The organism is Rhizobium sp. P1_B8 (assembly GCF_056406515.1).
Genome location: NZ_JBFTZZ010000014.1, coordinates 1 through 57,223, shown reverse-complemented (window position 1 = coordinate 57,223; position 57,223 = coordinate 1). Strand labels below are relative to the sequence as shown.

At 61.1% G+C, this 57,223-nt stretch carries 47 protein-coding genes, 2 pseudogenes and 1 riboswitch (1 of these 50 cut by a window edge); of the genes and pseudogenes, 23 read left to right on the top strand and 26 right to left on the bottom strand.

Annotation, left to right across the window (positions count from 1 at the left end):
• Together AC1D2N_RS17395 and AC1D2N_RS17390 are read right to left on the bottom strand one after the other, a co-directional pair.
• Window positions 1-1,031: the 5' portion of a carbohydrate ABC transporter permease gene (locus AC1D2N_RS17395; protein ID WP_026231071.1), read on the bottom strand. The gene continues 271 nt to the left of window position 1, outside the view; 1,031 of the gene's 1,302 nt are visible here — the first part of the coding sequence; its start codon is at window positions 1,029-1,031; its stop codon lies beyond the left edge, outside the window.
• 63 nt (window positions 1,032-1,094) lie between these two features.
• The gene (locus AC1D2N_RS17390) at window positions 1,095-2,441 is read right to left on the bottom strand and encodes an extracellular solute-binding protein (protein WP_115157728.1); all 1,347 of its coding nucleotides are present in this window, start codon (window positions 2,439-2,441) and stop codon (window positions 1,095-1,097) included.
• Between the two features lie 247 nt (window positions 2,442-2,688).
• Between AC1D2N_RS17390 and AC1D2N_RS17385 the strand changes: the two genes are divergently transcribed.
• The gene (locus tag AC1D2N_RS17385) at window positions 2,689-3,147 is read left to right on the top strand and encodes a YbaK/EbsC family protein (protein WP_003549231.1); all 459 of its coding nucleotides are present in this window, start codon (window positions 2,689-2,691) and stop codon (window positions 3,145-3,147) included.
• Window positions 3,148-3,231: 84 nt separating this feature from the next.
• The gene (locus AC1D2N_RS17380; RefSeq protein ID WP_130654148.1) at window positions 3,232-4,227 is read left to right on the top strand and encodes a Tim44 domain-containing protein; all 996 of its coding nucleotides are present in this window, start codon (window positions 3,232-3,234) and stop codon (window positions 4,225-4,227) included.
• 131 nt (window positions 4,228-4,358) lie between these two features.
• Here the strand turns inward: AC1D2N_RS17380 and AC1D2N_RS17375 are convergent, their stop codons facing one another.
• Window positions 4,359-5,390: a hydroxyacid dehydrogenase gene (locus AC1D2N_RS17375; protein ID WP_130654147.1), complete on the bottom strand. Its 1,032-nt coding sequence runs from the start codon at window positions 5,388-5,390 to the stop codon at window positions 4,359-4,361.
• 276 nt (window positions 5,391-5,666) lie between these two features.
• Between AC1D2N_RS17375 and AC1D2N_RS17370 the strand changes: the two genes are divergently transcribed.
• The 7 genes from AC1D2N_RS17370 to cydX all read left to right on the top strand — a co-directional run bounded on the left by AC1D2N_RS17370 (window position 5,667) and on the right by cydX (window position 13,713).
• Window positions 5,667-6,266, top strand: a complete 600-nt coding sequence (locus AC1D2N_RS17370) for a HupE/UreJ family protein (RefSeq protein WP_130654146.1) — start codon at window positions 5,667-5,669, stop codon at window positions 6,264-6,266.
• 280 nt (window positions 6,267-6,546) lie between these two features.
• Window positions 6,547-7,125, top strand: coding sequence for a GbsR/MarR family transcriptional regulator (locus AC1D2N_RS17365; protein WP_018448951.1), 579 nt, complete (start codon window positions 6,547-6,549; stop codon window positions 7,123-7,125).
• Window positions 7,126-7,129: 4 nt separating this feature from the next.
• Window positions 7,130-8,872: a thiol reductant ABC exporter subunit CydD gene (gene cydD, locus AC1D2N_RS17360; RefSeq protein WP_130654145.1), complete on the top strand. Its 1,743-nt coding sequence runs from the start codon at window positions 7,130-7,132 to the stop codon at window positions 8,870-8,872.
• A complete protein-coding gene (locus AC1D2N_RS17355; protein ID WP_130654144.1) occupies window positions 8,869-10,560 on the top strand; it encodes an amino acid ABC transporter ATP-binding/permease protein in 1,692 nt (563 codons plus the stop codon). The genes cydD and AC1D2N_RS17355 overlap by 4 nt, the downstream gene beginning before the upstream one ends.
• Window positions 10,561-10,748: 188 nt before the next feature.
• Entirely contained in the window at window positions 10,749-12,329 is a 1,581-nt protein-coding gene (locus AC1D2N_RS17350; protein ID WP_130654143.1) for a cytochrome ubiquinol oxidase subunit I, read from the top strand.
• A 6-nt stretch (window positions 12,330-12,335) separates the two neighbouring features.
• Window positions 12,336-13,490: a cytochrome d ubiquinol oxidase subunit II gene (gene cydB, locus AC1D2N_RS17345; protein ID WP_130654142.1), complete on the top strand. Its 1,155-nt coding sequence runs from the start codon at window positions 12,336-12,338 to the stop codon at window positions 13,488-13,490.
• 100 nt (window positions 13,491-13,590) lie between these two features.
• Window positions 13,591-13,713, top strand: coding sequence for a cytochrome bd-I oxidase subunit CydX (cydX, locus tag AC1D2N_RS17340; RefSeq protein ID WP_017957645.1), 123 nt, complete (start codon window positions 13,591-13,593; stop codon window positions 13,711-13,713).
• Between the two features lie 43 nt (window positions 13,714-13,756).
• Here cydX and AC1D2N_RS17335 read toward each other — a convergent pair whose 3' ends face one another.
• The 5 genes from AC1D2N_RS17335 to AC1D2N_RS17315 all read right to left on the bottom strand — a co-directional run bounded on the left by AC1D2N_RS17335 (window position 13,757) and on the right by AC1D2N_RS17315 (window position 19,953).
• Window positions 13,757-15,760, bottom strand: coding sequence for an aldo/keto reductase (locus AC1D2N_RS17335; RefSeq protein WP_477981664.1), 2,004 nt, complete (start codon window positions 15,758-15,760; stop codon window positions 13,757-13,759).
• 38 nt (window positions 15,761-15,798) lie between these two features.
• Entirely contained in the window at window positions 15,799-16,881 is a 1,083-nt protein-coding gene (locus AC1D2N_RS17330) for an ABC transporter ATP-binding protein (RefSeq protein WP_130654140.1), read from the bottom strand.
• Between the two features lie 20 nt (window positions 16,882-16,901).
• On the bottom strand, window positions 16,902-17,738 hold the full coding sequence (locus AC1D2N_RS17325; RefSeq protein WP_018247017.1) for a carbohydrate ABC transporter permease: 837 nt from the start codon (window positions 17,736-17,738) through the stop codon (window positions 16,902-16,904).
• Window positions 17,735-18,595 carry a carbohydrate ABC transporter permease gene (locus tag AC1D2N_RS17320; RefSeq protein ID WP_018247018.1) on the bottom strand — a complete coding sequence of 287 codons (861 nt, stop codon included), beginning with the start codon at window positions 18,593-18,595 and terminating at the stop codon, window positions 17,735-17,737. The genes AC1D2N_RS17325 and AC1D2N_RS17320 overlap by 4 nt, the downstream gene beginning before the upstream one ends.
• 83 nt (window positions 18,596-18,678) lie before the next feature.
• Window positions 18,679-19,953 (bottom strand): extracellular solute-binding protein, encoded by a 1,275-nt coding sequence (locus AC1D2N_RS17315; protein WP_018247019.1) that lies wholly within the window; start codon window positions 19,951-19,953, stop codon window positions 18,679-18,681.
• Between the two features lie 86 nt (window positions 19,954-20,039).
• Between AC1D2N_RS17315 and AC1D2N_RS17310 the strand changes: the two genes are divergently transcribed.
• The 8 genes from AC1D2N_RS17310 (at window position 20,040) to atzF (ending at window position 30,969) form a co-directional block, all read left to right on the top strand.
• Entirely contained in the window at window positions 20,040-20,957 is a 918-nt protein-coding gene (locus AC1D2N_RS17310) for a helix-turn-helix domain-containing protein (RefSeq protein WP_130654139.1), read from the top strand.
• A gap of 213 nt (window positions 20,958-21,170) precedes the next feature.
• Window positions 21,171-21,279: riboswitch (guanidine-I (ykkC/yxkD leader) on the top strand.
• Between the two features lie 74 nt (window positions 21,280-21,353).
• Window positions 21,354-22,427 (top strand): putative urea ABC transporter substrate-binding protein, encoded by a 1,074-nt coding sequence (locus AC1D2N_RS17305; protein ID WP_130654138.1) that lies wholly within the window; start codon window positions 21,354-21,356, stop codon window positions 22,425-22,427.
• Window positions 22,428-22,492: 65 nt separating this feature from the next.
• On the top strand, window positions 22,493-23,311 hold the full coding sequence (locus AC1D2N_RS17300) for an ABC transporter permease (protein ID WP_130654137.1): 819 nt from the start codon (window positions 22,493-22,495) through the stop codon (window positions 23,309-23,311).
• Window positions 23,308-24,138, top strand: a complete 831-nt coding sequence (locus tag AC1D2N_RS17295) for an ABC transporter ATP-binding protein (RefSeq protein ID WP_130654136.1) — start codon at window positions 23,308-23,310, stop codon at window positions 24,136-24,138. Before AC1D2N_RS17300 ends, AC1D2N_RS17295 begins: the two co-directional genes overlap by 4 nt.
• Window positions 24,135-24,956 carry an urea amidolyase associated protein UAAP1 gene (locus tag AC1D2N_RS17290; protein WP_130654135.1) on the top strand — a complete coding sequence of 274 codons (822 nt, stop codon included), beginning with the start codon at window positions 24,135-24,137 and terminating at the stop codon, window positions 24,954-24,956. Before AC1D2N_RS17295 ends, AC1D2N_RS17290 begins: the two co-directional genes overlap by 4 nt.
• A gap of 12 nt (window positions 24,957-24,968) precedes the next feature.
• The gene (locus tag AC1D2N_RS17285) at window positions 24,969-25,619 is read left to right on the top strand and encodes an urea amidolyase associated protein UAAP2 (protein WP_130654134.1); all 651 of its coding nucleotides are present in this window, start codon (window positions 24,969-24,971) and stop codon (window positions 25,617-25,619) included.
• A 3-nt stretch (window positions 25,620-25,622) separates the two neighbouring features.
• Window positions 25,623-29,162 carry an urea carboxylase gene (gene uca / locus AC1D2N_RS17280; RefSeq protein WP_130654133.1) on the top strand — a complete coding sequence of 1,180 codons (3,540 nt, stop codon included), beginning with the start codon at window positions 25,623-25,625 and terminating at the stop codon, window positions 29,160-29,162.
• Window position 29,163: 1 nt separating this feature from the next.
• The gene (atzF, locus tag AC1D2N_RS17275; protein ID WP_130654132.1) at window positions 29,164-30,969 is read left to right on the top strand and encodes an allophanate hydrolase; all 1,806 of its coding nucleotides are present in this window, start codon (window positions 29,164-29,166) and stop codon (window positions 30,967-30,969) included.
• A 101-nt stretch (window positions 30,970-31,070) separates the two neighbouring features.
• Here the strand turns inward: atzF and AC1D2N_RS17270 are convergent.
• From AC1D2N_RS17270 to AC1D2N_RS17260, 3 genes and pseudogenes are all read right to left on the bottom strand, one after another.
• Window positions 31,071-31,478 (bottom strand): annotated as a pseudogene (locus tag AC1D2N_RS17270) (VOC family protein); the annotation flags it as partial.
• A gap of 18 nt (window positions 31,479-31,496) precedes the next feature.
• Window positions 31,497-32,594, bottom strand: a complete 1,098-nt coding sequence (locus AC1D2N_RS17265; protein ID WP_018448934.1) for a Gfo/Idh/MocA family protein — start codon at window positions 32,592-32,594, stop codon at window positions 31,497-31,499.
• A gap of 10 nt (window positions 32,595-32,604) precedes the next feature.
• Window positions 32,605-33,615, bottom strand: coding sequence for a Gfo/Idh/MocA family protein (locus AC1D2N_RS17260; protein ID WP_130654131.1), 1,011 nt, complete (start codon window positions 33,613-33,615; stop codon window positions 32,605-32,607).
• A 365-nt stretch (window positions 33,616-33,980) separates the two neighbouring features.
• Here AC1D2N_RS17260 and AC1D2N_RS17255 point away from each other — a divergent pair, with 365 nt between their 5' ends.
• Window positions 33,981-35,141: a fumarylacetoacetate hydrolase family protein gene (locus AC1D2N_RS17255; RefSeq protein ID WP_130654130.1), complete on the top strand. Its 1,161-nt coding sequence runs from the start codon at window positions 33,981-33,983 to the stop codon at window positions 35,139-35,141.
• 63 nt (window positions 35,142-35,204) lie between these two features.
• Here AC1D2N_RS17255 and scpA read toward each other — a convergent pair whose 3' ends face one another.
• A complete protein-coding gene (gene scpA / locus AC1D2N_RS17250; RefSeq protein ID WP_130654129.1) occupies window positions 35,205-37,343 on the bottom strand; it encodes a methylmalonyl-CoA mutase in 2,139 nt (712 codons plus the stop codon).
• 233 nt (window positions 37,344-37,576) lie between these two features.
• On the opposite strand from scpA, the gene AC1D2N_RS17245 reads away from it, so the two are divergent.
• The gene (locus AC1D2N_RS17245) at window positions 37,577-38,935 is read left to right on the top strand and encodes an LLM class flavin-dependent oxidoreductase (RefSeq protein ID WP_130654128.1); all 1,359 of its coding nucleotides are present in this window, start codon (window positions 37,577-37,579) and stop codon (window positions 38,933-38,935) included.
• A gap of 1 nt (window position 38,936) precedes the next feature.
• Here AC1D2N_RS17245 and AC1D2N_RS17240 read toward each other — a convergent pair whose 3' ends face one another.
• From AC1D2N_RS17240 to AC1D2N_RS17220, 5 genes are all read right to left on the bottom strand, one after another.
• Window positions 38,937-39,590: a methionine ABC transporter permease gene (locus AC1D2N_RS17240; RefSeq protein ID WP_018448929.1), complete on the bottom strand. Its 654-nt coding sequence runs from the start codon at window positions 39,588-39,590 to the stop codon at window positions 38,937-38,939.
• Window positions 39,571-40,656 (bottom strand): methionine ABC transporter ATP-binding protein, encoded by a 1,086-nt coding sequence (locus AC1D2N_RS17235; protein WP_130654127.1) that lies wholly within the window; start codon window positions 40,654-40,656, stop codon window positions 39,571-39,573. Before AC1D2N_RS17235 ends, AC1D2N_RS17240 begins: the two co-directional genes overlap by 20 nt.
• A gap of 89 nt (window positions 40,657-40,745) precedes the next feature.
• Complete coding sequence (locus tag AC1D2N_RS17230; protein ID WP_026231068.1) at window positions 40,746-41,585, bottom strand: MetQ/NlpA family lipoprotein; 840 nt, start codon at window positions 41,583-41,585, stop codon at window positions 40,746-40,748.
• 243 nt (window positions 41,586-41,828) lie between these two features.
• Window positions 41,829-42,389, bottom strand: coding sequence for an FMN reductase (gene msuE, locus AC1D2N_RS17225; protein ID WP_130654126.1), 561 nt, complete (start codon window positions 42,387-42,389; stop codon window positions 41,829-41,831).
• A 219-nt stretch (window positions 42,390-42,608) separates the two neighbouring features.
• Entirely contained in the window at window positions 42,609-43,811 is a 1,203-nt protein-coding gene (locus AC1D2N_RS17220; RefSeq protein ID WP_130654125.1) for an MFS transporter, read from the bottom strand.
• A 355-nt stretch (window positions 43,812-44,166) separates the two neighbouring features.
• On the opposite strand from AC1D2N_RS17220, the gene AC1D2N_RS17215 reads away from it, so the two are divergent.
• Window positions 44,167-44,625, top strand: coding sequence for a helix-turn-helix domain-containing protein (locus tag AC1D2N_RS17215; protein ID WP_018247039.1), 459 nt, complete (start codon window positions 44,167-44,169; stop codon window positions 44,623-44,625).
• Between the two features lie 832 nt (window positions 44,626-45,457).
• On the opposite strand, the gene AC1D2N_RS17210 is transcribed toward AC1D2N_RS17215, so the two are convergent.
• Window positions 45,458-45,604, bottom strand: coding sequence for a DUF1127 domain-containing protein (locus AC1D2N_RS17210; protein ID WP_003552150.1), 147 nt, complete (start codon window positions 45,602-45,604; stop codon window positions 45,458-45,460).
• A gap of 816 nt (window positions 45,605-46,420) precedes the next feature.
• Between AC1D2N_RS17210 and AC1D2N_RS17205 the strand changes: the two genes are divergently transcribed.
• Entirely contained in the window at window positions 46,421-47,350 is a 930-nt protein-coding gene (locus AC1D2N_RS17205; RefSeq protein WP_018247042.1) for a TauD/TfdA dioxygenase family protein, read from the top strand.
• A gap of 201 nt (window positions 47,351-47,551) precedes the next feature.
• On the opposite strand, the gene AC1D2N_RS17200 is transcribed toward AC1D2N_RS17205, so the two are convergent.
• The gene (locus tag AC1D2N_RS17200) at window positions 47,552-48,928 is read right to left on the bottom strand and encodes an FAD/NAD(P)-binding protein (protein ID WP_130654124.1); all 1,377 of its coding nucleotides are present in this window, start codon (window positions 48,926-48,928) and stop codon (window positions 47,552-47,554) included.
• Window positions 48,929-49,300: 372 nt separating this feature from the next.
• Between AC1D2N_RS17200 and cysE the strand changes: the two genes are divergently transcribed.
• Window positions 49,301-50,149, top strand: coding sequence for a serine O-acetyltransferase (cysE, locus tag AC1D2N_RS17195; protein WP_018247044.1), 849 nt, complete (start codon window positions 49,301-49,303; stop codon window positions 50,147-50,149).
• Between the two features lie 197 nt (window positions 50,150-50,346).
• On the opposite strand, the gene AC1D2N_RS17190 is transcribed toward cysE, so the two are convergent.
• From AC1D2N_RS17190 to AC1D2N_RS17165, 6 genes are all read right to left on the bottom strand, one after another.
• The gene (locus AC1D2N_RS17190; protein WP_018247045.1) at window positions 50,347-50,634 is read right to left on the bottom strand and encodes a MurR/RpiR family transcriptional regulator; all 288 of its coding nucleotides are present in this window, start codon (window positions 50,632-50,634) and stop codon (window positions 50,347-50,349) included.
• A gap of 126 nt (window positions 50,635-50,760) precedes the next feature.
• On the bottom strand, window positions 50,761-51,753 hold the full coding sequence (gene iolG / locus AC1D2N_RS17185; protein WP_018247046.1) for an inositol 2-dehydrogenase: 993 nt from the start codon (window positions 51,751-51,753) through the stop codon (window positions 50,761-50,763).
• Between the two features lie 42 nt (window positions 51,754-51,795).
• On the bottom strand, window positions 51,796-52,599 hold the full coding sequence (locus tag AC1D2N_RS17180) for a TIM barrel protein (RefSeq protein WP_018247047.1): 804 nt from the start codon (window positions 52,597-52,599) through the stop codon (window positions 51,796-51,798).
• Window positions 52,600-52,682: 83 nt separating this feature from the next.
• Window positions 52,683-53,477 carry an ATP-binding cassette domain-containing protein gene (locus tag AC1D2N_RS17175; RefSeq protein ID WP_018247048.1) on the bottom strand — a complete coding sequence of 265 codons (795 nt, stop codon included), beginning with the start codon at window positions 53,475-53,477 and terminating at the stop codon, window positions 52,683-52,685.
• 2 nt (window positions 53,478-53,479) lie between these two features.
• Window positions 53,480-54,601: an ABC transporter permease gene (locus AC1D2N_RS17170; RefSeq protein WP_018448921.1), complete on the bottom strand. Its 1,122-nt coding sequence runs from the start codon at window positions 54,599-54,601 to the stop codon at window positions 53,480-53,482.
• Window positions 54,602-54,725: 124 nt separating this feature from the next.
• Window positions 54,726-55,673, bottom strand: coding sequence for a sugar ABC transporter substrate-binding protein (locus tag AC1D2N_RS17165; protein ID WP_047622197.1), 948 nt, complete (start codon window positions 55,671-55,673; stop codon window positions 54,726-54,728).
• Window positions 55,674-55,848: 175 nt separating this feature from the next.
• On the opposite strand from AC1D2N_RS17165, the gene AC1D2N_RS17160 reads away from it, so the two are divergent.
• On the top strand, window positions 55,849-56,844 hold the full coding sequence (locus tag AC1D2N_RS17160) for a LacI family DNA-binding transcriptional regulator (protein WP_018448919.1): 996 nt from the start codon (window positions 55,849-55,851) through the stop codon (window positions 56,842-56,844).
• Between the two features lie 190 nt (window positions 56,845-57,034).
• Here AC1D2N_RS17160 and AC1D2N_RS17155 read toward each other — a convergent pair.
• Window positions 57,035-57,223 (bottom strand): annotated as a pseudogene (locus AC1D2N_RS17155) (LysR family transcriptional regulator); the annotation flags it as partial.

The following is a 57,223-nucleotide window of genomic DNA, read 5'->3' as shown; positions in this document are numbered from 1 at the left end:
ATCGGCCAACGCATCTGCGGCAGGATGATGTAGCGGATCTGCTGCCAGCGCGAGGCGCCGTCGACCTCGCTCGCATAGAACTGGCTCTTCGGAATGGCTTTCATCGCCGAGGAGAAGACCAGCATGCCCATCGAGGCGCCGATGAAGCCGTTGATCAGCACGACGAAGAACCAGGCGTTATAGGCGTTGTCGAGAAGATAGTTCTTCGGCGGATAGCCGAACTTGCCCATCAGGATCGAAATGAAGCCGGTATCCCAGGCAAGCCACTTCCATAGCATGACGTAGATGACGACGGGGGTAATGCGCGGCAGGAGCCAGATGCCGCGGAAGATCGAGGCTGGCGTCGGCGGCATGTAATGCGTCCAGATGGCAAGCAGCAGCGCATAGCCGACATTGAACAGCATCAGCACCAGCGCGACGTAGAGCACGGTGTTCAAGAGCACGCGCGCCATGTCGGGTGAGGTGGTCATGCGCGAGAAATTGTCGGTCGTCCAAACCCAGCCGGTATAAGTGGCCTTGGCGACCGTTTCCTTCTGCTCAGGTGTCAGTTTGAAACCCAGACCATCCAGCGCCGAAAAGAGTTGTTCCTTGCTGTCGAAGCGGGTGTTGAGGACGGAGCGGTTGAACTGTTCGGAAATCTGCTTGACGTCGCGCGTCGAAGGCCGGTCGGCAAGATCCTTGAGCATGCGCTCGACGTCGCGGCGTGCCGTGAACACCTCACCTGCATGTTTGGCGCGCAATTCCCCAGCAATCCCCGGCGCAAGACCGAGACCTTCGACGGCCTTGAGGCCCGCCTCGTCGATCGTGTAGCGCGGTTCGGCCATCTCGGCGGCAATGTCTGGTATCGCCGATTTCAGCGCGATCAGGGAATTGGGTGCGATCTGGTAGACACCGCCGGATATGCCGGTCGCCGTCGTCATGCTGGTCATCGAGAAGACCGCCGTCAGAACGACCGGCATCAGGAAGAACAGGATGATCATGATCGCGGCAGGCGCGATCATCACCAGTCCGAGCGTTCTGGACGATTTCATGGAAGCCCCCTCGTCGCGGACCGACCGGGCGGCGCTGCCGCCGCCCGGATGAGTGCTTCAATCTTAACGGATGACGATCTTGTCGCCGAGCGTGCTCTTCAGCTCGCTCTCTGCATCACTGACCGCGGCGTCCACGGTCTTGGCGCCGGTCCAGGATGCTTCGAGGTTCTTCCACATGATGTTCCAATATTTGCCGAAATCGGAATTGTTCGGCATAGCATTGGCATGCGGCAGCAGGCGCTCGGTGGCTTCGCGGGTCCAGCGGTCAGCCGAGTAGAAGTCGACCGTCGATTCCGACTTGGAGATGCCGAGATGGGCTGATTTGACCGCATGCAGCGCGTTAGTGCGCGGCTCGGAGGCGATCTTGACCAGCTGGGCGGCGATCTCGGTGTCTTCCTTGTCGTGGCCCGCGGTCAGAAGGTAGACGAGTGGGTGGGTCAGCGTGTTGGCCTTGCCGCCTTCGCCAGCGGGGATCAGCGTGAAGATCACGTTGCCGAAGAAGTCCTTCAGGCCTTCCTGGTTGACGAGGCGGGCATAGTGCCAAGTGCCGCCATCCCAGATGCCGGCCTTGCCGGTGGCGACTTCCTTCCACCACTGGTCGCCCGGCATGCCGATGTGGTTCTTCTTGGTGACACCGGCCTTCACGGCATCGGCGAAGAACTGATAGGTGCGGGTCATCGCGGCCTTGTCGAAAACGAGCTTGCCGCCTTCTTCCATCGTGCCGCCGAAGCTGGTGTAGAACTGCCAGTAATCAGGGCCGTTGCTGGTGCGCGGATAAAATCCGTAGCCGGCCTGGACGAGGCCCTTGTCCTGCATCTTCTTGGCGTCTTCGAGCAGGTTCTTCATGGTGTACTTGCCGTCCTGGACGCTCTGCGGCAGCGCGTCCAGATCGGCATCGCTGTAACCGATCGCCTTCATGTAAGGCTTCCAGAAGAACATCGGGCGGGATTCAGCGTCCTGCGGGATACCATAGACGGTGCCGTTGTAGGACGCGATCTTCAACAGGTTTTCATAGATGTCGCTGAGCGGCCATGAATCGAGATCGACATAATCCTCGATCGGAACGATCAGTCCGGCCTGCGACCAGGGTGCGATGTCTTCATGGCCGCTGACGACGATATTCGGGGCGGTCTTGGCTTCGGCGGCAAGGGTCAGCGCCTGCTTGAAGTCCTCCCAGGCCGAATAGGGCTTCTTCTCGACAGTGATCTTCAGATCTTCGCCCTTGAGGGCGGCTTCACGCTGCAGCTGCTGGGCTGCGATCTCGATGGCGTCGAGGCGATAGACGTCGTTCGGGCCGGTGCCGCCGGCCCAGACGCTGATGTGAACGTCCTTGGCGAGTGCAATTGCAGAGGTCGACGCCAGGATGGCGGCTGCGACGGCAAAGGATTTCAGTGTCGGCAAAATGGTCATCTTCTTCGTCTCCCTAGAAGAGCAGTGTGAGGCCTCTTGACGGGTCAGCACTGCTGATGATGACCGCTCCGAAACCCCACGAAAACGTGGCGTATCCCGCTCTAGGGGTTGAACGTAACGGCCGAATGACAAAATTGAGCACGTGTGCAAAATTATTATGACGATGTCTGCACGACTTGCAAGCGGCGGTTTTCGACGGGCGTCTTTTACGCTTCAAATTGCGCTTTTCCTGGTCTAGCATTGCGCCATGAGCCTTGAATCTGTCCGCGCCTTTCTCAGTGCCCACGCACCCGATATCGAAATCATCGAAACCGCCGAGAGTTCCTCGACGGTGGCACTTGCCGCCGAAGCCCATGGCGTCGAGCCGGCCCAGATCGCCAAGACGATCTGCCTGCGTGTCGGCGAGCAGATGATGCTGGTCGTTGCCGGTGGCACGGCGCGGCTCGACAATCGCAAGTTCAAGGACACGTTCGGAGCCAAGGGGCGCATGCTCGATGCCGAAGAGGTCGTAGCGGTCACCAGCCATCCGGTCGGCGGCGTCTGTCCCTTCGGCCTGCCCTCGCCGCTGCCTATCTATTGCGATATCTCATTGAAACGCTTCGATGAAGTCGTGCCGGCGGCCGGCTCGACGAACTCGGCCGTGCGCATCGAAACCGGACGGCTGGCTGAGCTGACTGGCGCCAGCTGGGTCGACGTCTGTCAGTAACGGAGCTGAAGAGCTTCACACGGAGGAAAGACTACCTATATTAGGTCTCAACATGCCGTGATTGCGCATGACAGGAGATCAGGAATGCCAAGTGCCGTTTCGCGTTTTGCCAAGATCGCGGCAATTGCCGCTCTGACGAGCGCTACCGTTTTTGCTTCCCTTGACGATGCCGAGGCGCGCCGCGCCGGAAGCGGCGGTTTCGGAAGCCGCGGCACGCGCACCTTCCAGGCACCGCCTGTCACCAGCACCGCGCCTGGAACCGCAGCACCGATCGAAAGGTCGATGACGCCACGTCCGCAGACCACCGCGCCTGCTACCGCGCAACAGCCCCTCGGCGCTCAGCGCCCCGGTCTCTTCGGCGGATTCGGCCGTTCGATGATCGGCGGCCTGATTGCCGGCGGCCTTCTCGGCATGCTGCTCGGTCACGGTTTCGGCGGCGGCTTCGGTTTTCTCGGCATGCTGCTGCAGATCGTCTTGATCGGCGGCGCCGTCATGCTCGCCATGCGTTATTTCGCCAACCGTCGCCAGCCTTCCTACGGCGTCGGCGGCCAGAGCCAGTCCTATAACATGTCGCCCACGAACAATTCGTCCTTCAACATCCCGACGATCGGTTCGGGCGCCGGTTCCGGCCAGCCGTCGCGCGGCAATCGACCGAGCGACGAGATCGGGCTGGCGCAGGCCGATCTCGATCAGTTCGAGGAACTGCTCACCCAAGTGCAGACCGCTTACGGCGCCGAGGATTACGGCACCTTGCGCCGGCTGACGACGCCCGAGGCGATGTCCTATCTTGCCGAGGAACTCGGCGAAAACGCTACCAACGGCGTGCGCAACCGCGTCTCCGACGTCAAGCTGCTGCAGGGCGACATCGCCGAGGCCTGGCGCGAAGACGGCCAGGAATATGCGACGCTCGCCATGCGTTATTCCTCGATCGACGCCATGGTCGAACGCGACGGCGGCCGCGTGGTTTCCGGCGACGACCGCCGCCCGAGCGAAAGCACCGAGGTTTGGACCTTCGTGCGCAGGTCTGGCGCCGATTGGAAGCTTGCGGCGATCCAGGGTGCCGAACAGCGCGCCGCCTAACGCGACGCGCCAAATCAGCATTTTGCTCTAAAGCGCGTCGCAATCTTTCAGATCCGCTCCTTGCGCTTTAGATTCTTATTTTCACGCATGTCGTTATCGCAAAACCGCCGCACACTTTTGCGCGACATGCTTTAATTCACCGCGACCGGTTTGGAACGCATGCGGGAGACTGTTTCGCGTTCCGCCCGCTTGCACCGCATCGGCGGCAGGCCGCGATCCATCAGGTCCATGTCTTCGAGCACCATGTCGCCCATCTTCTTGAAGGCGCTGTCGAGTGCTCCGGCCCTATGCGCCGAGCGGATGAAACCTTTCAGGCTTCGCACCGGATGATCGGGCGGCAGCGGCTCTTGCGGGTAGACGTCGCTCGCCGCGACGATGTGGCCCGAGGAAACGGCCGCCATCAGCGCATCGAAATCGACGACATCGGCGCGGCTGAGGAGGATGAAGGCCGCGCCTTTGCGCATGCTGGCAAAGGCCTCCGTGCTGAGAAATCCCTTATTTTCGCTGGTGACGGCGGCGACGACGAAGATGAAATCGCTCTTCGTCAGGATGTCCTCCAGGCTTGCCGGCTCGACGCCGTTTTCCTCGAGGATCGAGCGCGGCAGCCAGGGATCGAACACTCTGATGCGGGCCCTGAAGCCGGACAGGACCCGGCGCAGCGCCTTGCCAAGATCGCCGAAGCCGACGATGCCGATCTCGGAACCGGCGAGCAGCCGCGCACTCGAATTGCCCTCGCCGCCCCAGAGTTCGGTGCCCTGACGGAAGGCGACGTCCGCATCGACGATGCCGCGCGCCAAGGCCAGTGCGAAGCCGAGGCCGATTTCGGCGACCGGCTCGGCAAAGACCTGGCCTGTCGTCACGACATGGATGCCGCGCTGGAAGAGCACCTCATAGGGCATGTTGTTGAGAAGATTGCTTTCGACATTCAGGATCGAGCGCAAGTCCGGCATACGTCCCAGCGTGTCGGCCGAAAGCGGCGGCTGCCCGATGATGTAGCGCGCCTTGCCGAGGATCTCGTCGCCGAGACCGGCGATGTTCTCCGGATCGGCCTCGACGATCTCATATTTCGCATGCAGTTCGGCGCGCGCGCTGTCGCTGAAGATCAGATCGAGCGTGCGCGGCTCGGGCGCGCTGATCGCCAGCGCCCGTTTGGTATTCGTCATGGCGTCTCCTCCATCACGGCGGTCTGCGCCGTCTCTGCCGGACGATTGATAGCCTCTGTGGGGGACCGTTTCCAGTTCGATCTTGAGTCGCTGGGCGTTGGAAGGAGCTATCGAAAGCAGCATCTGCCTCTCAGATAAGCACTTGAATTGGTTTGTATTTCATGGAGTTTTCGTTGACGGCGAGAATTCTTTGAACTAGCGTAATGCGCGCGACTTGGAACCATGCCGGTGTTCGGCCGCCGCAGGATATTCGAAAACTCACGAGGGAATCCAGCAATGAAATCAGCAATCAAGAGCGGCCTGCTTGCCTTGGCTGCCGCAGCGCTTCCAGCCGTCGCCTCCGCCCATCCCGCCGTCGGCGAAGCTGCCGGCTTCAGCCATGGCTTTGCCCATCCGATGTCTGGCCTCGATCATGTCCTCGCCATGGTGATGGTCGGTGTTTTCGCATTTCAGCTCGGCGGCCGCGCCACCTGGCTCGTGCCGACGACCTTTGTTCTGGTTATGGCACTCGGTGGTGCTCTCGGCGTTGCCGGCATTCATGTTCCCTTCGTTGAAATTGGCATCGCGCTTTCCGTCGTCGTCCTCGGCGCCGTTGTTGCGCTCAACGTCAAGGCGCCGCTCGCCGCAGCACTCGGCATCATCGGTCTCTTCGCCATCTTCCACGGTCATGCACACGGCGCCGAAATGCCGGAAAATGCCGCCGGTGCCGCCTATGCTGCCGGCTTCATGGCCGCGACGGCGCTGCTGCATGTCGCCGGTCTCGCCATTGGTTACATCATCGGCCGCGCCGGTGAACGCCAGGGCGTCTTCGTGACGCGCACGGCAGGTGGCATTGCCGCCATTGCCGGCGTCGGCATCCTGGCCGGCTTGATCTGAGCCTTACGGCATTAACTAGGCCGCGACCTAGACATCGCGATCCGACAGAACGCCCGGCATGCGTAACGCACCGCCGGGCGTTTCTGTGTCATCGCCGCAAAGTGCTGTGGACTTGACCCAAGTCAAATCCAGCCACGTCGCACCCGGCTATATCTAGCCAACGATCGACGAAGGGATATCCAAATTGACGCAGGCCTGCCTTGCCGATTGCCGGCGAGACGCGAAAGTCAGTATAGTGATTTCAGAAATTTCTGAAATCACAGACGCAACGGAAATGACCATGAACCTTCCGCCTCTCGTCCAGTCCTTCGTTCTCCATTTCGGCGAAATGGGGTCGCGTTGGGGAATCAACCGCACGGTCGGCCAGATCTATGCCCTGCTCTTCGTTTCGCCCGCACCGGTCTGCGCGGAGGAGATCGCCGAGTCGCTCGGCATCTCGCGTTCCAATGTTTCGATGAGCCTGCGCGAACTGCAGGCCTGGAACCTCGTCATCCTGAAACACAAGCCGGACGATCGCCGCGATTTCTTCACCACGCCGGATGATGTCTGGCACATATTGAGGACGCTTGCTGAAGAGAGAAAGAAGCGTGAAGTCGATCCGACGCTGTCGGTTCTGCGTGAGATCCTGATGCAACGGCCGGCCAGCGAAGCCGAGCGCCATGCGCAGCAACGCATGAGCGAGATGCACACGCTGATCGAGCAGCTGACGCATTGGTATGAGGACGTAAAACAACTTGAAACAGAAAGGCTTGCAACGCTACTCTCGCTGGGCGCGAAAGTGACCAAGCTTCTGGAGGCCAAGGACCGGGTCGTTTCGCTCGGCCGCAGCCGCCGGCCGAATCCTGCGAACAAGAGTTAGCGCCATGGGCACTGCTTTCTTCGACGCGAAGGACAGACAAGCGGCCGAGCCGTTGCCGGACGGCGATGCAGTCTCGCCCGTCACCGGTCCAGATGATGCGAAAGGCGGGCTGCGCAGAGCGGCAATGCTGCAGGCGCTGGCCCCTGCCGTCTGGATCCCGCAGGCGGGGTTATTGGCCGTCTCGGTTGGCCGCATCGCCGATGGCGGCGGATTGCATGACGTCCTCTGGCCAGCCCTCGGCATCCTCGCCCTCGGATTTGCAAGAAGCTGTCTCGACGCGGCTGGTGGCCGCCTGGCCTTTCAAGCCGCTCGCGCTGAGCTCAGCCGCAGGCGGCAGATTGCCGCCGCGGCACTTTCCATGTCGTCGCCCATCGATCGCGGCCGGCCTGCCTCCGGCAAAGCCGCAAGCGTGCTTGGCGAACAGGCCGAACTGATCGTGCCCTACCTTGCCCGTTTCCAGCCGGCGCGCATGAAGGCGAGCCTCGTGCCGCTCATCATCCTTGCCTTCATTCTGCCGGTCTCCTGGGTCGCCGCGCTGGTTTTGCTGTTTGCCGCGCCGCTGATCCCTATCTTCATGGCGCTGATCGGCTGGCGTGCCCAGGCGGCCAGCGAAAGGCAACTCGCCGCCACCGGCGGCCTCAACGGCTTCCTGCTCGATCGGCTGCGCGGACTGGCGACCATCCGTGCGCTCGACGCAGTCGATGCAACGGCACTGCGCCTGCGGTCGGAGGCGGAGTCGCTGCGTGTGCGCACCATGGCAGTGCTGAAGATCGCCTTTCTGTCCTCGGCGGTGCTCGAGCTTTTCGCCGCACTCGGCGTGGCGATGATTGCCGTCTATGTCGGTTTCAGCCTGCTCGGCGAGATCCGCTTCGGCACTTGGGTGGGCCGGCTCGACCTGACCGAGGGACTGTTCATCCTGCTGCTGGCACCGGCCTTCTTCGAGCCCCTGCGCGAACTCGCGGCTGTCTGGCACGATCGGGCGGCCGGCGAAGCGGCGTTGAAAGCCCTGGACGCCCTCGCTGCCGGCGGCCTGTCCATCCGAGGCGCAACCGAAGTCGCGCCAGCATCTGCCATCGTCGAAGCGCCGGCCATCCGTCTTGAGAATGTTGATTTCCGTTACAACATCGCCGAACCGTTGATCCTTGACGGTTTCAACCTCGATATCGCGGCCGGCGAACATCTGGCGCTTCTCGGCGCAAGCGGTTCCGGCAAGTCGACGCTTCTTTCGCTCATATCGGGGCTGACGCCCTGTACCGGCGGACGCATCGTCATCGGCGGCATCGAACTTGCGGATGACACCGCTGCCGCCTTACGGGCCAACATGGCATGGATCGGCCAGAGACCGCATATTTTCGCAGGCACCATCGCCGGCAATCTCGCGCTCGGCAGGCCCGGTATCTCAAGTGGCGACGTGACGGATGCGCTCGGCGCCGCCAAGCTCGAAAAAGTCGCCGCCGCCTATGGCAACCGGCCGCTTGGCGAAGGCGGGATCGGACTTTCCGGCGGCGAGGCGTTGCGGCTTGCGATCGCCCGGGCCGCCTGCAACCCGCATCTCCGGATCATCCTGGCCGACGAGCCGACGGCGCATCTCGACGCCGCCACAGCCGCCGAGGTTGCCGAGAGCCTGCTTTCGCTCTCCAGGGGCCGTACTTTGATCGTTGCGACTCACGATCCGCTGCTTGCCGCCCGCATGCATCGCGCCATGCGCGTCGATGCAGACATCGTCATGAGGGAGGCCGCCGAATGAGCGGATTTGCTGCAGACCTCAAGCCGATCCTGCGTCTGTTCCTTGCCGAGCGCCGGCGTGCGCTGCTGCTCGGCGCAGCCCTTTCGGCGGCGACGATGACAGCTGGCATCGCCCTGCTCGGCCTGTCCGGCTGGTTCATCACCGCCACCTCGCTCGCCGGCCTTTCGGCCGCTGTCGCCATCACCTTCGACGTCTTTGCGCCGTCAGCCGGCATCCGCCTTCTCGCCATTGTCCGCACAGTCGCACGCTACGGCGAAAGGCTTGCGACCCATGATGCAACGCTCGGCGTGCTCGCCGCCCTGCGCGAAAGGCTGTTTCGCGGCTTTGCCGAACCGAGTGCTGCCCGCGCGCTAGCACACCGTCCCGCACGGCTGCTCTTCCGTCTGACGGCCGATATCGATGCGCTCGATTCCCTCTACCTGCGCATCCTCGTGCCGGCTGCTGTCGCGATCGGTGCAGCACTGGCGGCAAGCCTCGTGCTGGGGCTGATCCATCCCTTGTTCGGCCTGTGCTTCGGCCTTTTTCTCGCCGGTGCCGGCCTTGGCCTGCCGTTGATTGCCGGCCGGGCGGCGCGCAAACATGCCCGCCAACGCGCCCATGGCATCGAGGCGCTGCGGTCTCGAACGATCGATCTTGTCGCTGGCCAGACCGATCTGCTGATGGCCGGCCGCCTTACGGCGCAGAGGAAGGCGATTACCGCGGCCGATCGTTACGCCGCTCGCGCCGACGACCGGTTGAACCGCGTCGAGACCCTCCTGACATTCGGCTTCGGCCTTGTCTCCACCGTGCTGCTCACAGCATCGCTGCTTGCCGTTGCGGTACTTGCGGAAACGAAGGTGATTACCGCTCCTGTCGCCGCACTCGGCCTGCTTGTCGCCTTTGCGGCAGTCGAACCCTTCGCTGCGCTGCGCCGCGGTGCCCTGGAACTCGGCAGGACGCTGCTTGCGGCAAGGCGTATCGCGCCGCGGCTTGCCGTCGCGGCGGCACCTGGAGCATTGGCGGCGCCGTTGCCGGGATGCGCTTTTTCGCTGGCGAACGTATCAGCCTTCCATGAAAACTCCGCCGTGCCGGCGCTCCAGGGCATCGAGCTCGCGCTTCAACAAGGCGAACACCTGGCCATCATCGGCAGCAGCGGCGCCGGCAAGTCGAGCCTGCTTGCCCTCCTTGCCGGCGAATTGCCGGCAAAGACGGGAAGTGTTGCCGTGATGGCGACGACCTTGCTGACGCAACGGACGGAGCTCTTCGAAGACAGCCTGCGCGGCAACCTCTGTCTCGCTAACCCCAATGCGAGTGAGGCCTGCCTTCGCGAAGCGCTCGCTGCTGCCGGCCTGCTTGCCGATATTGAGGCCATGCCGGGGGGGATCGATACGCCGCTCGGCGAAGGCGGGATCGGCCTTTCCGGTGGCCAGTCGCGCCGGCTGGCGCTTGCCCGGCTCTTCCTGCGCGACACGCCACTCTGGCTGCTCGATGAGCCGACGGAGGGCCTTGACGGCGTCACCGCCCGCGACGTGCTCCGCCGTCTCTCGGCAATGGCGGCGGGCCGCTCGCTGCTGATCGCCACGCATATCCGCCGCGAGGCTGCGATCGCAGACCGCATCGCGGTCATCGAAGGCGGTCGCATCACAGAAATTTCGCGCCGCGGAGAGGCGGCGTTCGAAAAGGCGCTCGACCGGCTTCGGCCGGACTAGAGCATGATGCCGAAAAGTGTGAGCGGTTTTCGGACGACATCATGCTCTACTTCTTTGATTTAGATACGGATTCAGATTTTAGACCGGATCGGCCTAAAATCATCCGGATCTAGGCAAGATTGCATGCCCTCACGCGCCGTCGGCGCTGAGGAACGCCCTGTACCGCGTGGGACCGTGGGAGAAAGACAATGGAACTAGATATCGTAGCACTTTCGCGCTTCCAATTTGCGCTGACGGCGCTTTACCACTTCCTGTTCGTGCCCTTGACGCTCGGCCTGTCCGTGCTCCTGGCGATCATGGAAACCGTCTATGTCATGACCGGCCGCCAGATCTGGCGACAGATGACGAAATTCTGGGGCACGTTGTTCGGCATCAATTTCGTGATCGGCGTCGCCACCGGCATCGTCATGGAGTTCCAGTTCGGCATGAACTGGAGCTATTACAGCTATTATGTCGGCGACATCTTCGGTGCGCCGCTGGCGATCGAAGGCCTAATGGCCTTCTTCCTCGAGGCGACCTTCGTCGGGCTGTTCTTCTTCGGCTGGGACAAACTGTCGAAGGTCGGCCATCTGGTCGCCACCTGGGCTGTGGCGCTCGGCTCGAACTTCTCGGCGCTGTGGATCCTGATTGCCAATGGCTGGATGCAGAACCCGGTGGGATCGGCGCTCAATCCGCAAACGATGCGCATGGAGATCACAAGCTTCTTCGATGTGGTCTTCAACCCGGTGGCCCAGGCGAAATTCGTCCATACGGTATCGGCAGGTTACGTCTGCGCTTCGATCTTCGTGCTCGGCGTCTCGGCCTGGTATATAATCAAGGGCCGGCATATCGAGCTTGCCAAGCGTTCGATGACGGTCGCCGCCTCCTTCGGCCTCGCTTCGGCGCTTTCGGTCGTCGTCCTTGGCGATGAGAGCGGTTATCTCGCGACCGAGAACCAGAAGATGAAGCTCGCGGCAATCGAGGGCATGTGGAAGACGGAACCGGCGCCGGCCGCCTTCACCGCCTTCGGCTTCCCCGACCAGGAAGCCCGCGAAACGCATTTTGCCGTGCACATTCCCTGGGTCATGGGCCTGATCGGCACGCGCTCGCTGACGACCGAAATCCCCGGCATCGACAAGCTCGAACAGCAGGCCGAAACCCGGATCCGGGACGGTATCAAGGCTTACGACGCGTTGATGCAGATCCGTTCGGCACCGGCACAGGACCAGGTTGCGCAGGAAGTGCGCGGCTCCTTCGAGGATCTCGGCCACGATCTTGGTTATGCTCTTCTACTGAAGCGCTACGTCGACGATCCGCGCCGGGCGACCGAGGAGCAGATCGTTCAGGCCGCGCGCGATACCATCCCGCACGTGCCGACGCTCTTCTGGTCCTTCCGCATCATGGTCGGCCTCGGTATCTTCTTCATCCTGCTGACCGCCACCTTCTTCTGGCTGTCAGCGCGCCGCCACCTCGACAAATATCCGTTGCTTCTGAAGATTGCCGTGCTGGCGATCCCCCTGCCCTGGGTTGCCATTGAACTCGGCTGGGTCGTCGCCGAATTCGGCCGCCAGCCCTGGGTGATCGAAGGCGTGTTGCCGACGGCCGCCGCCGTCTCCAGCCTTGGCGCCGACACCGTGCTTCTGACCATCATCGGTTTTGCGGCGCTCTACACGACGCTGATCGTCATCGAGATGGGCCTGATGATCAAGGCAATCAAGCAAGGACCGGAGCCGGACGACGAGCCGGAAGCGGTTCTGATTTCCGAAACCCTCATCCCCGCCGCGGAGTGACCTGCCATGATCCTTCACGAACTCATTGACTATGAAACCCTGCGTCTCATCTGGTGGCTGCTGCTCGGCGTGCTGCTGATCGCCTTTGCGACAACAGGCGGTTTCGATCTCGGCGTCGGCACCCTTCTGCCTTTCGTTGCCCGGACCGATACGGAACGGCGCGTGGCGATCAACACCATCGGCGCCACCTGGGAGGGCAATCAGGTCTGGCTGATCCTCGGCGGCGGCGCCATCTTTGCTGCCTGGCCGCCGCTTTATGCGGTGTCCTTCTCGGGCTTCTATCTGGCGATGTTCGCGATCCTCTTCGCGCTCATCCTGCGCCCAGTCGGCTTCAAATATCGTTCGAAGCGGGAAAGCGCCAGCTGGCGGAGCGGCTGGGACTGGGCGCTGTTCGTCGGCGGTTTCGTGCCGTCGCTGATCTTCGGCGTTGCCGTCGGCAACGTGCTACAGGGCGTGCCTTTTCGCTTTGCCGACGATATGCGGATCTTCTACGAGGGCTCGTTCTTCGCCCTGCTCAACCCCTATGCTCTGCTCTGCGGCCTGCTTTCGCTAGCCATGCTGACGATGCATGGTGCGGCCTGGCTGGTGTTGAAGTCGAGTGGCCCGGTCGCCGTGCGTGCCAGAACCTATGGCAGCATCGCCGCCCTTGCCGTTATCATGCTTTTCGCACTCGGCGGCCTCTTCCTGTGGATCGGCGTCGGTGGCTATCGCATCACCAGCGATATCAGCCCGATCGGTCCCTCCAATCCGCTGCTGAAGACCGTGGCGCTTGAGAAAGGCGCGTGGCTTACCAACTACGCCGCTCATTCCTGGATGATCATCGCGCCCGTCCTCGGCTTCGTCGGCGCGGCGCTGGCGTTCATCGCCATGCGGGCAAGGCGCGAGGTCATGACGCTGCTGTTCAGCAAGGTGGCGATCTTTGGCATCATCTCGACGGTCGGCTTGTCGATGTTCCCGTTCATCCTGCCCTCCTCGCTTGATCCGCGATCGAGCCTGACGGTCTGGGATGCGTCCTCCAGCCACATGACGCTGTTCATCATGCTGGTCGTGACGGTGATCTTCCTGCCGATCATCTTCGCCTACACAGCCTGGGTCTACAAGGTTCTGTGGGGCAAGGTCGATGAGAAGTCGATCACCGACAAGAACAGTCACGCTTACTAGAGCGATTCAGGAGAACCGCTCTAACCTTTTGTTTTTACGCAATTCCGGACGGAAAACCGCTTCGCACTTTTCCTGGAATTGCTCTGAGGGAGACCAAACGATGTGGTATTTTGCATGGATCCTCGGCCTGCCGCTGGCCGCGGCTTTCGCCGTCCTCAACGCCATGTGGTATGAGCTGATGGACGACGCGGCCAGGAAGAAAGCTTCCGAGCCGCGCAAGTAGAAAAGCAAAGGGCGCGGTTCAAACCGCGCCCTTTGCTGTTGCATCAGCCTTCCAGCCACTTCACCTGATCGGGCGTCAGCTTGATGTCGAGTGCCGAGAGACTGTCTTCCAATTCGGCGACGGTGCGCGGCCCGATCAGTGGAATGACCGGGAAAGGCTGGGCGATCACATAGGCAAGCGCGATGTGGATCGGATTGCGGCCGAGTTTGTTGGCAAGCTCGACGGCGCGGTCGCGACGTCCGAAGTTGCGCTCGGAATACCAGACCCGGACGATTTCCTCATCATCCCGCTTGTCGCGGCCGGCACGATCGGTAAAGAAGCCGCGACCCTGGCTCGACCAGGCGAAGTTCGGGATCTGCTTGTCGTTCAGCCACTTTTTCCAGTCGTCATCGGAAGCGGCAACGCAGCCGGCCCAGATCGGGTCGAGCATCTCGGCGAGCGAGAAGTTGTTGGACAGCGCTGCCGGCGCCGTCTTGCCGGTCTTTTCGGCATAGGCGATCGCTTCGTCGAAGCGCGCCCGCGTCCAGTTCGAACCACCGAATATGCCGCGGATGCGTCCGCGCTTGACCTCGGCATCCATGGCATCGACGAACTCGCCGACGGGCACGTCGGTGTTGTCGCGATGCATGAAATAGATGTCGACATAGTCGGTCTTCAGCCGGGAAAGCGACTGGTCGAGCTGCTTTGCGATTATATCGGGATAGCAGAGCGGCGAATGGGCGCCCTTGCCGATCAGCACGATCTCCTCGCGCGGCACCTTGCGGCTCGTGTGCCAGTCGCCGAAGATCGCTTCCGTCTTGCCACCGCCATAGACATAGGCCGTGTCAAAGGCATTGCCGCCGGCCTCGTAGAAGGCGTCGAGCGTCAGCGAGGCAGAGGCGAAGTTCGGAAAGAACTCGAAGCCGAGGGTCACGACCGAGGCCGGCTTGGAAATGCCGGGAATTTCACGCTGCGGAACGCTGTTGCCGCGCGCGATCGCGCCGCCGGCAATGTTTGCTGTGCGTTTGCTGGCTTTTTCCACGCCGTATTCGAGGCCGACCGAGGCACGCCACTGGTCGAGCACTCGCAGGTTTCCGATCGAATCTGCCCAGCTCATGCCTGGAGAGCTGAATTCGGTCTTGCCGGCGCGGATGGCATCGCCTGCCGCGTCCGCCTCAAAGGAATAGAGCCAGCGATCCTCCCTGAGTTCGACGGTTTCTCGGCTGCCGCCCTTGAAGATCTCGATCTTGCCGACGCCGCCCTTGTGGCCGGAGGCAAACCAGAAGTCCTGGACCTCGATCCGGCCCTCGGAGCCGATGATGCGCAACACATTGTCCTGCTGGGCCATGATCGAGCAGGAGACTTCGGCGATGATCTCGTTCGGGAACTTGAGCACGGCAGATGCCCATTCATCGACGCCGCTCTCTCCGAGATGGGCGACGCCCGAGACCTTCTCCGGTTCGAGGAAGGCCTTGCCCTCTGCGGCGCCGGCAATCAGTCTGGCCATCGAGACCGGATAACCGCCGACATCGAGAATGCCGCCGCCGGCGGTGTCATTGGCGAAAAGCCGGTGTTCCGGCTTGTAGCTGCCCATGTTGAAGCCGAAGCTCGAGCGGATGATGCGAACGGTGCCGATGACGCCGCTTTTGACGAGTTCGACCAGTTTCTCCGTCTGCGGATGCACGCGGTACATGAAGGCTTCCCCGGCAAAGACGCCGGCTTTTTTCGCCTCGTAATAAACCGCTTCGGCATCGTAGGCCGAGAGTGCGATCGGCTTTTCCACCAGGATGTGCTTGCCGGCACGTGCCGCCTTGATCGCCCATTCGGCGTGGCCGGTATGGGGCACGGAGATATAGACAGCATCAACCTCGGGGTCGGAAAGCAGCGCCTCGTAGCCATTGACGATGCGGGCGCCGGGGAAGTTTTCGGCAAGGCCTGGCTTTGCCGGATTGCGGGTAGCGATCGCCACCAGCTTCCCCGTGCGAGAATGGGCGACGCCATCGGCAAAGGTGCGGGCGATGGTGCCGGGGCCGATGATGCCCCACCGGATCGGTTGATCTGAAGTCATGGAAAATCCTCTTTCGTCTTTCTGTCCTGGGATTTGGTTCAGCGAAGCCGTTTACCGGCGCCGTCGAAAAGGAATGTGCGATTGGCGGGAAGGCCGACTGTCAGCGTCTCGCGGTTGCCGGCGACGCGCGATTCCGGCCGCTCGATGATCAGTTGCTCGGGACCTATGGTGGCGTAGATGTAGCTGGTATTGCCGAGGTGTTCGGCGACGTCGATGGTGACGGTGATGTCGGCATCGCCCATCCCCGCATCGACGAAATGTTCGGGACGGATCCCGAGCGTCACCTTTGCGCCGGCTTCGATCGGAACGGCGACAGGCAGCGGCAGGCGCGTATTGGCGTCGCTTTCCAGGGCAATCACCACCCGACCCGGCTGCGTGTCAACCACCACGGCCTTCAGGAAATTCATCTTCGGCGAACCGACGAAACCGGCGACGAACTGGTTTGCGGGGTCGTCGTAAAGGTCGAGCGGCGCGCCGATCTGTTCGATATTGCCGGCGCGCAGCACGACGATCCTGTCGGCGAGTGTCATCGCTTCCGTCTGGTCGTGGGTGACGTAGATCATCGTCGTGCCGAGCTGCTTGTGCAGTCTTGATATTTCGACGCGCATCTGCACGCGCAGTTCCGCATCGAGGTTCGACAAAGGTTCGTCGAACAGGAAGACTTGGGGTTCGCGGACGATGGCTCGGCCAATTGCGACGCGCTGGCGCTGGCCGCCGGAAAGCTGCTTCGGTCGCCGCTTCATCAACTCGGTGATCTGCAGGATCTCGGCGACATGGCGCACGCGCCGCTCGGTATCGGCCTTCGGATTGCCGTTCATGCGCAGGCCGAAGCTCAAATTTTCCTCGACGGTCAGGTGCGGATAGAGCGCATAGGACTGGAAGACCATGGCGATGCCGCGATCAGCCGGCTCGACGTCGTTGACCACCCTGCCGCCGATCTGAAGTTCGCCTGATGTAATGTCCTCGAGGCCGGCGATCATCCTGAGCAGCGTGGACTTGCCGCAGCCGGAGGGGCCGACGAAGACGACGAATTCGCCGTCCTTCACCTCCAGATTGGCGCCGTGGATGATCTCAAAGCCGCCGAAGCGCTTGACGATATTGCTGAGTGAAAGCTCTGCCATGCGGCCTCCCTATTGTTCGATTATTTGATTGCGCCGGCCGCGATGCCGGCGATGAAATGGCGCTGGAGAGCCACGAAGACGACAAGGATCGGCGCCGTCAGCAGCACCGCGCCGGCCATGATGCCGCCCCATGACACCTTGGTGAGGCCGATCAGCGTTCCCAGTGCCACCGGCGCCGTCATCATTCCCGGTTTGGAATTGATCAGCAGCGGCCAGAGATAGTTGTTCCACGAGGCGAGGAACAGGATGATCGCCAGTGCCGCCATGGTCGGACGCGCCAGCGGCAGGGCGATGCGCAGGAAGATCTGCCATTCCTTGACGCCCTCGACCCGGGCGGCATCAAAGAGCTCGCCTGGCATCATCGAGAAGGATTGCCGCATGAACAGCACCCCGAGCGAATTGAACAGCGGTGGCACGATCAGCGCCACCCAGGTGTTTGCCAGCTTGAATTCGCGTGCCACCATGATGAATTGCGGGATCACCACCACCGAAAACGGCAGCGTGATCGTACCGAGGATGATGGCGATGACGATGGAGCGGCCGACGAAACGGTACCGCGCCAGCGCCCAGCCCGCCATCGAGGTCAGCAGTACCGACAGGACCGTATAGATGAGCGCGACGCCGACGGAGATCACCATGGCGCCGATGAAATCGGTATCGGCCTGCAGGTTCTTGAAATTCTCGACGAAGTTGGTCGATGGCCAGAGCACGATGTCAGGGCTGAAGATGCCGTTGTCGGGCATCGTCGAGAAGACGAACATCATCCAGAGCGGAAACAGCCAGATTATCGCAAGCGGCGCCAGTGCGGCATGCAGCGCGATCTGACGCAGCAGAAGGGATTGCGATTTGGATCTCATTTCGGATCCCTCCCGACCCAGAGATTGAGAAGCGAGATCGCCACGGCAAGGGCAGCCATCGTATAGGCGATCGCCGAGGCATAGCCGAAGTTCAGCGAGGTGAAGCCCTGGCGATAAAGTAGCAGGCCAAGCGTCTCGGTGCCGCCGCCAGGACCGCCGCGATTGGTGATCAGGAAGGGCTCGGTGAAGAGCTGCATGGTGCCGATCACCGAAAGAACCACGCAGAAGAGGATGATCGGTTTCAGAAGCGGCAGGGTGATATGAAAGAATTGCTGTACCTTGCTCACCCGGTCGAGTGTCGCTGCCTCATAGACATCGTCGGGAATCGACTGCAGACCGGCGAGGATGATGATGGCGTTGTAGCCAGCCCAGCGCCATGTGACGGCGAGAATGATCAGCGCCATGGCGGCATTCGCATTGTCGAACCAGGAGACCGGGCTCAGACCGACGGCTGAAATCAGCTTGTTGATGATACCGAAATCGAGGCTGAACATCAGCCGGAAGACGGCAGCATAGGCGACCTCGCCGACGACGACAGGCGCAAAGAAGGCGAAGCGGAAGAGCGGCCGCGCTTTCAGCAGCGGCGAATTGAGCATTACCGCCATGACCGTCGCGAGTGCGATCATCACCGGCACCTGAATCAGCAGGATGATCAGCGTATTGTAAAGAGCATTGTAGAAAGCCGGGTCATAGAAGAGCCGGCCCCAATTGGCCTGGAAACTGAATTTCCACGGATTGATTCGGGTGTTCTGAAACGAAATCAGGAACGAATTGATGATCGGCCAGACCCAGAAGGTGGCAAAGACCAGCAGATAGGGGGCGAGGAACGCATAGGCGCTCCGGGTTCTGAACGGCATCAAGCCTCCTCCTCACGAACGAATGACCGGCCGCTTTGCAAACCGGGGGAAAGCCGGGCGCCTGAAGCGCCCGGCATCGTCATTCATTGCGCGATAGGGAGGCCGGTCGCCGAAGCGATCTGCTTGGCGGCGTCGTCGAGAGCCGCCTTCGCATCGGGATAGCCGCCAGCGAAGAACTTCGTCTGCGTTGCCTTGAAGATGGCTTCCGCATCGCTCTGGAAGGCGGTGCCGCGGCTCGGTACGATCTTCGGCAGTGTCGCCAGAATATCCGCCCAGACCTTCTGGCCGCCCCAATAGGGCTGCGGCTCATTGACGAAGGGATCCTTCTCAGCCGAAAGCAGCGACGGGACCAGACCGAATTCCTTCAGCATGGTGATCTGGCCCTCATCCGTGCCGAGGGCGTAGTTGACGAACTTCCAGGCGGCTTCCTTGTTCGCGGATGTCGCCGAAATGGCGAGCGACGAACCGCCGAGATTGGCCGCATGCGGGCCATCGGCGGTCAGGCTCGGCATTCTGTAGACGCCCCACTTGCCCTTGAGATCGGGAGAGGTCGAGCGCACGGTGCCCTCATACCAGCCGCCATACAGCTGGCTTGCGGCTTTGCCGGCGGTATTGGCCTGGATCTTTTCGTCCCAGTTGGCCGACGTCAGCGTCCCGGCATCCTTCATCTCCTTCACCTTTTGCAGCGAGGCGACGCAGGCCGGCTGGTTGATGGTGATGTTCTGACCGTCGGTCGAGTAGTAGCCGCAGCCCTGTTCGTTGGCGATCATGCGAAACCATTCGCTGTCGCCGTTGAAGTCGGCCTGCGCCATGACGACGCCGGGATTGGCGGCGGAAATCTTTTTGCCGGCAGCGATGAAATCGTCCCAGGTGCTGATCGTGCTCGGATCGACGCCGGCCTTTTCGTACAGATCGCGGCGGTAGAAGACGGCGACAGGACCGGAATCCCACGGCATGGCATAGGCGACATCGCCGACTTCAAGCTCGGTGCGCTTGAAATCAGGGAATTTCGCCTGGATATCGGCCGTGTAGCCGAGCTCCTTCAGATTGGCGAAGCAATCCGGGAAACGGCTCCAGAAGATTTCAGCTTCGAAATTCTCGATGCTGACAATGTCGGGCAGGCCGTCGCCGCCGGCAGCGCAGGCAGCGAGCGTCTTGTCGAAGACCTGGCTGTTGCCGAGGTCCTCTACGGTGATCTTGATATCGGGAAACTGCTTGTTGAAGCCTGGAAGCGTGGACTTCAATGCCGATGCAGCGACATTCCAGCTCCAGATGGTGAGATTGGCCGACTGCGCGAATGCGGAGCCGGAAGCAAGCACTGCGACAGCTGCGGTCGCAGCGAGAAGTTTGAAGCGCATTGAAAATCCTCCCTTTTCAATTGCCGATCTTTCACGAACGCGGTTAGACTATCTGTAAGGGAGCGGGTGTCTCCTAAAAAGGGAACATGAATTTGGCGGAAAGTAAGGTCGGCACACGTGCAATCTACCAGCCCGGCGCGAGCAGCATCGAGGGTTTGCCGACAGCGCTGCAGATGTTTCATGCCCATCCGCCTGTTATGGCCATGCCGCACTGGCACGCACAGGTCGAGGTCAACTACGTGATGCGCGGTACCGTGCACTACCGGATGAGCGACCACGAATTCCGGCTGAACGCCGGCGAAATGTGCCTCTTTTGGGGTGGTCAGCCGCATCAGATGGACGAATCCTCGGATGATTCGCTCTATGCCGGCGCCCATCTGCCGCTCGTCTATTTCTTCCGGCTGCGCCTGCCGATCAGCGTTTCCAGCCGGCTGATGAAGGGCGAGACGCTGCTGACCTCGGCAACGGATGCCGCCGACAGCGAGAACTTCACCCGCTGGTTCCGCTATGCCAACTCAGGCGATCCCGCCAAGGCCCAGCACGCCGTCGACGAGCTGCTGCTGCGCATCGAACGGATCGCGCTCGAACCCTATTCGATGACGTCGCAGGCGACCATCAATCTCGACGGCGATCACCCGTATCCGCATTCCTCGCGCAGCGTCGCGCGCATGTGCGATTTCATCGCCGCCAATTTCCTGCACGACATCGATTCGGTCGATATCGCCCGCGCCGCCGACCTGCATCCGAAATATGCGATGAACCTTTTCAAGCGATCAACCGGCATGACGCTGAGCAAATATGTGACGCTGCTGCGGCTGTCGCGCGCCCAGGCGATGCTGATGAGCGAGGGCGCCAACGTGCTGCAGGTGGCGATGGACAGCGGCTTCGGCTCGATCAGCGCCTTCAACAAATCCTTCCGCCATATCGCCGGCATGTCGCCGTCGGACTTCCGCCGTGACATCCGGCTGGTGACGACGGTCCCGGCCGGCGCTTTCCGGAACTAGCTCAGGGCAGCCGCACTTCGGCGTCTTGTGCGTTTCTGCCTGCGACTTGTTTTTCACTGGGCAAAAAAGGACCAACGCCTACGGTGGCGGCAGAATGTGCACATTTTATGTGCAAGTGCATGCACTATTGTATTTGCTAAGGAATTGATGCCAGCGCACTCTCAATAAAATCAATGATTTATAATTTGGCACACACTTTGCTTCGATAGTTGCAGAGTTGGTGGCTAGGGTTCCGGCGTCGCAAGGCGTGGCTGGTCCGAGAGCTACCACCGGCAGGGGAGACATCCCGCCGGGTGCACGGCGGGACAAAAGCCCGGGAGACCTCGTAAGCCAAGGGATTGGCGGCACGATGGTCATTGCCGATCCCTTTTGAAGAAAAGCAAAAGGGGAATTTCAATGCAGACCTTTTCGAAGATTCTATCGATTACCGCGCTGACGGCGTCCCTGGCGCTGGGACTCGGCTCCGTCGCGAAGGCCGAACAGAAGACTGACTTCAAGGTCGCCTGGTCGATCTATGTTGGCTGGATGCCCTGGGGTTATGCCGCTGATCACGGCATCGTCAAGAAATGGGCCGACAAATACGGCATCAAGATCGAGGTGACCCAGTTCAACGACTACGTCGAATCGATGAACCAGTATACCGCAGGCGCCTTCGATGCCGTGACGCTGACCAACATGGACGGCCTGTCGATCCCGGCTGCCGGCGGCGTCGATACCACAGCCGTCATCGTCGGCGACTTCTCGAACGGCAATGATGCCGTCATCCTCAAGGACAAAGCGAGCCTTGCAGACATCAAGGGGCAGAACGTCAATCTCGTCGAATTTTCCGTCTCGCACTACCTGCTCGCACGCGCGCTCGAAAGCATCAAGCTAACCGAGCGCGACGTGAAAGTGGTCAACACCTCCGACGCCGATATGGTCGCCGCTTACAAGACGGCTGACGTGACCGCGGTCGTCACCTGGAACCCGCTGGTCTCGACCATCCTCGAGGATCCCACGGCCAAGAAGGTCTTCGACAGCTCGCAAGTGCCGGGCGAGATTATCGACCTGATGGTCGCCAATTCAGGCGTGCTGAAGGACAATCCGAATTTCGGCAAGGCACTCGCCGGCATCTGGTATGAAACCGCAGCATTGCTGACTGCCGACAGTGCCGACGGCAAGGCTGCACGCGAGGCGATGGGCCAGGCATCGGGTACCGATCTCAAGGGCTTCGAATCCCAGCTTGCCGCCACCAAGCTGTTTGCCAAGCCGGCCGATGCCGTTGCCTTCACTGCCTCGGGCAGCCTGCCGAAGACAATGGATCTTGTCCGCAACTTCCTGTTCGAAAGAGGCCTGCTCGGCAATGGCGCGCCGTCGGCCGATGTCATCGGCATTGAAATGCCGGACGGCAAGATCCTCGGCGACACCGGCAACGTCAAACTGCGCTTCACCGAGACCTACATGAAGGCAGCCGCAGACGGTTCGCTCTGAGCGATGTAAAAGCCGCGGCGCGGCGTTGACCGCGCCGTCCGACCTTCATCAGCGGAGCTTTCCTCATGCGCTGGATCAACACAAGGCCGAGCCGGGGCGCGCAACTTGCCCTGACGCTGCTGCCCTTCGTGCTGCTGATCGTTGCCTACACTTTCGGCTCGGTGGCACGATTGGCGGAAAATGCCAACGACAAGCTACTGCCCGGTCTTGCTGGTTTTGCCGATGCGATCGATCGCCTGGCCTTCATCGCCGATCCGCGCACCGGCGAATACCTGCTCTGGTCCGATACCGGAGCGAGCCTGATCCGGTTGTTTGCCGGCCTCGGCATCTCGACGGTTACTGCGCTCGTCATCGGCATGCTGATCGGCATGCTGCCTTATATGAGGGCGCTGCTCTCCCCTTTCGTCGCCGTTATCTCAATGGTGCCGCCGCTGGCGCTGCTGCCGATCCTGTTCATCGCCATGGGGCTTGGCGAAGCCTCGAAGATCGCGCTCATCGTCATCGGCGTTGCGCCGACGATGATCCGCGACCTTGCGCTGAAAGCGCTGGAACTGCCGCGCGAACAGATCGTCAAGGCTGAAACGCTCGGCGGTTCTTCCTGGCAAATCGGCCTTCGCGTCGTCCTGCCGCAGATCCTGCCGCGGCTGATCACCTGCCTCAGGCTTCAGCTCGGTCCTGCCTGGCTGTTCCTGATCGCGGCCGAAGCGATCTCGTCGGATTCCGGCCTCGGCTACCGCATCTTCCTCGTCCGCCGCTATCTCTCGATGGACGTCATCTTCCCCTATGTCGTCTGGATCACGCTGCTCGCCGTGATCATGAATTATATCCTCGATCGCATCCGCATTGCCGTCTTCCCCTGGTCGGACCTGGAGAAGCAGGCATGAGCGAACTGGTGATCGAAAAGGTCTGGAAGGAATATGGCGACCAGATCGTCCTCGAAGATGTGTCGCTGACCGTCGCCTCGCGCGCCTTCGTCGCGCTCGTCGGACCGTCCGGCTGCGGCAAGTCGACGTTCCTGCGCATGCTGCTCGGCCAGGAGCGGCCAACAAGAGGGACCATCCTGCTGGACGGCGAAGCTCTGCCGCAGGAGCCAGGTCCGGATCGCGGCGTCGTCTTCCAGCGCTACTCCGTGTTCCCGCATCTGACCGTGCTCGGCAATGTGCTGCTTGGGCGCGAACTCTCAGGTTCTCGCTACAAAGCCAAGCTTTTCGGCGCTGCCCGTCGCAACGCCGTCGATGAAGCCCGGCGGCTGATTGCCGAAGTCGGTCTTTCCGGCGCCGAGGACAAATATCCGGCGCAACTGTCAGGCGGCATGCAGCAGCGCCTGGCACTGGCGCAGGCGCTGATCATGAAGCCGAAGGTGCTGCTGCTCGATGAGCCCTTCGGCGCGCTCGACCCTGGCATCCGCGCCGAAATCCACACATTGATGAAGCGGCTCTGGCACGAAACGCAGATGACCGTCGTCATGGTGACGCACGACATGCGCGAGGCCTTCACGCTGGCGACGCGCGTTGTCGCCTTCGAGCGTCGGCGTGACCGCCCGGAGGAAAAGGAGCGCTACGGCGCGACGATCACCAAGGACATTTCCATCTGGCCGCCCAGGCTTGCCGGCGCGCCCTCCGTCTTCAGCCCCGACCGGGACGGCCCGGTCATTTCTCTGGGCCTTCGCCGGGACGACCCGGCTTCCAGTCCGTCAGGAGAAAAGCCATGATGCATGTCAGACGTTCGCCCGAAGAGATCGCCGCCAACCGGCAGCGTTATGAGGAACATCAGAAGAAGGGGCTGGAATTTGCGCCGAAGGCCTTGCCGGCGCCGAGCCCCCTTCCCGCCGCCGCCATCGATGCGGCTGCGATCATCCATCAGGAAACCATCCCCGGCGGCTGGTACTGGTCGACCGCGCTGAAGCGCGGCGAGGCGCTCCGCATTGATCAGGGCGAAGGCGGATCGACTGTGGCGCTCGTCGCCTGGAACGCCGCTGACACGAGCGAACGGCTCAATCTCGTCGATACGGTCAAGGTGCAGTGGACGACCGCCCTCGGCAAGGGCCGCGTCATCCTCTCAGACATGGGCCGGGTGATGTTTTCGCTGATCGAGGATAGCTCCGGCGCCCACGACTGCCTGATGGGCGGCTCGACGTCAGCTTCGAATGCCGCAAAGTATCCGGGCGTCAAGACCCGCAATACCCGCGACAATCTCGTGCTCGTCGCCGGCAAGCTTGGTCTTGCCAGGCGCGATATTCCTGCGATCCTCAATCTCTTCGCCCCGGTCCGCGTCGACGATGACGGCGGCTTCCACTGGCGCGGCAAACTCTCCAACAGCGGCGATTATGCCGAGCTGCGCGCCGAAATGGACATGATCGTCGGCCTTTCCAATTGCCCGCATCCGCTCGATCCCGACCCGGTCTATGCACCGAAGCCGATCATCGTCACGCGCTTTCGCGCGCCCGCACCCGCAGTCGACGATCTCGCGCGCACGGCAACCGCCGAAGCCCTTCGCGGCTTCGAGAACAACGCCTCGATGCTGGCCTGAGGGAGGATGACGATGACCGATTTCATCAAGACTTCAGCTTCGCGCAGCCTCGAAAACGCCGTGCAGGAACATTTCATCCCGGCCGAAGCGCCGTGGTCCGGCATCGTGCGCAAGGGTCAGACCATCCGCATCGAGGACAGCTACGGCCAACAGGCAATCGATACACTGTTTTATCGCGCCGATGACTTTGCCGAGCGTTATTCCAACCAGGATACGATGCGGGCGCAAGGTGGCGCCTATATCGGCACCGGCACGAAGATCATCTCGAACGAGGGCAACGTCATGCTGGTCATGACGGCCGATAGCTGCGGCCGGCACGATACATCAGCCGGCGCCTGCTCCTGCGAGAGCAACACGGTGCGCTTTGGCCACGGCACCAAATACCTGCATGCCTGCCGCGACAATTTCGTGATCGAGGTGACCAAACACGGCATGAGCAAGCGCGACATCGTGCCGAACATCAATTTCTTCATGAACGTGCCGATCAAGCCGAACGGCGAGATGACCATCGTCGACGGCATTTCCGCGCCTGGCGACTATGTCGAACTGGTGGCGGAGGTGGACGTGCTCTGCGTCATCTCCAATTGCCCGCAGATCAACAATCCCTGCAACGGTTTCGATCCGACGCCGATCCGGGTGCTGATCTGGGACGGCGAGGACTGATCGATGTTCACCAAGGTTCTTATCGCCAATCGCGGCGAAATCGCCGTCCGCGTCATCCGCACATTGAAGAGGATGGGCATTGCCTCAGTCGCCGTCTATTCCGATGCCGATCGATTCTCGAAGCCGGCGCTGACCGCTGATGAGGCCGTCCGCCTCGGCCCGGCGCCTGCTGCCGAAAGCTATCTTGACGTCGATGCCGTCATTGCCGCCTGCAAGGCGACGGGCGCTGAGGCCGTGCACCCAGGCTACGGCTTCCTCTCGGAGAATATCGGCTTTGCCGAGCGGCTCGCCGCTGAAGGCATCGCCTTCATCGGCCCGCGCCCAAAGCATCTGTCGGCCTTCGGCCTGAAGCATACGGCGCGCGAATTGGCGAAAGCGAGCGGCGTGCCGCTACTGCCCGGCACCGATCTCTTGCAGAGCGTCGACGAGGCGCTTTCGGCTGCCGAGACCGTCGGTTATCCCGTCATGTTGAAAAGCACGGCCGGCGGCGGCGGCATCGGCATGCAGCTCTGCGCCGATGCGGCCGGCCTCAAGGCCTCCTTCGAAAGCGTGCAGCGGACCGCGCGCGCCAGCTTCGGCGATGCGCGCGTTTACATCGAGCGTTTCGTTGCCGAAGCGCGCCATGTCGAGGTACAGATCTTCGGCGACGGCAAGGGCGGCGTGATTGCGCTCGGCGAACGCGACTGCTCGCTGCAGCGGCGGAACCAGAAGGTCGTCGAGGAGACGCCTGCGCCTGGCCTTACCGCGGAGACAAGGGCGCGGCTGCACAAAGCGGCGGTCGATTTGGGAAGCTCGGTCTCCTATGAATCAGCCGGCACCGTCGAGTTCATCTACGATCCCCAGCGCCAGGAATTCTATTTCCTCGAGGTCAATACCCGCCTCCAGGTCGAGCATCCCGTCACGGAAGCTGTCTTCGGCATCGACCTCGTCGAATGGATGATCCGTCAGGCGGCCGGCGAGGATGTGCTCTCGGGTGCTGGGGGTCTGACGCCGAAGGGTGCGGCGATCGAGATGCGGATCTATGCCGAGATGCCGCATGCCGATTTCCGCCCGAGTGCCGGCCTTTTGACCGAAGTCATTTTTCCGGAAAGCACCCGCGTCGACGGCTGGATCGAGACGGGAACCGAGGTCACGCCCTTCTACGACCCGATGCTTGCCAAGCTGATCGTGGCGGCGGCAGACCGGCCGGCGGCGATCGAGAAGCTTAAGGCGGCACTCGCCGAAACATCGATATCGGGCATCGAGACCAATCTCGCTTATCTCAGGGCGATCGCCGCTTCCGAATTGCTTGCCAGCGCCAAAGTTAAGACGACGGCGCTACGCGACTTCGCCTTCGTTCCCGATGTCGTCGAGGTTCTCGCGCCCGGGGCGCAGTCAAGCATCCAGGAACTGCCGGGCCGGCTCGGCCTCTGGCATGTCGGCGTACCGCCGAGCGGGCCGATGGACGAGCGCTCCTTCCGTCATGCCAACCGGCTGGTCGACAATGCCGATTTGACGGCTGCGCTGGAGTTGACCGTTTCCGGTCCGACCTTGCGGTTTTATGCCGACCAGACGATCGCGCTTGCCGGCGCGCGGATGCCAATGATATGCGACGGCGTAAAATTGCCGCATGACGCCCCGGTGACAATCCGCGCCGGTCAGACTTTATCTATCGGTTCAATCGAAGGACCGGGACAACGCGCCTATCTCGCCGTCGCCGGTGGTTTTGCCGCTCCCGTTGTGCTCGGCTCGCGCGCGACCTTCGGCCTTGGCCAATTCGGCGGTAACGCCACCGGCACCCTGAAGACAGGGCATGTGCTGCATTTTGCCCGGCAGGTGCCGGCCGAACCGGTGAGACCGGCGACGGAGGCGGCGGCCTTGACGCGCGAATGGGATGTCGGCGTCGTCTATGGCCCGCACGGGGCTCCCGATTTCTTTCAGGACAGCGATATCGAGACGCTGTTTTCGACGGCTTATGAGGTGCATTTCAACAGCGCCCGCACCGGGGTGCGCCTGATCGGCCCAGCCCCGCAATGGGCACGAAGCGACGGCGGTGAGGCGGGGCTGCACCCCTCCAACCTGCACGACAACGCCTATGCGATCGGGGCGATCGATTTCACCGGCGATATGCCGATCATCCTCGGGCCCGATGGTCCAAGCCTTGGCGGCTTCGTTTGCCCGGCGGTGATCGCCCGCGAAGAGCAGTGGAAGATGGGCCAGTTCAAGCCCGGCGACCGTATCCGTTTTCATGCGCTGGCTCGGCCGGAAGACCCGATCGCCGGCCCGGCGGTGCGGCGGCCCTCGGAAGAAACAGGTTCGCCGATCCTCGGTATCAGCGAGGATGGCCCGGTTTCTGTCGTTTATCGCCGCCAGGGCGACGACAATCTGCTCGTCGAATATGGGCCGATGACGCTCGATATCGCGCTGCGGCTGCGGGTGTACCTGCTGATGCAGGCGGTCGTCGAGGCCCGCCTCCCTGGCGTCGTCGACCTCACCCCCGGTATCCGCTCGCTGCAGATCCATTATGACGGCACGCAGCTGACGCGCCGGCGCCTGCTCGGGCTGCTCTCCGAGATCGAGGCGACCCTTCCGGCAGCCCAGGACGTCACGGTGCCGAGCCGCATCGTGCATCTGCCGCTCTCCTGGAACGATCCGGATGCGGAACTTGCGATGCGCAAATATCAGGAGCTCGTGCGCCCGAACGCGCCCTGGTGCCCGTCGAACATCGAGTTCATCCGCCGCATCAACGGTCTTTCCGACGAACAGGCCGTCCGCGATATCGTCTTTGATGCCAGCTACCTGGTGCTCGGTCTCGGCGACGTCTATCTCGGTGCGCCGGTTGCGACCCCGACCGATCCACGCCACCGCCTCGTGACGACGAAGTATAATCCCGCCCGTACCTGGACGCCGGAAAATGCCGTCGGCATCGGCGGCGCCTATATGTGCATCTACGGCATGGAAGGACCGGGCGGCTACCAGCTCTTCGGCCGCACCATCCAGGTCTGGAACACATGGCGGGAGACGCCGGCCTTTGCCAGGGGCAAGCCCTGGCTGCTGAATTTCTTCGACCAGATCCGTTTCTTCCCGGTCAGCAATCAGGAATTGACGGAGGCGCGCGCCGCCTTCCCGCATGGGGGTTATCCGATCAGGATCGAGGAGACGGAATTCTCCTATGCCGCCTATGAGAGGGAATTGCAGACTAACGCGGCGTCGATCGGCCGTTTCAAGGCAACGCAGCAGGCCGCCTTCGATGCCGAACGCCAGCGCTGGAAGGAAGCCGGGCTCGACAGCTTCGTCACCGATGAAGGCACCGGCGAAAGCCCGGATGGGGATATTCCCGACGGCTGCTTCGGTGTTGCCAGCGCCGTGCCCGGCAATATCTGGAAATTGCTGGTCGAGCCGGGCGCCCCGGTTGCGGCTGGCGATACACTTGCCATCATCGAATCGATGAAGATGGAAATCAACGTCACCGCCCATGCGGCAGGCCGCGTCCGCGATCTGCGCGCCGGGCCGGGAAGAAACGTCAAAGCCGGCGATATCATCGTCGTTCTGGAGGAATGCTGACATGCTGCCGACCATCCTCGATCTCTCAAGCCTTCGCGCCGCCTATCAATCCGGTCTGACGCCGCTCGATGCCATCGAAGAGGTGATCGCGCGGCGTGCCGCCTCTAGAGATGCGGCAATCTTCATCACCCCGGTGCCGGATGAGGAGCTGCGCGCTGCCGCCAAAGCCTTGATGGCACGCGCGCCTGAGGCAAACAGCCTGCCGCTCTGGGGCGTTCCCTTTGCCGTGAAAGACAATATCGATGCCGCCGGCCTGCCGACAACTGCCGCCTGCCCGGCCTATGAATATCGGCCGGAGGCGGACTCCACCGTCGTTGCCCGGTTGAAGGCGGCCGGTGCCATCGTCATCGGCAAGACCAATCTCGACCAGTTCGCGACCGGCCTCAACGGCACGCGCTCGCCCTATGGCGCGCCGCGTTCGGTCTTCGATGCGGCCTATATCTCAGGCGGTTCGAGTTCCGGATCGGCGGTCACTGTGGCCTCCGGCCTTGCGGCCTTTGCGCTCGGCACCGATACGGCCGGCTCCGGCCGGGTGCCGGCTGCCTTCAACAATCTGGTCGGCATCAAGCCGACGCCGGGCCTCCTGCCGAATACCGGCGCTATACCGGCCTGCAAGAGCGTCGACTGCATCACCATCTTTGCTGCGACCGTCGGCGACGGTGTTGCGATCCGCAAGGTCGCCGAAGGCTTCGATGCCGCCGATGCTTTCTCGCGTCGCGCCAAGCCGGCGAACCTGCCTGTGTCGGGTTTGCGCATCGGCGTCCTGACCGACGCCGAGCGGGAGTTCTTCGGCGACAAGGAGGTGGAGGCGCTCTACGACCAGGCGATCGAGCGGGCCAGAGCGCTCGGCGCGACCATCGTGCCTTTCGATTACGCGCCATTCCGCGAGGCCGCCGCGCTTCTCTATGACGGGCCGTGGGTCGCCGAACGTCTGGCGGCGGTCGAGACCTTCCTCGCCACGAACGCGGCCGATTTCGACCCGACGGTGCGGGGGATTATCGAAGGCGCCAAGGGCAAGACCGCGGTCGAGGCTTTCAACGGCCGATACCGGCTGGAAGAATTGCGTCGCAAGACCGAGGCCGAATGGGCAAAGGCCGACGTGCTTCTGCTGCCGACCGCACCGACCACCTACACCGTTGCGGACATGCTGGCCAATCCCGTCGTGCTCAACGGCCGCCTCGGTCGCTACACCAATTTCGTCAACCTTCTCGATTGCGCGGCGATCGCCGTTCCGGCCGGCTTCGGCAAAGGTGGGCTGCCGGGCGGCGTGACCGTCATTGCACCTGCCTTCACCGACGACGCGCTGGCGCCGCTTGCCGATGCGCTGCACCGCGCAGCAAGCTCCGGCATGGGCATCGACCGGCAGGCTGCGATCCCCGAAGCAAGCCGTGTTGTGCCTGGCGATGACGGATTCATTGAAATCGCGGTCGTCGGTGCGCATCTGACCGGCATGCCGCTCAATCACGAACTGGCAGGCGCCGGCGGGCGTCTGGTCAAGACCTGCCGCACGGCCGGCGACTATCGCCTCTTCGTCTTGCCCAATACCACGCCAGCGAAACCAGGGCTGCTGCGCGAACCCGGCCATAAGGGTCAGGGGCTGGAGGTCGAGGTCTGGGCACTGCCGGCCGATGCTTTCGGCAGGTTCGTCCAGAAGATTCCGGCACCCCTCGGCATCGGTAAGCTGACGCTCGAAGACGGTTCCAGCGTCTCCGGCTTCGTCTGCGAGGCCCATGCGGTGAAAGGTGCCGAGGAAATCACCGCACTTGGCGGCTGGCGCAACTACATCAGTGCCAAGCTGGCGAGCTGAGGAGAGCCTTGCATGGCAGCAAAACTTGTCCGGCGCCTGATCGATCTGCTGCGGGACGGTCTGACCGCCCGCAGCGAAGCGATCGGCAGCACCTGTGTCAGCCCCTGGCGGCTCTGAGAGCGTTCGGCAAGCTCGACAATGATGCCGTCGGGATCGCGAACGAAGGCGATCTTGTTCAGCATCTCGGAGTGGACGGCGAAGCGCGGCCGCTCCTTGATCTCGACGCCCGCCTGTTCAAGGCGGGTGAAGGCCTCGTCGACATTGTCGAAATGGAAGGTGAGGTGCCGGACGCCGGCCGTATCTTCAGCCACGTCGACCGCCCTCGACGCGCCGCCGGGCGGCGCAAAGACCTCCAGCATGCCGCCGCCTGCATCGAGGAATGCTACCTGCATGCCATTCGCCATCGTCTTACGCAGCACGAGGCTGAGGCCGAGCAGGCCACAGTAGAAATCGACGGTGCGGTCCATGTCGCTGACCGTCATGCCGACATGCTCGAAGGATTTCAGCATGGGAGAGCCCTTCCCGATTCAGACGGTGGCCGCAGCACGCCATTCCCCGGCCGGCAGCCAGGAGCGGTAGAGCGGATGATCGGCGGCGATCGGCATCGGCGTCGGTTGTCCGGTGCGCTGCGAGAAATAGGCGGCCGTTACCAGTTCCAGCGAATTGCGGGCATCCTGCAGCGTCACCGGTGGGTCGGTGTCCTCGACGATCGCCTTGTGGAAGAGCTCGAACTGACGGGTGTAGCCATCCTCGCCAGGCACATAGGCGGCAAGCACTTCGTCGATCCGGGCCTGATGTTCCTCTGTCCCGGCGACGAAAGTCCACGGGTCACGGCCCATCGTATAGGGTTCGATGATGCTTTCGGCGACGAGGTCGTTGAAGCAGAAGCGCAACCGCGAGATCTCCTTGCGCGAACCCAGCGTCATCGACAGCGTCGCCAGCGAGCCATTCTGCATCCTCACCGAAAGGGCTGCCGTATCCTCGACCTCGATCGGATTGACCAGCGTCGCCCCATAGGAAAACACCTCGGCGCAGGGGCCATGTACATAGTTCAGCATGTCATGAGCGTGGATGGCGTGGCCGAGAAGGCCGCCGCCCAGTTCGCTCGCCCATTTGCCGCGCCACGGCACGGCATAATAGTCCGGACCGCGCCACCAATGGGTTTCGATCGTTGTCAGGAACGGCTTGCCGGCCAGGCCGCGCTCGATCAGCAGCTTCAGCTTCTGCAGGCCGGAGCCGTAGCGATACTGGAAGATCGGCATCAGCTTCCTGCCGGGGTAACGATCGAGGATGCGCCCCATCTCGTCAACCTCGGCGATCGAGCCGAAGAGCGGCTTCTCGCAGATCACGTGCTTGCCGGATTCGATGCCCTTGCGGCAAAGTTCGAAATGCGAGCTCGGCGGCGTCGAAATGTCGATGATGTCGAGATCGTCACGGGCAAACAGCGCATCCGCATCCTGCGTGTATTCGCCAATGCCGTATTCCTCGCACAGCGCCTTGCCGCGTTCCTCGTCGAGCGAGCAGAGCACAGGAACCTCGAAAAGCTCCTTGTTCCAGCCGAAGCCGGCGAGATGCCGCGCAGCGATGCCTGCGCCGATGACGCCGACGCGCAATTTCCTGGTCATGATATCCTCCTCAACGAGCGCCGATGCGCGCGGCTTTCGCCTGGGCTTCGAGCGAAAGACGGCAGACTTCAAAAACGTGATCCTGGGTCATCGCCGTCTGCGTGCGGTTGCCAACGTCGGCGGTGAACGCGTCGAAATAATCGAGCTTTTCGCCGCTGCAATCGATATGGGTCATTTCCTTGCCGTTGACCAGGAAGAGATGATCCTTGCCCGGCCGGCCGGCAATATCGATATATTTGCGCAATTCGATGTAGCCATCGGTGCCGAGAATGGTCAGGCGCCCGTCACCCCAGGTCGGCAGCGCCTCCGGCGTGAACCAGTCAACACGGACATAACCCGCCGCCTTGTCGGAGCGCAGAAGGACCTCGCCGAAATCCTCGAAGGCGGGCTTGTCAGGCATGCCGAAATTGCCGATCGAGCTTGCGATGACCTCGCCTGTGGTCGAGCCGGTATAGAACAGGAACTGGTCGACCTGGTGTGAAGCTATATCGACGATGATGCCGCCGAAGGCCTCGGGATCGAAGAACCAGTCCGGCCGGGTCGGCAGTTGCAGCCGGTGAGGACCGACGCCGAGCGTCTGGATCACTTTGCCGATCGCGCCTTCGGCGACGAGCTTGCCGGCCTTGACGGCGGAGCGCACGCAGTGGCGCTCGGAAAAGCAGATCGAGAAGATCTTGCCTGTCTCGGCAACGGTGCGCCTGACGTCCTCGAGTTGGGCGAAGGTCGTCACGCCAGGCTTGTCAGTCATCACGTCTTTGCCCGATCTCATCGCGCGAATGGCAAGTCCGGCACGATCGCGGGGGATTGCGGAAATGCAGATGACGTCGATCGACGGATCGTCGAACAGCTTTTCCCGGTCAATCTGCGGCGCGTCAGGATAGGTCTTCTCAAAGGCCTCGCGCAGTGCCGGCACCGAGGTCTGCGGGCAATAGCCGACGAATTCGCCGCCCGAAGCAAGCAATCCCTTCACGTGATCAAACGTATGCCCATGGTCGATTCCGACGACGGCAAATCTCAACATCGCTGCAATATCCTCCTGGGATTTTCGTGTAGCCGGCTGACGCCAGCCTCCTCCATGTCGCGCAAAACAGATAACGAAAGCCGGCTCCTGTCAAGGCAAGATGGAGGGCAAAATCGTCGCGACCTGTATATAAACATTTGAAATATAACAGTTATTTTGTATCTAAATAGTTATTTTGTGGCCTTTTGCAATTGGATTCCCGAGGAAGCCCGCCGCTTGAGCCGATCAGGCAAAGGTCTTTTTCCCCTCGCATCTTGCCCCGTCTTCATGAATGTGATCGATTTTGGTCGTCGCCGGGTCGGAGGGCGGCAACACCCCGCAATTTTTAAAAGAGCTCTTCTCGCTCGCCTTGATGGAAGATCACCATGTCTCAAGCTCTTCTCGATGTCGCCGCTTCGGATGGTCTTTTTGTCGGTCGCATCTGGAATCCCGAAGCGGAGGGACCGAGCATTGTGACGTTACGCGAGGGCGTGCTTCTCGACATCACGTCGCGCGAGGCGCCGACGCTGAGTGCACTGCTCGAGCGACAGGATGCCGCCGCCTTCGTCCGTGCAGCAAGTGGCAAGGCGGTTGGCTCGCTGGCGGACATCGCCGCCAACAGTACCGGAGCTCCGGATCAAACGCGCCCTTATCTCCTTGCGCCCGTCGACCTGCAGGCAGTCAAGGCCTGCGGCGTTACCTTTGCGCAGTCGATGATCGAGCGCGTCATCGAGGAGAAGGCGGCCGGCAATCCAGAACGCGCCGCCTCGATCCGCGAGCGTGTCAGCACGCTGATCGGCGGCAGCCTCACCAATCTTAAAGCGGGCTCGCCGGAGGCTGCCAAGGTCAAGCAGGCGCTGATCGACGAGGGCATGTGGTCGCAATATCTCGAGGTCGGTATCGGGCCGGATGCCGAAGTCTTCACCAAGTCGCCGGTGCTTTCCTCCGTCGGCTGGGGTGCGGATGTCGGCCTGCATCCGATCTCGACCTGGAATAACCCCGAGCCCGAAATCGTGCTTGCGGTCAACAGCCGCGGCGAGATCAAGGGGGCAGCCCTCGGCAACGACGTCAACCTGCGCGACGTCGAAGGCCGCTCGGCACTGCTGCTCGGCAAGGCCAAGGACAACAACGCCTCCTGCTCGATCGGTCCTTTCATCCGCCTGTTCGATGCCGGTTACAGCCTGGATGACGTACGCAAGGCCGAACTCGACCTGAAAGTCACCGGCCAGGACGGTTTCGTGCTGCACGGCAAGAGTTCGATGTCAAAGATCAGCCGCGACCCGACCGATCTCGTCAAGCAGACGGTCGGCGCCCATCATCAGTATCCCGATGGTTTCATGCTTTTCCTCGGCACGCTGTTTGCGCCGACGCAGGACCGCGACGCGCCAAAGCAAGGCTTCACCCACAAGATCGGCGATGTCGTCGAGATTTCCTCGGCGGGCCTCGGCGCGCTGGTCAACACCGTGCGCCTTTCCACCGAATGCCCGCCCTGGACCTTCGGTATTTCGGCGCTGATGAGCAATCTGGCGAAGCGCGGGCTTCTCTAACTTTTTGATTTTGCGAATTTCCGGGCGGAAAATCGCATCGCACTTTTCCTGGAAATGCTTCAGCTACTGGTTTCTTCGCCTGCCCTGCAGCAGATCGAGGACGGAGTTTGCCGCTTCGAGAACATTTGTCCCCGGGCCGAACACGGCTGCAACGCCGTGTTCGTGCAGGAATTCATAGTCCTGACGCGGGATAACGCCGCCGCAAACGACGATGATATCGCCACCGCCCTGTTCCCTCAGCCTGTCGATCAGCTGCGGTAGCAGCGTCCTGTGACCGGCCGCCAGCGACGAGACGCCGACGACATTGACCTTTTCGCTGAGTGCGACGCCGGCAGCTTCCTCCGGTGTCTGGAAGAGGGGACCGGCGAGTACATCGAAGCCGATGTCGCCGAAAGCCGAGGCGATCACCTTGGCGCCTCGGTCGTGTCCGTCCTGACCGAGCTTGGCAACCATGATCTTCGGCCGGTGCCCCATGGCTTCCGTCACCTCCGTCATGCGAGTCTTGAGCACGGCGAGTTCCGGCTCATTTTCATAGGCCTCGCCATAGACGCCCTTGATGACTTCAGGGGTCGCGGCATGATCGCCGAAGGCAGCGCGCATGGCATCCGATATTTCGCCGACCGTGGCGCGGGCTCGGGCCGCCGCGATGGCGGCTTCCAGCAGGTTGCCCTTGCCGCTCTGTGCGATCTCTGCCAGGGCCGCCAGCGCCTCGCGCACGGCTCCGCCATCGCGGCGCCGCTTGGTTTCCTCAATACGTCTGATCTGCGCTTTGCGCACCGCGCTGTTGTCGATCTCCAGAATGTCGATCGGCTGCTCGGTGTCGAGCCGGTAGCGGTTGACGCCGACGATGACCTCGTCGCCCTTGTCGACGGCCGCCTGGCGGCGCGCGGCCGCTTCCTCGATCAGCCGTTTCGGCAGGCCTTCCGCTACGGCCTTGGTCATGCCGCCCAGTGCCTCGACTTCCTCCATCAAGGCCCAGGCCTTGTCGGCAAGCTCGGCCGTCAGGCTTTCGACATAGTAGGAGCCCGCCAGGGGATCGACCACTTTTGTCACGCCGGTTTCGTGGCTCAGGATCAGCTGCGTATTGCGGGCAATGCGCGAGGAGAATTCCGTCGGCAGCGCGATCGCCTCGTCGAAGGAGTTGGTGTGCAGCGACTGCGTGCCGCCGAGCACGGCCGACATCGCCTCGAAAGCGGTGCGGATGATGTTGTTATAAGGGTCCTGCTCCTGCAGCGAGACGCCGGAGGTCTGGCAATGGGTGCGCAGCATCAGCGAGGACTGTTTCTCCGGATGAAACCCTTCCATGATCCGCGTCCAGAGCAGGCGGGCGGCGCGCAGCTTGGCGGCTTCCATGAAGAAGTTCATGCCGATGGCGAAGAAGAAGGACAGGCGGCCGGCGAATTCGTCGACGCTCAGGCCTTTAGCGATGGCGGCGCGCACATATTCGCGGCCGTCGGCCAGCGTGAAGGCCAGTTCCTGCACCAGCGTCGCGCCGGCTTCCTGCATGTGGTAGCCGGAGATCGAGATGGAGTTGAACTTCGGCATCTCGCGGGCGGTATAGTCGATGATATCGGCAACGATCCGCATCGAAGGTTCGGGCGGATAGATATAGGTGTTGCGGACCATGAACTCCTTGAGGATGTCGTTCTGGATTGTCCCCGAGAGCTCGGCCCGTGGAACGCCCTGCTCCTCGCCGGCCACGATGAAGGAGGCAAGGATCGGGATGACGGCACCGTTCATGGTCATCGACACCGACATTTCGCCAAGCGGAATGCCGTCGAACAGGATCTTCATGTCCTCGACGCTGTCGATTGCCACACCCGCCTTGCCGACATCACCCTCGACGCGCGGATGATCGCTGTCATAACCGCGGTGGGTGGCAAGATCGAAGGCGACCGACAGGCCCTTCTGGCCGGCCGCCAGATTGCGGCGATAAAAGGCGTTCGATTCCTCTGCCGTCGAGAAGCCGGCATATTGGCGGATCGTCCAAGGCCGGCCGGCATACATCGTCGCCCGCGGGCCGCGGGTGAAAGGCGAAAAGCCGGGAAGCGAACCAAGGTGCCCGGCGCCGTCGAGATCCTCGGCCGTATAGAGCGGCTTGACGGCAATGCCTTCCGGCGTCTGCCAGGTCAGCGTTTCGGGCGAGCGGCGCAGTTCCTTTTGCGCAAGCTCGGCCCAATCCGACAGCGTCTTCTTCGTCATGCGGTTCCTCCGGCTTTTGTCATCCCCACCCTACCATTTCACAGGCTCCTCGTGCGATAGAGCCCGAACAGGATGATTTTAGGCCGAGCCGGCCTAAAATCTGAATCCTGTTCTACATTATATAGTTAGAGCATGATGTCGTCCGAAAACCGCTCGCACTTTTCGGCATCATGCTCTTGGATAATTAATGCGGCAAATCCTTGATTTCTATTGCCGGCTTTGGGACCCGCCTCATGAAGACCATGCAGATCTATGCCTTCGACATGAACTGCGTCGGGCACATCAACCACGGCCTGTGGACGCACCCGCGCGATCGCTCAGCGCATTATACCGATCTCGACTACTGGACAGAGTTTGCCAAGACCGCCGAACGCGGCAAGCTGGACGGCATCTTCCTGGCCGATATCGTCGGTGTCTATGACGTCTACAGGGGCAGTCCGGCGCCGGTGATCGAGACGGGCGCGCAGATCCCGGTCAATGATCCGCTGATCCCGATTTCGGCGATGGCTTATGTGACGAAACATCTTGGTTTCGGCGTCACCGTCAACACCACCTATGAGCCACCCTTCCTGCTGGCGCGGCGCATGTCGACGCTCGATCACCTGACCAAGGGACGGATCGGCTGGAACATCGTCACCGGCTATCTCGACAGTGCCGCCCGCAGCATGGGTTTCGACAAGCTGCCGGAACATGATGCGCGCTACGATGCAGCCGAGGAATATCTCGAGATCCTCTACAAGCTCTGGGAAGGGAGCTGGGACGACGATGCGGTACTGCGTGACAAGGCAGGCGGCATCTATGCCGATCCCTCCAAAGTGCGCACTGTTCGTCACGACGGCAAATATTACCGGATGGAAGGCATCCATCTTTCCGAGCCCTCGCCGCAGCGCACGCCCCTGCTCTTTCAGGCCGGCGCCTCGGCACGCGGGCGGGATTTCGCCGCGCGCCACGCCGAATGCGTCTTCATCGCCGGGCCCAATCCCAAGGCGGCCAGGTCGACCGTCGATGCGCTGCGGGCGAAGGCGGAGGAATTCGGCCGCGGCGCCGACGCATTGAAAATCCTGAGCCTGATCACTGTTGTCGTCGGGCGGACGGAGAAGGAAGCACGGGACAAGCTGGAGGGGTACCGCCGCCATGCGAGCGTCGAGGCCTCGCTTGCGCATTACTCCGCCTCCGTCGGTATCGACTTTTCGAAGTATGGATTGGACGACGTCATCGACCAGAGCTCGACCAACGCCAATCAATCCGCACTTGCGGCCATTACGAAACAGGCGGCGAAGCCGGTAACGTTGCGTGACATCATCGACCAGATGGTGCTCGGCAGCCGGATGAAGCCGATTGTGGGCTCACCCAACCAGATCGCCGATCATCTTACGACATGGATCGAAGAGGATGGAATCGACGGCTTCAATCTGGCGCGGACAGTGGCGCCGGAAAGCCTGCGCGATTTCGTCGAGCTGGTCGTCCCGGTGCTGCAGGAGCGCGGTGTCTTCAAGGCGGACTATGCTGCAGGACCCTTGCGGCAGAAGCTTTTCGGCGGCGGGAACGGCAGGTTGCCCGCCGCTCATCCCGCCGCCCAATTCCGGCGCTGATTTATCGGTGGTCCAGTCTGGCGACCAGCCGGTCGCCAAGCCACTGGATGCCGCAGACGAGCACGATGAGGACGGCCACCACCGCGATCATCACACTGGTTTCGAAACGCTGATAGCCATAGCGGATGGCGAGATCGCCGAGGCCGCCGGCGCCGATCGCGCCCGCCATGGCCGAGGCGCCGATCAGCGTCACCAGCGTGACGGTGAAACCGGCGACGATGCCTGGCAGCGCTTCAGGCACCAGCACCTCACGGATGATCGTCCAGCGATTGCCGCCCATGGCGCGCACGGCATCGATCAGCCCGCGGTCGACCTCGCGCAGCGATACTTCGGCGATGCGGGCATAATAGGGCGTTGCGGCGATGGCGAGCGGCACGATGGCCGCCCAGGTGCCGAGCGCGGTGCCGACGATCAGCCGCGTCAGCGGGATCAGCGCCACCAGCAGGATGATGAAGGGCACCGAACGGAAGCCGTTGATGACCCCGCCGAGCACGCGGTTGATCCAGAGATTTTCGGCGATGCCGCCGCGCGCCGTCGCGACCAGTGCAAGGCCGAGCGGCAGGCCGGCGACGAGCGAGATCACTCCCGAGGCGACGGTCATCAGGATGGTCTCCCAAAGGGAGCGAACCAGCAGTTCAAGCATGATCGGTGTCATAACCAAGCACCTCCACCCGGGCGGACCGGGCCGTCAGGAATTGTTCGACCTTTCCGGCAAGCGCGGGGTCGCGCGCGGGAACGGCGATGAAGAACCGCGCCACCGGCTGGTTCTGGATGTGGTCGATGCCGCCATGGACGAGGCGGAAGGAATGCGGCAGCGCCGCCGAGAGTTCGGCAAACAGCGCGCCTTGCGCCTGCGGGCCGGCAAGATCGACGCTAAGGATCGCTTCGCTGCCCGCCGTCGCCGACAGCCGGCCAGCGATATGCTCAGGAAGCTGCGGCCGGATGCCGCCGAGCAGGCTCCCGGTGATATCAGCCTGCGGGTTGGCGAAGATCGACCAGACCTGTCCCTCCTCGACGATCCGCCCGGCATCGATGACCGCGACGCGATCGGCAATGCCGCGGACCACTTCCATCTCATGGGTGATCAGCAGAATGGTCAGCCCGAGCTTACGGTTGATGTCCTTGAGCAGCGCCAGGATCGACCGGGTCGTTTCCGGATCGAGCGCCGATGTCGCCTCGTCGGACAACAGCAGTGCCGGGCGTGCCGCGAGCGCCCGGGCGATGCCGACGCGTTGTTTCTGGCCACCGGACAGCGATGCGGGATAGGCCTTCGCCTTGTCGGCAAGACCGACGAGCTCGAGCAGCTCATGCGCCCGTTTCAGGCGCTCACTCTTTGCAAGACCCTCGATCTTCAGCGGCAGCGCGACGTTTTCCTCGACGGTCTTGGCGGAAAGCAGATTGAAATGCTGGAAGATCATGCCGATGCGGCGGCGCAGCGGCTGCAGGTCCTGTTCTGAAAGTCCGGTGATATCTCGGCCTTCGATGAGGATCTCGCCGCTATCGGCGCGCTCCAGGCCGTTCAGGCAGCGGATCAGCGTCGATTTGCCGGCGCCGCTGCGGCCGATGATGCCGAGGATTTCGCCTCTCTTCACCGTCAGCGAAATGCCGTCGAGTGCTGCAGTGGTTCCGAACCGCCGCTTCACGTCGGTAAGCCTCACCACTTCTTCGGTCGCCGTTTGCGGCTCTGCCTCGATCGCCGTGGTGGAAACAAAGGAATTCATGTGTTTTTCCTTACAAATGCTGAAGGCGGCCCGGGCAAAGAACGCCCGGACCGCCTCTCGGCAGGCCTTAACCCCAGCCCTGCTCCGGATCAATAGGCGCTGAGACCCGTCCCCTTGTAAACCTTGTCGAACTCGGTCTTGACGGTCTCGTTCTGATAAGAAGACACAAGCGTCTTGACCCAGTCGGCATCCTTGTTCTCGTCCTTGACGGCGATGAAGTTGCGGTATGGATTGTCGGCGATCGGCTCCTGGGCAATGCGTTCGGCCGGAGAAAGACCGCTTTTCAACGCCCAGTCGGTGTTGACGATACCGGCATCCAGATCGTCGATCGAGCGACCGACGATGCCGGCGTCGAGTTCCTTGATCTCGATCTTCTTCGGATTGTCGGTGACGTCGGCGACGGTCGCAAGAATACCGGTGTCGTCCTTGAGCTTGATCAGGCCTTCGTTCTGGAGAACGCGCAGCGCACGGCCTTCGTTCGAGGGATCGTTCGGCACGCCGATGACGGCACCTTCCGGGATCTCGGCGACGGACTTGTACTTCTTGGTGTAAAGGCCGATCGGCCAGACCCCGGTATAACCGACGCGAACGATGTGATAACCGTGCTGCTTGATCTGGTTGTCGAGATAGGGCTGGTGCTGGAAGGCGTTGGCGTCGAGTTCGCCGCGTTCCAGCGCTTCATTCGGCTGCGTATAGTCGTTGAAGGTGATGGTCTCGATCTTGAGACCCTTCTTCGCCGCCTCGCTCGCGACCACGCGCCAGATGTCCTCCTCCTCGCCGGCCATGATGCCGACCTTGATCGACTTGTCCTCGGCAAAGGAAGGAGCGGGCGCTGCAAAGGCAAAGAGTGCGGCAGCGGAAACGGCCACGGCGGCAAGAGCCGACCGGCGCGAAAGGTGGAAGCCGTGAAGATTTTTGTTCTTGATCATTTTATATCCCGTCTGACTGAATGAGGCCAACGCCCCGAGCAGGCCGATCATGGCAAATGCGCGTATCGGAGGCGAAGCACGAATGTCTGATGTGGAAGAAGGGCTGGAAAAACTCTTGCCCTGCCATCGATATCGGCAGGATAAATTTCCATCAAATTTGTGGACTATGACGACTTGAAAAGGACAGACTTAAAACGAAAACGGCGCCTCCATGGCGCCGTTTCAAGCCTATCCCGACATTCTTCATTCGGCAGCGATAAGCGCTTGATTCCGGCTGGGAAAAAAGGCCGTGAGCTCGCCGATGACCTCCCCGATCCGATTGGAAAGCGGGTCGGATGAGACACGGTAATTGGTGAAGTCATGGTCGGACGCGTAAACGGCGGTCGGCAGCGTGTGCGCCATGAAGAAACCGAAGAGCGGGCGAAGCTGGTGCTCGACCATTAGCGCGTGCCGGTCGCCGCCGCCGGTCGCGGTGATGATGATCGGCTTGGCGCGCAGCTCATGCGGGTCGATCAAGTCGATCAGATGCTTGAAGAGGCCGGGATAGCTGCCCTTGTAAGTTGGCGCTCCGATGACCAGCACGTCGGCATTGACGATGTCGTCGATGACTTCCTTGGCGCGACTGTCGAGATCGTCACGGCGCAGCGCCTGGCCGAGCGAAGGGCCGACATCGGTCAGGTCGTAGATGGTGTTGTCGAAGCCGTATTTCTCGGCGGCGAGACCAGCAATGTTTTCAACAAGCGCAAAGGTCTTCGAGGGGCGGTTGAAACTACCCGCAAGGCCGACCAGTTTGGGAGCAGACATGCCATTTCCTTCCAATATCGTGCCGAAACCGACGTCATTATTGGACGAATATTATCTATAAAAATAGTGGATTAAAGGAATGGTGATCCCTCTTCCCCATATGAGGAGAAAAATACGTTCGGGCCTGTGGGCGATGGCGACGTGCGAAACTGCATGATGCATCGAGCCGGAGTGTCAGTGACATTCCGGCTCGATCGATTGTCCGTAAGCGGTATCGCCTCAGACTGGTTTCCGCTTGGGAATACGCGGCAGGAAGACTGTCAGGAGACCGAGCAGCGGCAGGTAGGAGCAGATGCGGTAGACGAAATCGATGCCGTGGGTATCGGCGAAATCGCCGAGCAGCGCAGCACCGAGCCCCCCTGCCCCAAATGCGAAGCCGAAGAAGACGCCGGCAATAAGCCCGACGCGCCCGGGCACCAGTTCCTGTGCGAAGACGACGATCGCCGAGAAGGCCGAAGCGAAGATCAGGCCGATGACGATGCTGAGCACGCCCGTCCAGAAAAGGTTCGCATAGGGAAGCAAGAGCGCGAAGGGAATGACACCAAGGATCGAGAACCAGATGACGAAACGCGCGCCGAAGCGATCGCCGATCGGCCCGCCGAGGAACGTGCCGACGGCGACCGAGCCGAGGAAGAGAAAGAGCATCAGCTGTGCCTGCTGCACGCTGAGCTCGAACTTGTCGATGACATAGAAGGTGAAGTAGCTCGACACGCTGGCCATGTAGACATTCTTGGTTGCCGTCAGCAGCACGAGAATCAGCAGCGCCCAGATGACCCGGTTCTGCGCCAGCGGCAGGGTCCGGCTTATTGCTGGCTTGCTGGCATTCTGGCGCCTGTGGCTCATGTACCAGTTGCCGACCCAGCTCAGCACGACCATGCCGACCATGGCGATGGCGGCGAACCAGGAGACGCTGTGCTGGCCGAGCGGCAGCACGATGAAGGCGGCAAGCAGCGGACCGATCGCCTGGCCGGCATTGCCACCGACCTGGAAGAAGGATTGCGCGAAACCGTGGCGACCGCCCGAAGCAAGACGGGCCACGCGCGAAGATTCCGGGTGGAAGACCGCCGAGCCGAAGCCGATCAGGCTTGCGGCAACCAGCAGCAGTTCGAAGCTGCCGGCATTGCCGAGCAGGATGAGGCCGCAAAAGGTACTCGCCATACCGACCGGCAGCGAATAGGGCATCGGCCAGCGGTCGGTGACGATACCGACCAGCGGCTGCAGCAGCGAAGCCGTGACCTGGAAAGTCATGGTGAGGAGACCGATCTGCACGAAATCGAGATCGTAGTTCGCCTTGAACAGCGGATAAAGCGAGGCGAGCAGCGACTGCATGATGTCGTTCAGCATGTGGCAGAAGCTGACCGCCATGAGGATGGACATCGTTGTTTTTTCGAAACGGGGCGCGCTCTCGGCAACGGTTGCCATCAATGCTTCTCCTGCACTGGCCCGGCCGGTGCCGTGCCACATCGCTTTGTTCGATGGATTTTCGGGCGATCGGGGCTGGGAAGACTCTCGGGCGACGGTCGCTGAAGTGCATTTAGCGTAAGCCGGGACGCAATTACAGCCCAGTTCTATCCGTATTGGTACGCCTTTTGTTCGATTTTCTCTCCGGACAAGTGATTTCTGCCTAACTTAACGTCTTTCCAGGCGGGCTTTCATATCACAGTCGGTCGCGATCATCACATATCCAGTATGCTATGTGAAAACAACCATGGAAAAGCCATGCAGGGGATACTACAGCTTCCCCGATTGAAAAAGCGATCGAGGCTGAAAACACACGATGAATGTCAAGACAGCGAATGCGATAGACAGCTATGTCGGAGCGCGCATAAGAATGCGTCGGCAGTTGCTCGGGATGAGCCAGGAACGGCTTGCCGAGCAGATCGGCGTGACCTTTCAGCAGGTTCAGAAATACGAGAAGGGCATCAACCGCATCGGCGCGAGCCGTCTGCAGCGGATCGCCGATGTGCTTCACACGTCGGTGAGTTTCTTCTTCGAACAGGAGAACTCCGAGCCGTTGACGCTGCAAGGGCTGGATCTGTCGGCGAATACTGATCCAGTTGCCGAATTCCTGCGAACGAAAGAGGGATTGGCGCTCAATCGCGCCTTTCTGAAGATTGCCGACCGAAATATCCGCGAAACGGTCATCGCGCTGGTGAAGGCGATGGCGCAGGCGGAAAGTCGCGGCGTTACATTGGGAGCCTCCGTAGCGGATATCACTCTTCCGCTCGGAGAATAGCCAGGGATATCGGCAGGCAGTATCCGCATGAAGCTCAGGCTCGAGTCATTTGGTGAGTTACGGCGATTCCGTTTGTCTTTGCCGGCGCATGGTCGGATGAGGTCCGCGTGCTTGGAAAAACATTAGACGAGTTCATTGAAGCCGTTGACGCGGGCGGAGGTTCATAGCGATCCGCTTAGCCTGCCGGCACCTCCTTCATGGATGATGTCATAGCCGACAGCCACTTCACCAACGCCGTTTCTGGGACGCCGGATTACTCGCGAAACCGAGACATTCGGTGGGTCAGCTGTTGGGCGGATATCGCGCCAAAGCGGGACCCGGCCCCCGGCAAACAGACCTCCTTTTAGGACGACAGAGTCCGAGGGTCTGCGACAGGCGCCTCCAGGGAACCCCAGCCGGTCCCAAGGAAGACGCCTACGATTGAGTGGGTGACGCGACGTGGGAACAGGCGCACTCAATCGATCTGCAGCAGGGAAGGTTCGGGATACGAAAAAGCCTGCCGCGGGAGGAGGTGCGGCAGGCTTTCTGAAAACCGAACAGCGACTGGGAGGAGGAGTGCCGCTGTTCCGACAGACGTCCCTTGGGAGGAGGATTGGGCCATCTGAAAGTCGAAGCTTTGCGGGAGGAGGTGCATTGCTTCGATGGGTCTCATCATACACCGACCATGGATAGTGCCAATGCCTTATGCTGCACTGCAGCTATGCAAGAAATACAAGTCGGATATCTTGCAATACGAACGAGGATTAAACCGACCTAAGCCATGGCATTCGACGCAAAAACGCCCGCGTCAGGAGCGGGCGTCAAGCAGTATTAAATACCAAGTGCTGTGCGATTAGCGCGCGATCGATGCGCGGGCAACGCTGCGGATGTCGGCGCGGTCGATACCGAGGTCCTGCAGCTCACGGCTGGACATGCGGCCGAGTTCGGTGACGGTCTGACGGAACTTGCGCCAGTTGTTGAAAGAGCGTGCTACGTTCATGATAATCCCCTTTCCTGAGGGCTGTATGACGTCAGCAACCTTGCTTGGCTCCGGCGTCGTTTCGATGGTTGGAATATAGGCGGTTCAATCGGTTTAAAACAGCGACAATCTCTCACTTCAGCTATGCGACAAACGCATAGGATGTTTCTTTTTTGCGCGAAATAGTCTCTTTTTAAGCCGCGAGGTGAAAGCCGTCGGACCGGCGGGGTTCGTGTCTCGCATCATAGAAGCGAAGCCGATGCTGGGAACAGTTCTTGATGACAGGTGTTGAGTTCCGAGCGCCCGAAGTATCCGACATATCCGGACGGAAGCGCTCAGCGGCATATCCCAGCGCCACGGCGTGACGATATCGGGGCCCAAATTCTCCGAAGTGACAAGCAGGATCCCCGCCACGCTGAGTGTCTTGCTGAACAAATCGGTGGCCAAGGCGCTGCTGGTCTGCGGACCCTGATTTGTGGGAGCGACGTTTTAGTTCAAGTCGCGAATCTGCGAGCTTTTTGATGGGTGATTGCCTTGCCTGCGTGTCATTCAGGGGTCACGAAAGTTGGGAGCTCCCAACTTCTGGCACGAGCGCGTTCGGTGAAACGATGCATCGCTGAAGGCCCCAAGTGAGGAATTCATCGGCGAGAAGGAACTATCGAAGGTGGCTGTTTCGGGCAAACGGACAAAATTAGAATATTTTGTCTATTGATTTTATAGATTATAGCGTTCCATAGCCCTGTAGATTTTAACAATGAGATTTTCGAACGCCCGGCGGATGCTTCGTTGGGCGCATGTGACTTGCCGTCTTCTTCCAAGATCAGCCAGGAGGTTTCCATGAGCAATCCAGTTCTCGTCAATCAGATCATCCGCGCGTCCGATGTCGTGCCGCTGACCGGCCGCGTCGGAGCCGAAATCAGAGGTATTCGCCTCGGCGGAGACCTTTCGGACGCAACGGTGGCGGCCATCAACCAGCTTCTCCTGAAACACAAGGTCATCTTCTTCCGCGACCAGGAACATCTTGACGATGCCCAACAGGAATCATTCGCACGCCGCCTGGGCGACCTTGTGCCTCATCCAACCCAGGGTCCGGTGACCGGCACGGCCTCCATCCTCAATCTCGATTCCAGCCGCGGCGGCGGCAGGGCGGACCAGTGGCACACTGATGTCACCTTCGTGGATGCCTATCCTAAATTCTCGGTCCTTCGCGGCGTCGTCATTCCGGCGGCTGGAGGTGATACGATCTGGTCCAACACCCATGCCGCATACGAAAGTCTGCCGGCATCGCTCAAATTGCTAGCGGACAATTTATGGGCCATTCACAGCAATGCCTATGACTACGCAGCCGTGCGTCCTCGTGCTACCGCTGAAGAGAAGAAGCATTTCGAGGAAGTTTTCACCTCGACCATCTACGAGACCGAGCATCCAGTCGTGCGTGTCCACCCCGAAACCGGCGAAAGATCGCTGCTGCTCGGCAATTTCGTTCAGCGCCTGATCGGCGTGTCGAAGAGCGACTCCGCGAAACTCTACGAGGTGTTCCAGTCCTACGTTACCGCCCCGGAAAATACCGTGCGCTGGCGCTGGAGAGCTGGAGATGTGGCGATCTGGGATAATCGCGCGACCCAGCACTATGCCGTCAACGACTACGGCGACCAGCACCGGGTCGTGCGCCGCGCCACCGTTGACGGCGACGTCCCCGTCAGCGTCGACGGCCGCCGCAGCATAACCCACGTCAAGGCCGCCAAGCCGAAAGCAAAGGCCGCGTGAGCGCGGCCGGACAGGCGACGACCATGCAGCTTCATATCGCGCGGTGCTTGCCGCCGCTTGCGCCACCGACAGTCATCCAGGCATCGCGAACAGCCTGACGGCACCCCATTCCCGACGCGCTGCATCGCCCGGCGCGGCGATGCAGCTTTGGTCGGCTGTTGCCATCCATTCACAGGTTGGGACAATAACTCTCACACGTCGTCACAGGCTTTGACGACGTCTTGCGCTTTTAGCCACTTCACCAATCCAGCTGTTGAGCAACGACGCAGCCGCATGGCTTTGCTGGACGATCTGAGGCACCAGATCGATATCCGGAAGGCTGCCCAGGCCAAGCGGTCCCATCGCGAACAGCCCATGCAAGGCGCTCGCCTTGGTCCGCCCGCATTCGTCTACGACGATACCGATCTCGAGTTCGTCCCGCGTTGCAAGACCCGCAATGATGATCGAGCGGACAAGCGGGCTATCGGTTCCGGACGGCCGGAAACGGCAGTCTATCGTCAGTTCCGCGGGAAGGACCTCAAGCCCGGTCGGGGCCGAAAACAGCACGCCGTTTGTAGCGATACAATTCACTTTTCCCTTCCTCACGGTGATCGCGCCGCTGGCGATCGCATGATGCAGGCGCTGATAGTGCTCAGGCGGCAAGCGGTTGCGATGACTGTCGTAAATAGCCTTCACATGGCGTTTGAACCGTGCACGCTCTTCTGGCGTCAGTCCCGCCCAGAGGTCGCGCGCGCGTGAACGAAAGCCGTTCATGATGCCTTGCCAACCCGAACCTTCCAGATCAGCCCTGTTGGCGGCTTCGCGCAGAAAACGGAACGCGCCGCGTAGCGTTCCCGGCATGGGTTGGTCCGTGACAATAGCTCCGACGGCGGCTGGAGTATGTGACTGAGGCAGGAAGCCCGATTCCGAGATCAATGTGACATGGGAAATCTTCGAGTCCGCCAGCAATCCAAGCGCCCTGTCGACCGCGTGGATGCCGCCGCCGATCACGACGGCGCTTTGCGTTTCACCGGCAGGCGCCGCGTCAGAATTTTCCCGCATCCCGTAACCCGTCGCGAGAAACACCGCGTCAAAGCGGGTTCGCTGCTCCGCTCCAAGGAAAACGGAATATCCTCCGTCCAGATGCCTATCGATCGCCGTTACGGTATCCGAGCCAAATTGCACGATGACATCAGGCCGATCGGACAGGGCCTCGGCGAAGCGTTTGTACACATAGGTGCTGAAGATTTCTCCGGGCACAAAGGCGTGTTCGAGACCGGCAGGATCCGAGATCAGGCGATCGCGCCATGTGTCATCCGTTTCCAGCCACCGGCGAAAATCGCCCGGCAGTCCGGGATCAACGGAAAGGTCGCGAACGCGGCTGGTCAGCACCGTCGACGCGGGCTGACTTATGCCCTCGCCGATATCTATCTTTGCTCGCGGATCGAACATCACCAGATGGAAAGGCCGATCAACTCTTTTGAAAAGAGCGATTGCGGTCATGATCCCCGTGAAGCCTCGGCCGACAATCGCAATCCTTGCGAGATGGTCCGCATTCTGGCTCTCCGAATTCGAAGAACGTGACGAGAGAAGAGTCATTCATCGGCTCCTTCTGCGTTGGACCGGTCCGCCTACATCCGCCCGATCCGCCCAGTCGCATAATTCTCTACCAAAATAATAGAAAATGATATCCGGAACGCAAGCACTATTCGACTTGGAACGATGACTGCGTGGTTTTGGCGTCTGGCGGGCCTTGGCCTCCCTTCTGGCTGCCGGCTTTGTGCATTCCGGAGCACGGCTGACGGGCGATGCAGTGACTTGGAAATAATTTCCCGGTTCTTGCGAAAAAAGAGAGGAATTTTAGAGTGGCTGCAAAGATCCACGTAATTTTAGACCATCTATCGCGGGCGAGATTAACCTAACGTCTCCATGCCGGATGTCGCGTCATCCCGCATGCAGAAGGAAGCTAGCATGACGGTTCCACTGGTCAGCTTGAGCAATCTGTCGACGGAGCCATCCCCCTCGCCTCAGGTCGCCGCTATCTGGGAGGCTCTTTGCGCGGAGGCCGTCAATGCTTCGGCCAAGGATGCAGCACTCACGCGCGCCATGAATTCCGCAGTGCTTTATCATGCGAGTTTCGCCCAGGCGCTCGCTCAGCGGGTCGCAATCAAACTGGCCAATCACGACCTCGACCATGACGAGTTGCTGGCGGTGATTGCCCAGGCATTCGTCGGCAACCGCAATATTGTCGCCGATGCCGCCGCTGACCTGACCGCGATCAAGGAACGCGATCCATCGAACACGGAAATCCTGACGCCATTCCTGTATTTCAAAGGCTTTGTAGCTCTGCAGGGACAACGGGTCGCCCACTGGCTTTGGCATCATGACCGCCTCCATTTGGCGCGCCACATCCAGAGCCGAATTTCTGAAGTTTTCGGTGTGGACATTCACCCCGCCGCAAAGATGGGGAAGAGCATCATGCTCGATCACGGGAGCGGCCTGGTCATCGGCGAGACTGCGGTCGTCGAAGACGACGTCTCCATACTCCAGAATGTTACATTGGGAGGGACAGGCAAGGAAACCGGCGACCGGCACCCCAAGGTACGACGCGGCGCTCTTATCGGAGCGGGTGCCAAGATTCTCGGCAACATCGAAATTGGCGTTGGCGCCAAGGTGGGTGCAGGCAGCGTGGTCATAAATGCCGTTACAGCCTATACATCGGTCGCCGGCATTCCGGCGAGGCAGGTGGGCAAGCGCCACTTCAACCTCCCCGGAATCACGATGGACCAGACCTTGTCTGAACCGGAGTATACGATCTAAGGGCGAAGGGCGCAGTGCGTATCTCACTTGCTCCTGGGCGTCTCCATTTGCAACGCTGATGCTGCCCGATGGCAGTCAGCCATGCACTTGTCGCAATGTAATATAAATCCAGTGCTTATTTTTCGGCCATTATGGTCGACGCAGCCTTCTCGGGGCTCGGATCGAAACCCAGAGTGAATTCGACCACCTTCGCTCCTCTAGCGATGATTTGCGGAAATCTTGCGAAGATGATCTCTTATCATCGCGCGAAACTCGCCAAATGTTCGAAACCCGATGTGCTGTGCAAGTCGGTGAACCGTGGTTTGAGAAACCTTACAATTGCGCGCAATCGCAGCGGCACTTTCGAATGCAATCATTTCCGGCTGCGCTAAGATCTGTTTAGCGACTTGTTCCAGACGATCGGGGAAGACGATCTGGCGCTTGGCGATCTGGTACTTCAGTTCCTCCAATGTTGTTGGAGGACAATGAATCCTGTCCTGCATCATGGCACTTCACCTCGCAAAGCCGCCCTACGGCAATGTACTGGCGACCCGGAAGCCTATTAAAAGGAAGCGTCACCTCCGGTAGCAGTGCGGCAATGTGACGACATTTCCGCATCGCATCGAAGCTTGTTATTCGACCTCAACTGGCCTGCCCTTCTGCCAGCTGACGGTAGCGGCCTCCGCCAGTTTCTGAGCCTGGAGTCCATCAAGCCCACCGGGCTTCGGCGAGCGGTCGCCGCTGTCGATCGCGTCGATGAAGGCATTGATCTCGTTGGCATAGGCCTGGGCGTAGCGTTCAAGGAAGAAATATTGGACGGGATCGCCGCTTACGCCGTTCGCATTGGAAAGCTCGACGCTCGTTGCTTGAATATTCCTCGCCGCAAGCATGCCGGCGGACCCATGGACTTCGACGCGCTGGTCGTAGCCGTAAGTCGCCCGGCGTGAATTGGTGATAACGGCAATGCGCCCGGAAGCCGTCTGCATCTGCACGGCGGCAGTGTCCACATCGCCCTCGGCGCCGATCGCCTTGTCGACGAGCGACGATCCAAGTGCATTCACGACGACGAATTCCTCCCCGATGAGGAAGCGGGCCATGTCAAAGTCATGGATCATCATGTCGCGGAACAGACCGCCGGAGGATTTAACGTAATCCGCCGGCGGCGGTGTGGGATCTCGGCTAGTGATCGTCACAATCTCGATTTCGCCGACATCGCCCCGGCGCAGGCGCGCTTCCACACTGGCGAAGTTCGGGTCAAACCGGCGATTGAAGCCGATCATCAAGGTCGACTTGTTCTTCTCGACGACGTCGAGGCAGGCATTGATGCGCTCGACCGACAGGGACACCGGCTTTTCGCAGAGGATTGCCTTACCGGCCCTCGCGGCCGCCTCGATGAGATCGGCGTGGCTGGGTGTCGGCGTCGCGATCAGGATCGCGTCGACGTTTGAGGACTTGATGACATCTTCCGCATCGGCAACCTCGGCGCCCGTCTGCGCGGCCAGCGCCTCAGCCGATGCTCTGAAGGCATCCGCCACGTAGACGAGCTTGGCCTTGGGGTTCGCCGCAATGGTTGCGGCATGCACCTTGCCTATCCGGCCGGCACCAATCACTCCAAATCTGATCATTGATATTGCTCCGTGATATGTAAGTTTTGACTATCGAAATCTTCAAACCGTGAAGGCGTCGCGGAAACGGGCAAGCGCCGTCTCATCATCGCCGGAGGCCCAGGCCTCCATGCCGATCGTGCCGCGATAACCCATAGCCTTGAGCGCACGAGCGATTGCCTTGTAGTTGATCTCTCCGGTGCCCGGCTCCATGCGGCCGGGAACATCTGCCACCTGTATTTCCCCGATATGAGGCAGCGCGCGACGGCACAGCTCGATCAGGTTTCCTTCGCCGATCTGGGCGTGATAGAGGTCGAGATTGAGCCTCAGCGCCGGTCGGTTTACCGACGAAACGAGCGCAAGCGTATCTTCAGCCTTGGCAAACGGTGTCTTGGGGTGATCGACTGCTTCATTGAGGTTTTCGAGCACGAAGGTGACGCCCTCTTTCTCGCCGAGGTCGGCGATGCGGCTAAGCGTGTCGTGCGCCTTGAGCCACATGGCGCCCGTCACCTTCTCGGCCTTGACCACCGGCAGGCCCTGACCGTCGAGACCGGTCCCATGCAGGTTGAGGCGGGGGCAATTCAGCTCCCTGGCGATCGGGATCGATTGCTTCGCGGTTCGCAGCAATTCGTCCGCACCATCGTCATCCGCTAGCGTGCCGGTTACATAGCCCGTCATCGACGAGAAGACCGCTCCTGATCTTGCGAGGGCAGCGATGTCATGTTTCGTCCAATCCCAGATCTCGACGTGAAAACCAAGTTCAGTGATACGCTTCAGCCTGTCGACGACAGGAAGCGACTTGAAGACCATCTCGGCGCAGACCGCGAGCGTGAAGGGGGATGAGGCATTCGACGAACCGTCGTTCATGACCGTATTCCATGATTAATGATTGAGTGAAAAGCGACGACGAGTTTGAAAACCGCTCGGTCGCCGCCTCGGAAGCAAGCCGGCTAGATCGTACCGCCGAGCTCTTCGGACAATTGCTGCAGCTCCTTGCCGCCGGCCATGAGGTTCTGCAGCGCATCCATCGCGATATCCGCCTTGGCATAGGTGCCAAGCGTCTGGCCCCGATTGAGGATGGTGAAGCGGTCCGCCACCGCATAGGCATGGCGGACATTATGGGTGATGAAAATGACGCCCAATCCGCTCTGTCGAACTTGGTGGATGTATTTCAGCACCATCGAGGTTTGCGCCACGCCGAGCGCCGAAGTCGGCTCATCGAGAATGAGGATCTTGGCGCCGAAGTAGACCGCACGCGCAATCGCAACGCATTGGCGTTCGCCGCCAGACAGAGTGCCCACTGCCTGATTGGGATCGCGGATATCGATGCCGATCTTACGCATCTCTTCCCGCGTTACATCGTTGCAATGCGTAAGGTCGAGGTGACGGAAAGGGAAGAAGCCCTTGCGAGGCTCCCGCCCCATGAAGAAATTACGGGTGATCGACATCAGCGGGATCATGGCAAGGTCCTGATACACGGTCGCAATCCCTGCATCGAGCGCATCGCGCGGACTGCGGAAATTGACCGGCTTGCCTTCGACCAGGAAGGCACCGCCACTTGGGCGGACGACACCGGACAGCGTCTTGATCAAGGTGGACTTGCCAGCGCCATTGTCTCCGAGCAGACAAAGCACCTCTCCGGCCGACACTTGCATTGAGACACCGTTGAGAGCGATCACGGAGCCGTAGTGCTTGACGATATCAGTTACTTCGATAATCGGCGTTCGACTATTGACATCAGACATGATCAGCGCTCCCCGGTAACCTTGCGGCGGATGAAATTGTTGAAGAGGACAGCCAGCAGCAGCATCGAGCCGAGGAAGACCTGAAACCAGTCCGAGTCGAACTTGGTATAGGTCAGGCCAATGGAAACCGAGCCGAAGATGATCGCGCCGAAGAAAGCGCCGATCGCCGAACCATAGCCGCCTGTCAGCAGGCATCCGCCAATGACGGCGGCGATAATCGCCTCGAACTCTTTCTGAAAGCCGCGTCGGGCGTCGGTCGAGCCAGCATCGAGCACGGTAATGATGGCGACCAGTGCGGCCGCGCATGCCGTCAAGGCGAACAGGCCGGTCTTCACCCTATGGACAGGGACGCCTGAGTTTCTCGCTGCATTCGGATCGCCACCGGCTGCGAAGATCCAGTTGCCCATGCGGGTGCGCAGGAGCACCCAGGTTGCAGCCAGGGCAAGTGCGACGAACCACAAGACCGACACGGGGATACCTGTGACCTTCGGCATGCCGTTCGGAAATTTGTCGATCAGATCGTGATCTGCGAGCCAGAGGAATACGCTCTTCAGCGCATCGCCGGAAAAGAGCCCGAGCAGCGGACTGTCCTTCACACGGTCGCCGATGCCGCGAAGCTGTGTCGAGCCGCCGGTCGCCCATTTCAGGCCGACGAGCGTCAGGCCACGGAGAATGAAGAGGAATGCCAGGGTCACGATGAAGGACGGAAGGCGCGTGTGAATGACGATCTGCCCATTGATCGCCCCCATGAACGCGGCGAAGAGCATCGTCATGACGATGGCAACCGAAAGCGGCTGGCCGAAATTCGTGAGGATGACGCCGAAGATCAATCCCGCAAAGGCCACCATCGAGCCGATCGAAAGATCGAACTCGCCGCCTATCATCAGAAGCGCTGCTGCAATGGCAAGGATTCCTAATTGCGACGCCGGCGCCATGATGGTCATCAGGCCGGAAAGCGAGAACATGGTACGGTCAGCGGTGAGAAAGAAAAAGACGATGACGAGAACAAGGCCCGCCACGGCACCAAGCTCAGGCCGCCGCATCATATGCGTCAGAACACTTACTTGTTTGACGCGCTCATCGGCCTTCGGCGCAGCCGCCGTTCTCTGCTCAAGCGAAGCCATAACTCCTCCCACGGATCATAATTTAGGGTAGCGTTGGCGCTGCTCGGCAGCGCGGTCAGTCAGCCAAACCCCCTCCCCCATCAAGGGGAGGAGATTCTGGGAGAATGCCTTTCGGCAATTCCAGTTAGCGAATGCCCTTGGCGGAAAGGTCCACGACTTGGGCGGCCTTTTCCTTGGTGATAAGGTTCGGGCCGGATGGAACATTACCGCCGGGGATAAGCCCGTATTTGGCATAGTTGGCCAAGAATACGACCGGCAGATAGCCCTGCAGGAACTGCTGCTGATCGATCGCGAAGGCTGCCTTACCGTCGGCCACGGCCTTCAGGAAATCAGCTGAAAGGTCGAATGTCGCCACCTTGATCTTGCCGGTCATTCCGACATCCTCGACGGCCGCGAGCGAAGGCTCGCCGGCCGTGCCGGCACCAAGCGCCATGACCGTATCGACACCCGTATTGGAACTCAGCGCCGCCTTGACCTTCGCACGGACATCAGCCGGATCGTTGCTGACGGGTAGAACCGTGACCTTGCCACCGAAGCCGTCGGCAAAGCCCTTGCAGCGCAGATCGAGCGAAACATTGCCGACCTCCTGGTTCACGCACAGGCCTTCCTTGCCGCCCAGCTCATGCAGTTTCCCACCGGCGGCTTTGCCGGCGGTATATTCGTCCTGGCCGACATGCAGCAGCGCTCCCAACTCCTTTGAAACGTCGGAACCGGAATTGATGGAAATAACCGGGATACCGGCGGCGACGGCCTTCTTGATGGATGGACCGAGTGCCGAGGCGTCTGGAATGGAGACGATGAGTCCGTCGGGCTTCTGATTGACGGCAGCATCGATGAGCTGCCCCATAGACACCATGTCGAAAGTTTCCGGAGCGCGATAATCGACGCTAATACCCATGTCCTTCGCCGCTGCGTTGACCCCGTTCTTGACGACGGACCAAAAAGGATCATTGGCCTGGCCGTGGGTGACGGCGACGATGCGAATGTCAGCGGCATTGGCGATTGCCGAAGAGCACATGAGCGCACCAGCAACGGCCGCGCCCGCGAGAAGCGATTTCAAACCGAATTTCATTTTACCCTCCCAAAAACAGTCCGCACTACGCGAACTCTCCCAATGCTACCGGTTGCAACTCCGCTTGCACCCGGTAGCAAGCTCGATAAAACTACTTTATTGTCGACAAAAATCAAGCATCCATTCCATTTTTATTTTTTTGTGGAATATTCATTCCAATCAGGAGGAGACGGCCATGCGCAAACGGGCGACGGCGAAAGAGGTGGCGGAAGCCGCCGGCGTGTCGAAATGGACCGTCATTCGTGCGTTCACGCCCGGTGCGTCGATTACGGACGCAAGCAGACAAAAAGTGCTTCAGGCGGCCGAGGTTCTGAACTATTCGCCTAACCTGCTTGCCCGCAGTCTTGCGACGAACACCACCCACCAGGTGGCCGTCTTCGTTGACGACTTCGCCAATCCGCACAAGCTTCCGGTTCTGGAGATGTTGACCGAGCGCCTGCAGGCGGAGGGTCTGTTGACCGTATTGATCAACATCAACCGCCATTTCGATCACGTTCACGCCTTGATCAACGCCGACCAACGACAATTCGACGCCGTTATCCTATTCGGGACCGCTTTTCGAGAGGAAACACTGGGTGATCGACGGCTCGGCCCAGGTTTCCCGCCGATGTTCGTTCTTGCAAGAGACAGCCAAATCCCCGGCGTTCCCGCGATTGCCTGCGATGCAGAACTCGCTCTCAGCGAGATCGTCGATTACCTCTTCGACAAGGGCTATCGCCGTCCCGGCTTTATGACGGGGGCGAGAACCCTGTCGACGGCGCTGGGCAGGCGCCATCATTATGCAAATTTCTGGCGACGGAAAGGTGTCGAAGGCGTCACAGAATTGGCCGCGGAAAGATACAGCGCCCAGGCCGGCGCCGAAGCGGCACGTACTTATTTGAGTGCAACTTCGCCCGCGTCGCGCATCGATGTATTGATGTGTGAAAATGACATATTGGCGCTGGGAGCGATGGATGTCGCCCGGAGCGAATTCGGTCTCAAAGTTCCGCAAGACTTGGCAGTCGTCGGCTTCGACAACATCGAACTCGGCGGGGCTCCGGCCTACGAACTGACCAGCTACGAACAGCCCACCGACGAGATGATCAACGCCATGGTCGCAATGATAACGGGCAAGCGCGATGCCGAACTGGTTGTCATGCGGGGGCGGCTTGTGCCGAGGTCATCGGCATGAAGTGTCCCAAGGATCGTCCAATGAGCACTCGCGCTTCTGACCATCATCGAATGGCGTTCCAAATGATCGCCTTCAGGCGATCTGAACCGGCGATTTAGTATAAAGGGGTGATTTTCAGGCGGATAAGCGCGTTTGGGGCGTCCTCACCAAAAGCTTCCCTGGCTTGTCGCCTTGGCATCGCGACCGCAACTCACTCCATTACGGCCATGAACGCCGGGACCTGCTGTTCAAAGAACTTCGAGAACGAGGCGATACGGGGCGGCAGCACCTGATACGGGGGGTAATACAGGGTCAACCATAAGTCTGGCGGCGCCCAGTCCCGCAGGACGTGGACGAGCCGTCCGGTCCGCAGATGCTCGGCCACATGGAACTTGGGCAG

Excerpts from the sequence above, each read along its gene's own strand:
- AC1D2N_RS17390 (WP_115157728.1), bottom strand. The coding sequence starts at position 2,441 with ATGACCATTTTGCCGACACTGAAATCCTTTGCCGTCGCAGCCGCCATC.
- AC1D2N_RS17385 (WP_003549231.1), top strand. The coding sequence starts at position 2,689 with ATGAGCCTTGAATCTGTCCGCGCCTTTCTCAGTGCCCACGCACCCGAT.
- AC1D2N_RS17380 (WP_130654148.1), top strand. The coding sequence starts at position 3,232 with ATGCCAAGTGCCGTTTCGCGTTTTGCCAAGATCGCGGCAATTGCCGCT.
- AC1D2N_RS17375 (WP_130654147.1), bottom strand. The coding sequence starts at position 5,390 with ATGACGAATACCAAACGGGCGCTGGCGATCAGCGCGCCCGAGCCGCGC.
- AC1D2N_RS17370 (WP_130654146.1), top strand. The coding sequence starts at position 5,667 with ATGAAATCAGCAATCAAGAGCGGCCTGCTTGCCTTGGCTGCCGCAGCG.
- AC1D2N_RS17365 (WP_018448951.1), top strand. The coding sequence starts at position 6,547 with ATGAACCTTCCGCCTCTCGTCCAGTCCTTCGTTCTCCATTTCGGCGAA.
- cydD (WP_130654145.1), top strand. The coding sequence starts at position 7,130 with ATGGGCACTGCTTTCTTCGACGCGAAGGACAGACAAGCGGCCGAGCCG.
- AC1D2N_RS17355 (WP_130654144.1), top strand. The coding sequence starts at position 8,869 with ATGAGCGGATTTGCTGCAGACCTCAAGCCGATCCTGCGTCTGTTCCTT.
- AC1D2N_RS17350 (WP_130654143.1), top strand. The coding sequence starts at position 10,749 with ATGGAACTAGATATCGTAGCACTTTCGCGCTTCCAATTTGCGCTGACG.
- cydB (WP_130654142.1), top strand. The coding sequence starts at position 12,336 with ATGATCCTTCACGAACTCATTGACTATGAAACCCTGCGTCTCATCTGG.
- cydX (WP_017957645.1), top strand. The coding sequence starts at position 13,591 with ATGTGGTATTTTGCATGGATCCTCGGCCTGCCGCTGGCCGCGGCTTTC.
- AC1D2N_RS17335 (WP_477981664.1), bottom strand. The coding sequence starts at position 15,760 with ATGACTTCAGATCAACCGATCCGGTGGGGCATCATCGGCCCCGGCACC.
- AC1D2N_RS17330 (WP_130654140.1), bottom strand. The coding sequence starts at position 16,881 with ATGGCAGAGCTTTCACTCAGCAATATCGTCAAGCGCTTCGGCGGCTTT.
- AC1D2N_RS17325 (WP_018247017.1), bottom strand. The coding sequence starts at position 17,738 with ATGAGATCCAAATCGCAATCCCTTCTGCTGCGTCAGATCGCGCTGCAT.
- AC1D2N_RS17320 (WP_018247018.1), bottom strand. The coding sequence starts at position 18,595 with ATGCCGTTCAGAACCCGGAGCGCCTATGCGTTCCTCGCCCCCTATCTG.
- AC1D2N_RS17315 (WP_018247019.1), bottom strand. The coding sequence starts at position 19,953 with ATGCGCTTCAAACTTCTCGCTGCGACCGCAGCTGTCGCAGTGCTTGCT.
- AC1D2N_RS17310 (WP_130654139.1), top strand. The coding sequence starts at position 20,040 with ATGAATTTGGCGGAAAGTAAGGTCGGCACACGTGCAATCTACCAGCCC.
- AC1D2N_RS17305 (WP_130654138.1), top strand. The coding sequence starts at position 21,354 with ATGCAGACCTTTTCGAAGATTCTATCGATTACCGCGCTGACGGCGTCC.
- AC1D2N_RS17300 (WP_130654137.1), top strand. The coding sequence starts at position 22,493 with ATGCGCTGGATCAACACAAGGCCGAGCCGGGGCGCGCAACTTGCCCTG.
- AC1D2N_RS17295 (WP_130654136.1), top strand. The coding sequence starts at position 23,308 with ATGAGCGAACTGGTGATCGAAAAGGTCTGGAAGGAATATGGCGACCAG.
- AC1D2N_RS17290 (WP_130654135.1), top strand. The coding sequence starts at position 24,135 with ATGATGCATGTCAGACGTTCGCCCGAAGAGATCGCCGCCAACCGGCAG.
- AC1D2N_RS17285 (WP_130654134.1), top strand. The coding sequence starts at position 24,969 with ATGACCGATTTCATCAAGACTTCAGCTTCGCGCAGCCTCGAAAACGCC.
- uca (WP_130654133.1), top strand. The coding sequence starts at position 25,623 with ATGTTCACCAAGGTTCTTATCGCCAATCGCGGCGAAATCGCCGTCCGC.
- atzF (WP_130654132.1), top strand. The coding sequence starts at position 29,164 with ATGCTGCCGACCATCCTCGATCTCTCAAGCCTTCGCGCCGCCTATCAA.
- AC1D2N_RS17265 (WP_018448934.1), bottom strand. The coding sequence starts at position 32,594 with ATGACCAGGAAATTGCGCGTCGGCGTCATCGGCGCAGGCATCGCTGCG.
- AC1D2N_RS17260 (WP_130654131.1), bottom strand. The coding sequence starts at position 33,615 with ATGTTGAGATTTGCCGTCGTCGGAATCGACCATGGGCATACGTTTGAT.
- AC1D2N_RS17255 (WP_130654130.1), top strand. The coding sequence starts at position 33,981 with ATGTCTCAAGCTCTTCTCGATGTCGCCGCTTCGGATGGTCTTTTTGTC.
- scpA (WP_130654129.1), bottom strand. The coding sequence starts at position 37,343 with ATGACGAAGAAGACGCTGTCGGATTGGGCCGAGCTTGCGCAAAAGGAA.
- AC1D2N_RS17245 (WP_130654128.1), top strand. The coding sequence starts at position 37,577 with ATGAAGACCATGCAGATCTATGCCTTCGACATGAACTGCGTCGGGCAC.
- AC1D2N_RS17240 (WP_018448929.1), bottom strand. The coding sequence starts at position 39,590 with ATGACACCGATCATGCTTGAACTGCTGGTTCGCTCCCTTTGGGAGACC.
- AC1D2N_RS17235 (WP_130654127.1), bottom strand. The coding sequence starts at position 40,656 with ATGAATTCCTTTGTTTCCACCACGGCGATCGAGGCAGAGCCGCAAACG.
- AC1D2N_RS17230 (WP_026231068.1), bottom strand. The coding sequence starts at position 41,585 with ATGATCAAGAACAAAAATCTTCACGGCTTCCACCTTTCGCGCCGGTCG.
- msuE (WP_130654126.1), bottom strand. The coding sequence starts at position 42,389 with ATGTCTGCTCCCAAACTGGTCGGCCTTGCGGGTAGTTTCAACCGCCCC.
- AC1D2N_RS17220 (WP_130654125.1), bottom strand. The coding sequence starts at position 43,811 with ATGGCAACCGTTGCCGAGAGCGCGCCCCGTTTCGAAAAAACAACGATG.
- AC1D2N_RS17215 (WP_018247039.1), top strand. The coding sequence starts at position 44,167 with ATGAATGTCAAGACAGCGAATGCGATAGACAGCTATGTCGGAGCGCGC.
- AC1D2N_RS17210 (WP_003552150.1), bottom strand. The coding sequence starts at position 45,604 with ATGAACGTAGCACGCTCTTTCAACAACTGGCGCAAGTTCCGTCAGACC.
- AC1D2N_RS17205 (WP_018247042.1), top strand. The coding sequence starts at position 46,421 with ATGAGCAATCCAGTTCTCGTCAATCAGATCATCCGCGCGTCCGATGTC.
- AC1D2N_RS17200 (WP_130654124.1), bottom strand. The coding sequence starts at position 48,928 with ATGACTCTTCTCTCGTCACGTTCTTCGAATTCGGAGAGCCAGAATGCG.
- cysE (WP_018247044.1), top strand. The coding sequence starts at position 49,301 with ATGACGGTTCCACTGGTCAGCTTGAGCAATCTGTCGACGGAGCCATCC.
- AC1D2N_RS17190 (WP_018247045.1), bottom strand. The coding sequence starts at position 50,634 with ATGATGCAGGACAGGATTCATTGTCCTCCAACAACATTGGAGGAACTG.
- iolG (WP_018247046.1), bottom strand. The coding sequence starts at position 51,753 with ATGATCAGATTTGGAGTGATTGGTGCCGGCCGGATAGGCAAGGTGCAT.
- AC1D2N_RS17180 (WP_018247047.1), bottom strand. The coding sequence starts at position 52,599 with ATGAACGACGGTTCGTCGAATGCCTCATCCCCCTTCACGCTCGCGGTC.
- AC1D2N_RS17175 (WP_018247048.1), bottom strand. The coding sequence starts at position 53,477 with ATGTCTGATGTCAATAGTCGAACGCCGATTATCGAAGTAACTGATATC.
- AC1D2N_RS17170 (WP_018448921.1), bottom strand. The coding sequence starts at position 54,601 with ATGGCTTCGCTTGAGCAGAGAACGGCGGCTGCGCCGAAGGCCGATGAG.
- AC1D2N_RS17165 (WP_047622197.1), bottom strand. The coding sequence starts at position 55,673 with ATGAAATTCGGTTTGAAATCGCTTCTCGCGGGCGCGGCCGTTGCTGGT.
- AC1D2N_RS17160 (WP_018448919.1), top strand. The coding sequence starts at position 55,849 with ATGCGCAAACGGGCGACGGCGAAAGAGGTGGCGGAAGCCGCCGGCGTG.